This is a genomic window from Streptomyces odontomachicola (assembly GCF_039605595.1).
GTDB lineage: Bacteria > Actinomycetota > Actinomycetes > Streptomycetales > Streptomycetaceae > Streptomyces.
Genome location: NZ_JBCFOK010000017.1, coordinates 114,550 through 170,891 on the forward strand (window position 1 = coordinate 114,550; position 56,342 = coordinate 170,891).

Sequence of the window (56,342 nt, forward strand, 5' to 3'; positions counted from 1 at the left end):
CTCGCGCAGCAGCTCCAGCGGCATCTCGTCGGGGTCGAACACCGGGTAGTGCTCCTGCTGCCAGCCGTCGGCCGACAGGCTCTGGCGGAAGTAGCCGTGCCGGTAGAGCAGCCCGACACCGATGATGGGGACGCCCAGGTCGCTGGCCGCCTTGAGATGGTCGCCCGCGAGGATGCCGAGCCCGCCGCTGTACTGCGGCAGCGCGGCGGTGATGCCGAATTCGGGGGAGAAGTACGCGATGGCTTGCGGGAGTTGGCCGTCCTCCTCCTGATACCAGCGGGGCTCGCCGAGGTAGTCCCGCAGATCGCCGCTGACGAGCTGGAGCCTGCGCAGGAAGCCGCGGTCGGCCGCCAGCTCGGCGAGCCGCGCCGGCGGCACCGAGCCGAGCAGCCGCACCGGATCGCCGTCGGCCGCCTGCCAGGCGGCCGGGTCGATGTCACGGAACAGCGCCCGGCTCTCGGGATGCCAGGACCAGCGCAGATTGCGGGCCAACTCGGCCAGCGGGCGCAGGGGTTCGGGAAGGACGGGGCGCACGGAGAAACGACGGATGGCCTTCACGGATACGACGGTAACGCCCGCGCCGAGGGGATTGCTCCTCTTCACCCGGTTTCCGCGCGATGTCCACCCTCCCGAGCGCCCCCTCTCCGCTGCCCCTCCCCCGCACGCCTCCCGCGAGCTCCCGTACGCCGGGTCTTGTGCGCTCCCGGCACGCGGGAGAAGCTGCTTCTCCGCGCCGCCGAGCGCACGACAAGCGATGACAAGGGGGACATCGTCATGTCACCGAGATCCCAGTCCCGTACGACCCGTTCGGCCCGGACGCCCCGCACGGCCCGTACGGGAAGAGCAGGAGCGCGCGGCGGAAGTGCCTCGCGCGCCGCGTTAGCCGCAGCGGCATCCGCGGCGATGCTGGCCACGGGTGTGCTGCCCGCGCAGGCCGCGCCCCGGACACCGGATGAGGGGCGCGTCGCGGGGTACGGCGCGCCGGACGCCGTGCGCGGCAGCTACCTCGTCACCATGCGCCCCGGCGCCCGCCTCGCCGACCGGCACGGCGCCTCCGTACGCCACACGTACCGCACCGCACTCGACGGCTACGCCGTGCGGGCCACACCGGAGCAGGCGCGCCGGCTGGCCGCCGAGCCCGGGGTGGCCTCCGTCGCGCAGGACATCACGGTCCGCATACGGGACGTCCAGCGGCGCCCGCCCTCCTGGGGCCTGGACCGCATCGACGAGACGAGGCTGCCGCTGGACAAGCGCTATGTGCCCACCAAGGGCGACGGCCGCGGTGTGAAGGTGTACGTGATCGACACCGGCGTGCGCGCCGCGCACCGCGACTTCGGCGGCCGGGTCAGGGGCGGCTACGACTTCGTCGGCCGCGACCGCACGGCGAACGACGCGAACGGGCACGGCACGCACGTCGCCGCGACCGTCGCGGGCACGCGGTACGGGGTGGCCAAACGCGCGACGATCGTCCCGGTGCGGGTGCTGAACGCGCGCGGCGAGGGCACGTTGACGCAGGTCATCGCGGGCATCGACTGGGTCACCAGGAACGCGCCCAGGGGCTCGGTCGCCAACCTCAGCCTCGGCGGCGGCGCGCTGCCCCAACTCGACGCCGCCGTGCGGGCCTCCCTACGCAAGGGCATCACCTACACGGTGGCGGCGGGCAACGAGGACGCGCCGGCGAGCGGCGGTTCACCGGCCCGTGTGCGGGAGGCGCTGACCGTGGGGGCCACGGACGCGCGGGACCGGCGCGCCGCGTTCTCCAACTATGGCGCGGCGGTCGACCTGTTCGCGCCCGGTGTGCGGATTACCTCGGCCTGGCACAAGAGCGACACCGCGCGGGCCACCCTCTCCGGCACGTCCATGGCGGCACCGCACGCCGCGGGCGCCGCGGCGCTCTATCTGGGGCGGCACCGGGGCGCGTCCCCCGCCCAGGTGGCGCGGGCACTGGTCGCGCGCGCGGACAAGGGCCAGGTCAAGGCGCCGGGCAAGGGCTCGCCCAACCGGCTGCTGCGGGTGCCGTGAAGCGAGATGCCGTGAACGTGGGGTGCCGTGAGCGGGGCGGCGTACGTCACGCGCCGTCCGGCTCCTCCCAGCACTCGATGCTGCGCACCGTGTCGGAGAACATCCGCGAGTAGAAGTCCCAGTCCTCCATGTCGGGGGTGGTCATCTCCAGGGTGAGCAGCTCGCGTTCGTTGGGCAGCGGCACGAAGACCTGGATGCTGCCCAGCCGCACGTGCCGCCGCTCCCCCGCGTACGCCTCCGCCACCTCCACCGTCTCCGGCGGGAACGGCGCCGTGCGCCCCTCGACCTTGGCGACGGCCGGGCCGCACGGGAGCGCCATGCGGTGCACCGAGGCGTCCGGGTGCGCGGAGCGGAGCGCGGCGGCGAACGTGGCGGCCGTGGCCTCGGGCGCATCCGGCTCGCGCAGGCCGGTGTGCGTGATGACCACGTTCGCGGTGCTGTTGCGGCCCTCCATGTCGAGCAGGCAGAAGCCCGCGTACACGGCGCGCGCCTCGTGCAGCGCGTCGAGCTGGGACACCGTCAGCAGGATCCACGCGAACCAGTCGTCGGTGTCCCCTCCCGGCATCAGCTCCCGCGCGGCGGCGAGCAGCGCCTCACCGGTCTCCTCGGCGTCGCCGCCGACCGGGATCTCGTGGAAGAACGGCGGCAGCACGTACCGCACTTGGAGCCGCGTCGCCGCGTCCTGAACGGTCACTGCCCAGCCTTCTCCGGTACGGGGGTGGCCGCGCGGTACGTGGCGTTGATGCGCATCTCCACGACGTGCGGGTAGAAGCGCGGGATGTCGGCGCCGTTCTCCCGCGCGGCCTGGACGACACGGCGGTAGCCGTTGCACCGGGCGCGCATGTTCTTCCGCTCCCGCGACATGTAGACGCGGAGGACCCACCAGAAGTAGGGGGTGAGGAAGAGGAGGATCAGCAGGATGTTGGCGCCCAGCAGGGCCATGGCGATGGGCGGGTCGTTGCTCTCCTTCAGCGAGCTCGCCTGCGCGAGGGCGGGGAAGCAGAGCAGGGTGGCGGGCAGCACGGTCCACCGCCCACGCCTGTACCGCGTGTCCCACTCGTCCCTGCGCAGCCGCAGGAGTCCGGTGACCGCCGCGTCGTCCCGGAAGTCGAAGTCCAGGCGGCGGCCCTGTTCCTCGGCCACGGCGGCCGTGCCGGGGTCTTGGATCAACTGCTGAGCGGGGATCAGCCGTCGCACCGCGCCGATCGGCGTCCCGTGGTACAGCAGGTCGTCTTCTTCTGACATGTGTCGTTCCTCGTCGTACGGGGTCAGCTCGTGGCCTGCACGAAGGGCTGGGGTGAGGGCTGCGCGGGTGCGAGCGTCTGCTTGCCGTCGTCGAGGTGCGACTCGGCCCAGCGGTGTCCGTTCGACGCCGAGCCCGCGCCCTTGATGGGGATCTGCATCAACTGGGAGTCCGGCAGCGTCTTGCCGAACTTCCCCGCGGCCCAGTGCGCGGCCTTCATGCTCAGCGGGTTGGTGAACGACTCGGACAGGCCCGCAGTGGCTGCTTCCCCGCGCGCCGCCATGCCCGCGCCCCTCGCCAAGGTGAGCCCGCGCCCCGCCGTGGCGAAGCCCTTGATCGCGCCGACGCCGGGGAGCAGCCCGAGACCGTCCATGCCGATCTTCGCCATGGAGGTCCCGTTGCCGCGCTCGCGGCCCATCCAGTGCCCGGCCATCGCGCCGCCCGCCGCGCCCATGGAGGCGAGTACCAGTCCCACGGGCGCGCCGACACCGGTGAGCGAGAGCACGAGGCCGACCGCCGCGAGGCCGCTGCTCACCGCCGACAGCAGGTCCGCGTTGTCGACCAGCCAGTCCTTGGAAGCGCGCCACGCCTCCTTCACCCCGTCCTTGAGGCGGTCCCACACCCCCGGATCCGGCGGATGGTTCTCGGACGCCTTCAGGATCGCGCGTTCGGCCTCGCCCGCCAGGGTCTCCCAGCGGTCCTCCAGCTTCTTCGCCCTGTCGATGATGTCCTGGAGGTGGTCCTCGGCCCGGTCCGCGTCCGTCGCCGCGTCGTCCGCGTGACGCGACGCCTTCTGCTCCTGCTCGGGCGGCACCATGTCGCTGATCGCCTGCTGGTGGGCCTGCCGCGCGCTCGTACGGGCCGCTTCCGCGTGCTCGGCGCGCTGCCGCGCCCGCCGCGCGTCCCGCTCCAGGCCGCCCGCCTCCTTCTGCATGCCGGTCAGCCGGTCGTGCCAGGTCTCCAGCGCCCTGGCGCAGTCGTGCATGGAGTCCTTGCCCTGGCGCAGCAGCTTGGGCAGTTCGCCGACCTTCTTGCCGAACGCGTCGGCGGCGCGCCCCTCCCAGACGCCCTCGGACCTGCCGATGGAGTCCAGCAGCCGGAGCGCCTCGCCGAGTTCGTCGCCGACCGTCCTCACGTCGTGGGCCAGCGACCTGACGGTGAAGGCGTCGCCCTTCGCCGGGTTGAACTGGAGCCCCGGCCAGCCCTGTTCCTCAGCCATGCACGCTCCCGTGCCCGCCTCCGTGGCCGCCCCGCTTGCCGTCGGCGAAGATGCGGGCCACCCGCGCGTCGTTGCCCATGTGCAGCTCCAGGGCCGAGCGCAGTCCGTCGGTGACCTTCCGCGTGGCCTTGCCGATCTTGTCGATGCCGTTCTCCCACTGGCCCTGGAACTCGGCGCAGGCCTCGTCCAGCGCCTCGGTGCCGAGCCCCTTGGGCCCCGCCTTCTCCAGCCGCCGCACCGCGCCCTGCATCCGGTCGTCGCTCTCCCTCAGCCGGTGGACGAGCAGCCGCATCTTGTCGTCGTCCACCTTCAGGTCGGGGTCGCCGCCGCCGTGACCGCCCGCGCCGTGACCGCCGCCCGGGGCGCCGTTGCCCGAGGGACCGTGACCGCCGCCGGCCGAGCCGCCTCCCCCGGCGTCGGCAGCGAGCGAGGCGAGCGACATCCGGGGCTCGCCGCCGCCGTCACCGCCGGCCGGTGAATTCCCGCCGCCTGCGGGCCGGTTCGCGGAATCCAGGAGCTTCTGCCAGCTCTCCGAATGCTGTCCCGACATCGTGCTGAACTTTCCGGTCGCTCCGAATTACTAAATGCATGTCGTAGCACCGTGCACCCCCGCCATCAGGGCGCTCACCTGCCACAACCGACAACTCATCATGCCAGCACCGCGGAGCGGCGAACCCGCCCGGCAATTCTCGCCGAGTGCACATCGCGTGAAGAATCGGCGCTGCTTCGGAGAATCCCGCACGCGAAGGAACCGGAATTACGGAATATCCCGAGCTGTCCCCTGGCATTCCCGCACGGGGCGGCAACCCGCCCTTCCCGAAAGGGAGTTCACCACCCCTGCCCCGGAGCGCGCGCCCCACACCTCCCCGCACCGCCCCGCGCGCCCGCCGTCCGGTGCCCCTCAACTCACCCCGTGTCAAGAACCCGTTGACCGCCCACCGGCTACGTACGGGTAGTTCACCCGGCGGCGGATTGCCCGCATGAACGGCCGGGGCAGGATTTCCCGTACTCCTCCCGTACCGGCACAGAGCCGACGTACGGCCCCCACCCGAGTGAACGCGCACAGGAGCGCAGATGCCCGCAGCCCGTAAGACACCGGTGGAGCAGGTACAAAGAGCGGAAAACAAGCAAAACCCCCCGAGATTTCCGCTGCCCGCGGCAGCCGCCGCGCCCGCTTCGCATCCAGGTGAGCCCATGATCGGTCGCATCCCCGTCCTCGACGTCCGTCCCTCCGTGGACTGCGGGCGCCGCCCCGCGAAGGCGGTGACCGGGGAGACCTTCCAGGTCACCGCCACCGTCTTCCGCGAGGGGCACGACGCCGTCGGCGCCAACGTGGTGCTCCGCGACCCCGCGGGCCGCCAGGGCCCCTGGACCCCCATGCGCGAACTCGCCCCCGGCACCGACCGCTGGGGCGCCGAGGTGACCCCGCTCGCCGAGGGCCGGTGGACGTACGCGGTCGAGGCGTGGAGCGACCCCGTCGCCACCTGGCGGCACGCGGCGCGGATCAAGATCCCCGCCGGCATCGACCCCGAACTGACCCTGGAGGAGGGCGCGCTGCTGCACGAGCGCGCCGCCGCCGGAGTGCCCAAGAGCGAGGGCAGGTCGGCGGTGCTGGACGCGGTCGACGCGCTCCGCGACGCCTCCCGCACCCACGCGGCGCGCCTCGCCGCCGCGCTCGCCCCCGAGGTCACCGAGGTGCTCGACCGCTGCCCGCTGCGCGAGCTGGTCACCTCCTCGCAGGCGATGACCCTCCAAGTCGAGCGCAGGCGCGCGCTGTTCGGCTCCTGGTACGAGATGTTCCCGCGCTCCGAGGGGGCCAAGGTCCAGGAGGGGCGCCCGCCGGTTTCCGGCACCTTCCGTACGGCGGCCGAGCGGCTGGACGCGGTCGCGGCCATGGGCTTCGACGTGGTCTACCTGCCGCCCATCCACCCCATCGGCGACTCCTACCGCAAGGGCCCGGACAACGCGCTGTCCGCGGGCCCGCACGACGTGGGCTGCCCCTGGGCGATCGGCTCGGCCGCGGGCGGCCACGACGCGATCCACCCCGACCTCGGCACCTTCGCCGACTTCGACCGCTTCGTGGCCAGGGCGAAGGAGCTGCGCATGGAGGTCGCGCTCGACTTCGCCCTGCAGTGCTCGCCGGACCACCCGTGGGTGAAGGAGCATCCGGAGTGGTTCAGGCACCGGCCCGACGGCAGCATCGCGTACGCGGAGAACCCGCCGAAGAAGTACCAGGACATCTATCCGCTCAACTTCGACGGCAACGGCGGCGGCGACCCGGCCGCCTTCCGCGGCATCGTGCGCGAGACGCTGCGGATCCTGCGCTTCTGGATGGACCGCGGGGTGCGGATCTTCCGGGTGGACAACCCGCACACCAAGCCGGTGGTCTTCTGGGAGAAGGTCATCACCGACATCAACCGCACCGACCCCGACGTGGTCTTCCTCGCCGAGGCGTTCACCAGGCCCGCGATGATGCACACGCTCGCGCGCATCGGCTTCCAGCAGTCGTACACCTACTTCACCTGGCGCAATTCCAAGCACGAGCTGACCGAGTACCTCACCGAGCTGTCCGGCGAGACCGCCGCCTACATGCGGCCGAACTTCTTCGCCAACACGCCGGACATCCTCCATGCGTACCTGCAGAACGGCGGGCGCCCGGCCTTCGAGGTCCGCGCCGTGCTGGCGGCGACCCTCTCCCCCTCCTGGGGCGTCTACGCGGGGTACGAACTCTGCGAGAACGCCCCCTTGCGCGAGGGCAGCGAGGAGTATCTGCACTCCGAGAAGTACGAGCTGCGGCCCCGCGACCGCGCGGCCGCCGAGCGGGACGGCACGTCCATCGCACCACTGATCACCACACTGAACCGCCTGCGGCGCCGGCACCCCGCGCTGCAGGACCTGCGCTCGCTGCGCTTCCACCACGTCGACAACGACCAGGTGATCGCGTACTCGAAGAGCGTGACCTGCCCCGAGGGACCCGACGGCGGCGAGGGCTCCGCCGACACGGTGCTCGTGGTGGTCAACCTGGACCCACACCACACCCACGAAGCGACGGTGTCGTTGGACATGCCGGCACTCGAAACATTCGGCCTGGCAGACGCTCAGATGAGCGTTTCCGGGTCCGTGCCGACCTTCCCGGTGCGCGACGAGCTCACCGGCGAGACCTACCACTGGGGCAGGGACAACTATGTGCGGCTGACACCGGGAGGTGACGGAGGCGCCTCTCCCGCCGCGGCGCACATCTTCACCCTGCGACCGTCCTCACAGACCGGAGGGTCACCCGCATCATGACCGTCAACGAGCCCGTCCCCGACACCTTCGAGGACACGCCCGCCAGAGACCGCGATCCCGAGTGGTTCAAGCGGGCCGTCTTCTACGAGGTCCTGGTCCGCTCCTTCCAGGACAGCAACGGCGACGGCATCGGCGATCTCAAGGGCCTCACCGCGAAGCTCGACTACCTGCAATGGCTGGGCGTCGACTGCCTGTGGCTGCCGCCGTTCTTCAAGTCCCCGCTCAAGGACGGCGGCTACGACGTCTCCAACTACACGGCGGTGCTGCCCGAGTTCGGGGACCTGGCCGACTTCGTGGAGTTCGTGGACGCCGCGCACCAGCGCGGCATGCGCGTCATCATCGACTTCGTCATGAACCACACCAGCGACCAGCATCCGTGGTTCCAGGAGTCCAGGAACGACCCCGAGGGGCCGTACGGCGACTACTACGTCTGGGCCGACGACGACAAGGCGTACCAGGACGCGCGCATCATCTTCGTGGACACCGAGGCGTCCAACTGGACCTTCGATCCCGTACGCAAGCAGTACTACTGGCACCGCTTCTTCTCGCACCAGCCGGATCTCAACTACGAGAACCCGGTCGTCCAGGAGGAGATGGTCTCCGGGCTGCGCTTCTGGCTGGACCTGGGGATCGACGGCTTCCGGCTGGACGCGGTCCCGTATCTGTACGCCGAAGAGGGCACCAACTGCGAGAACCTGCCGCGCACGCACTCCTTCCTCAAGCGCGTGCGGGAGGAGATCGACGCGCACTACCCGGACACGGTGCTGCTCGCCGAGGCGAACCAGTGGCCGGAGGACGTGGTCGACTACTTCGGCTCGTACGAGGCCGGCGGCGACGAGTGCCACATGGCGTTCCACTTCCCGGTGATGCCGCGGATCTTCATGGCGGTGCGGCGGGAATCCCGCTATCCGGTCTCGGAGATCCTCGCGAAGACCCCGCAGATCCCCTCGGGCTGCCAGTGGGGCATCTTCCTGCGGAACCACGACGAGCTCACGCTCGAAATGGTCACCGACGAGGAACGCGACTACATGTACGCGGAGTACGCCAAGGACCCGCGTATGCGGGCCAACATCGGCATCCGCCGCCGGCTCGCGCCGCTGCTGGACAACGACCGCAACCAGATCGAGCTGTTCACGGCCCTGCTGCTGTCCCTGCCGGGATCGCCGATCCTCTATTACGGGGACGAGATCGGCATGGGCGACAACATCTGGCTCGGCGACCGCGACGCGGTGCGCACGCCCATGCAGTGGACGCCGGACCGCAACGCGGGCTTCTCCTCGTGCGATCCGGGGCGGCTGTATCTGCCCACGATCATGGACCCGGTCTACGGCTACCAGGTGACGAACGTCGAGGCGTCCATGTCCTCGCCGTCCTCGCTGCTGCACTGGACCCGGCGCATGATCGAGATCCGCAAGCAGAACCCGGCGTTCGGGCTCGGCACCTACACCGAGCTGGAGTCCTCCAACCCGTCGGTGCTGGCGTTCCTGCGGGAGCACGAGGACGACCTCGTGATGTGCGTGCACAACTTCTCGCGCTTCGCGCAGCCGACGGAGCTGGATCTGCGGGTGTTCAACGGGCGGGTGCCGGTGGAGCTGATCGGCGGTGTGCGTTTTCCGGCCATCGGTGAGCTGCCGTATCTGCTGACCCTGGGCGGCCACGGCTTCTACTGGTTCCGCCTGCGCGAGAACTCCGCGGGCTGAGCCCGCGCTCCCGCTCTCGCGCCCCCCGCTCCGAGCTGTGGGCAATCGTTCCGCAGGGGCGAGGGGGGTACCTCCCTGCTCGGAGCGAAGCCGGAGAGCTTGGGGGAGGGTGGGCACAGCGGACCGCAGCCCCCGCACCCGCGCAACCCCAGCAGGCCGGGGCCAACCCCCGTGCGCAGCACGGATAGGGGCTGGCCCCTTGGCCAACCGCCCCCGGCGAGCGCCTCGTTGGGCGCGGGGGGCCTGGGGCCTCGCGGGTGCGGTTCCGCTCCGGTGTGCCCGCCCGTTCCGCCCCTCGGCGGACCGATCGCCCACACCGGAAGCGGGGCGGCGGCGCCGCGCGTGGCGAGGGCTCAACCGCCAAACGGGGCGGCCGGATTAGGGCCTCACGGCCGGGGCACTCTGTCTGCACCCCGTGCCCTCCTAGCCCGCACGGTCGATACTCATTCGACACGTCCCGCACAGCCGGACAGACTCCCCGCAATCCGGGACACTCTGCCGTACCTTTCGTGTGCCCGGGGAAAGGACGCCATGTCGGAAAGCTCCTTGCCCCTTACCGCGGTGCCACACTCCTCCGCGCTGTTGAGTTCTCTCTCACCGCTGCTCGCGCAGTGGCTGCCGCGGCAACGCTGGTTCGCGGGGAAGGGGCGGCCGGTCAGGGACTTCACCCTGGTCTCGGCAACCGAGATCCTGCCCATGTCCGGGCGCCCGGCCGGCCTGCTCCACCTGCTGGTGCGGGCCCGCCAGACGCCCGTACCGCATCCGGCGGAAGCGGAGGCCCCCGACGGGGGCGCCGCGCACGCCGACTGCTATCAACTCCTGCTCGGGGTGCGGGAGACCGCGCCGCCCGAGCTCGCGCCTGCCGTGCTCGGCCGCGCCGAGGGCGGCCCCCTCGACGGCCGCACCGTGTACGACGCGCTGCACGACCCGCGCCTCACCGCCGTACTCCTGGAGCGGCTGCGCACGCCCGGAGCGCTGGGGCCGCTGCGCTTCGGCCGCGCGCCGGACGCGCCGCTGCCCTCCGGCCTGACCGCCAGGCCGCTCGCCGCCGAGCAGTCCAACTCCTCGGTGGTGTACGGGGATGCGTACATCCTCAAGCTGTTCCGCCGGGTCAGCCCGGGGGTCAATCCCGATCTGGAGCTGCCCAGGGCGCTGGCCCGCCGGGACGCCGTGGGCTCGGAGCGGGTGCCGGCGCCGGTCGCCTGGTACGAGACCGCGGCCGGCGAAGACGGCGAGCCGATGACCCTCGGCGTGCTCCAGCCCTTCCTGCCCGGCACGCGCGACGGCTGGCAGCTCGCGCTGGAGGCGCTCGGCGGGGAGCGGGACTTCACCGCTGACTCCTATGCGCTGGGCCGCGCGACCGCCGAGGTCCACACGGGGCTCGCCGAGGCCCTGCCGGTCGCCGAGCTGGACAGGGAGCACCTGGAGGGCGTGGCGGCCCAGATGACCGAGCGCCTGGAGGCGGCGGCCGTCGTGGTGCCCGCGCTGCGCCCGTACGTCTCCGGGCTGCGCGGCGCCTTCGCCGACCTGGTGCGGGCCACGGGTCCGTGCCGGGCCCAGCGGGTGCACGGGGACCTGCACCTCGGGCAGACCCTGCGGAACGGCGACGGGCACTGGTCGCTGATCGACTTCGAGGGCGAGCCCGCGCGCCCGCTGGCCGAGCGGCGCAGGCCGCAGCCCCCGGTGCGGGACGTCGCGGGGATGCTGCGCTCCTTCGACTACGCGGCCTGCCAGTCCACCGGCGGCTCGGCCGTCGCCGAGGAGTGGGCGGTGGCCAACCGGCACGCGTACTGCGCCGGTTACGCCGAGGCCGCGGGCGCCGACCCGCGCGAGGACGCGGCGCTGCTGCGCGCGTACGAGACCGACAAGGCCGTCTACGAGGTGCTGTACGAGGCGCGGCACCGCCCTGACTGGCTTCCCGTCCCGCTGGCCGCCGTCGGGCGGCTGGCCGACTCCCCCACTCTCAGGAGGTTCTGACCGTGATCGCCCCTCAGCCGCCGACCCGCCCGGAAGACGGCGGCCCGCGTGTGCCCCCGGCCTTTCTGCCAGGACCCGCCGACGGAGACGGCACCGCAGCCGACGGCGCCGGCGGAGACACGGGCGCGGGCGCTGAGGAGACCGCGGAGGCCGCGGAGCAGGAGGCCGCAGCTCAGGAGGCCGCAGCTCAGGAAGTCAGGGGGACGGCTGCACCCGATACGGAGCTCCCCACGACCCCCGCCCCCCGCAGCGCGGACACCCGCGACCCGCAGGGCGTGCTGCCCGCTCCGCCGGTGCCCGAGGGCGAGCGGCGGCGGCTGCTCGCGGGCGCGCACCACGACCCGCACGCCGTGCTCGGCGCGCACGCGGTGCGCGGCGGCGTGGCGTTCAGGGCGCTGCGCCCGTACGCGCGCGAGGTGACGGTGCTGGCCAAGGGCCTGCGCGCTGAGCTGCACCACGAGGGCGACGGGCTGTTCTCCGGGGTGCTGCCGCTGCCCGAACTCCCCGCCTACGAGCTGCTGGTGCGCTACGGCGAGGAGCCGGGCGAGGACGAGCTGCTGGTGGAGGACCCGTACAGGTTCCTGCCCGCGCTCGGCGAGATGGACCTGCACCTGATCGCGGAAGGCCGGCACGAGCAGCTCTGGCACGCGCTGGGCGCGCGGCCGATGACGCACGACGGCATCGCGGGCACCCGCTTCACCGTGTGGGCGCCGAACGCGCAGGGCGTGCGGATCGCCGGGGACTTCGACTACTGGGACGGCACCGCGTTCCCGATGCGCTCGCTGGGCTCCAGCGGGGTGTGGGAGCTGTTCCTGCCGGGGGTCGGCGAGGGCGCGCTGTACAAGTTCGACGTGTGCCGCCCCGACGGTACGCACACGCTGCGCGCCGACCCGATGGCCCGCCGCACCGAGTGCCCGCCCGCGACCGCCTCGGTGGTGCACGCCTCGGAGCACGTGTGGTCCGCGGGCGACGCCGCGTGGCTCTCCCGGCGCGCGGAACGGCCGGCGCACGAGGCGCCGATGTCGGTGTACGAGGTGCACCTCCCCTCCTGGCGCCCAGGGCTGAGCTACCGCGAACTGGCCGAGCAGCTCCCCGCGTACGTGAAGGACCTCGGCTTCACGCACGTCGAGCTGATGCCGGTCGCCGAGCACCCCTTCGGCGGCTCGTGGGGCTACCAGGTCACCGGCTTCTACGCGCCGACCGCGCGGCTGGGCACGCCCGACGACTTCAAGTACCTGGTGGACGCGCTGCACCGGGCCGGCATCGGCGTGCTGATGGACTGGGTGCCCGCGCACTTCCCGAAGGACGAGTGGGCGCTGGCGGAGTTCGACGGCACGCCGCTGTACGAGCACGCCGATCCGGGCCGCGCCGAGCACCCCGACTGGGGGACCCTGGAGTTCGACTTCGGGCGGCGCGAGGTCCGCAACTTCCTGGTCGCCAACGCGGTGTACTGGTGCGAGGAGTTCCACATCGACGGCCTGCGCGTGGACGCCGTGGCCTCGATGCTCTACCTCGACTACTCGCGCGAGGACGGCGGCTGGACCCCGAACGTCTACGGCGGCCGGGAGAACCTGGACGCGGTGGCCTTCCTCCAGGAGATGAACGCCACCGTCTACCGCCGCTGCCCCGGCGTGATCACCGCCGCCGAGGAGTCCACCGCGTGGAGCGGCGTCACCCGGGCCACCCACCACGTGGGCGAGGGCGGATTCGGCGGGCTGGGCTTCGGCTTCAAGTGGAACATGGGCTGGATGCACGACTCGCTGGTCTACATGTCCAAGGAGCCGGTGCACCGGAAGTACCACCACGACGACATCACGTTCTCGATGGTCTACGCGTACTCCGAGAACTACATCCTGCCGATCTCCCACGACGAGGTCGTGCACGGCAAGCGCTCGCTGGTCTCCAAGATGCCCGGCGACTGGTGGCAGCAGCGGGCCAACCACCGCGCGTATCTGGGCTTCATGTGGTCGCACCCGGGCAAGCAACTGCTCTTCATGGGGCAGGAGTTCGCGCAGGGCGCCGAGTGGTCCGAGGGCCACGGCCCCGACTGGTGGCTGCTCGACCCCGCGTACGGGGCCGAGCCGGACCACCGCGGGGTGCGGGACCTGGTGCGGGACCTCAACGCCTGCTATCTGGCCACCCCGGCGCTGTGGCAGCGGGACACAGACCCCGGCGGCTTCTCCTGGATCGAGGGCGGCGCCGCCGAGGACAACGTGCTGGCCTTCCTGCGCTACGACGCGGAGGGCGCGCCGCTGCTCGCGGTGGCCAACTTCTCGCCGGTGCCGCGGAGTCCGTACCGGCTCGGGGTGCCGGACGGGCACGAGGCGTGGCAGGAGGTGCTGAACACGGACGCGCTCCGCTACGGCGGCGGCGACGTGCTCAACCCCTCGCCGGTCAAGACGGAGGCCGTGCCCTCGCACGGCCGTCCGGCCTCCGTCGCGCCCGTGCTGCCTCCGCTGGCGACGGTCTGGTTCACTCCCCTCGCGTGACGCCCCCGGCGCCGGCGGCGGTCTCGTCGTCGGCGCCCGCGACGCCCGCCTCCCGCAGCGCGGCGGGCAGGTCGCCGGTGTGCACCACATCCAGGGTGCGGGTGGCACGGGTCAGCGCCACGTACAGGTCGCTGGTGCCCAGGCGCTGCGGCTCGGCCACCACCACCGCGTCGAACTCCAGGCCCTTGGCCTGCCGGGGGCCGAGCACCACGGCCGAGCGGGTCAGGTCCGGGTTCGGGCCCGCCTCGGCGTCCGGCACGGCGGCGGCGATCCGCTCGCACAGGTCGTCCGGCGCGATCACCGCGAGCCGCCCCTCCTCCGGGGTGGCGGCCGCGACCGCGCGGGCCACCGCCTCGTACAGGTCCTCGCCGCTCTCCCACAGCCTCGGCGGGACCCCGGTGGACCGCACCGAGCTGGGCGGCTCGAAGCCGGGGTGGCTCTCCCGCAGCACCCCGGCAGCCGCCTCCATGATCTCCGCGGGCGTGCGGTAGTTGACCCCGAGCCTGGTGTGCTCCCAGCGGTCGCCCACGTACGGGTCGAGGATCTCCTTCCAGGAGCCGACGCCCGCCTCCTCGGCGGTCTGCGCGGGGTCGCCGACCAGCGTCATCGAGCGGGCCGGGCAGCGGCGCATCAGCAGGCGCCAGGCCATCGGCGAGAGCTCCTGCGCCTCGTCCACGATGATGTGCCCGAACGCCCAGGTGCGGTCGGCCGCCGCACGCTCCGCCGGGGTGCGGTGGTCCACCTCCTCCTGCCGCTCGGCCATCCGCTCCGCGTCCATCAGGTCCTGGACGCCGAGCACCTCCGAGTCCTCGTCCTCCTTGTCCTCGAACTCGTAGGTGCGGGAGGCGTACGCCACGTCCAGCACGCCCTGCGCGTACGCGATCTGCTCCCGCCGCTCGGCCTCGGCGGCGGCGCGGCGCGCGCGGTCGTCCTCGCCGAGCAGCTCGGCGGCCTCGTCCAGCAGCGGCACGTCGGCGGGCGTCCAGTCCGGCACGGAGCGGCGGATGGCCGCGGCGTCCTCCTCGGACACATGCGTCGGCTCCGCGAGGAAGTCGGCGACGAGCTGCCGCGGCGTGAGCACCGGCCAGAGCTGGTCGATCGCGGACCAGACCTCGGGGTTGGAGCCCAGTTCGTCGCGGATCTGGGTCAGATCGGCTTCGTCCAGCAGGCTGCCGCCGTCGTACGGGTCGGTGCCGATCTGCTCGGCGTGCATCTCGGTCAGCGTGTTGAGGATGTAGCCCTCGAAGTGCTCCCGCGCCTCGTTGTGCGGCAGGTCCAGCGCACGCGCGCGCTCCCGCGCCACGTTGGCCAGGTCGGCGTCGAGCATCAGCACGCTCTTGTCGTGCTCGATGGCGATCACCGGCTCGGGCAGCGCCTGCCGGTCCCGCACCACGGCGGCCAGCACCCCGGCCATGTCCGCTCGGCCCTTCACGGCGGCGGCGTGCGGGGTGTCGGTGCCGGTGGCGTGCAGCCCGGGGAAGAGCTCGCCGAGGGTGGAGAGCAGCACCCCGGTCTCGCCCAGCGAGGGCAGCACCTCGCCGATGTAGCCGAGGAACGCCGGGTTCGGGCCGACGACCAGCACGGCGCGCTTGGCCAGCAGCTCGCGGTGCTCGTAGAGCAGGTACGCGGCGCGGTGCAGCGCCACCGCGGTCTTCCCCGTGCCGGGCCCGCCCTCGACGACCAGGACACCGCGGTGCGGGGCGCGGATGATGCGGTCCTGCTCGGCCTGGATGGTCTGCACGATGTCGCCCATGCGGCCGGTGCGGGCCGCGTTCAGCGCGGAGAGCAGCACGGCGTCGCCGCTGGGGTCCTCGTACCCGGTGCGCTCGCTGTCGCCGAGGTCCATGATCTCGTCGTGCAGCGCGGTGACCTCGCGGCCCTGCATCGTGATGTGCCGCCTGCGCCGCAGCCCCATCGGGGTGTGCCCGGTGGCCAGGTAGAAGGGGCGGGCGACCGGGGCGCGCCAGTCGATGAGCACCGGCGTGTGCTCCTCGTCGTCCTCCCTGAGCCCGATCCTGCCGATGTGGTGGTGGCCGCCCTCGGCCAGGTCGATGCGGCCGAAGCACAGCGCGTTGTCCACGGCGTTCAGCGCCGCGAGCAGGCCCGAGCGCTCGGCCACCAGCACGTCGCGCTCCAGCTTGGCCTGCATGGTGCTGCCCACGGGTTCCTGCGCGCTCTCCACGGCGTTCTCGGTGTGCCCGCGCAGCGCGTCCACGCGGCGGTAGAGCCGGTCGATGAATTCCTGCTCTTCCCGCAATTCCTTGTTTGACAATCCAGCTCCCGGCCGCATATACTGTGAACTCAGTGATTTTCTTTGTGACTTGGGGAAAGCAGTCACGAAGGATCGAATATACGCGAGGAAAACCCCCGTCCGCAATTTGCGGGACGGGGGTTTTCCTTGTCCCCGCTCCCCCGTGTCCGGAACGGGCAACGGCTGTGTCCTGTACGGGAAAGCCGCGGGCCCTCCCGGCGCGCTCTACTCGGTGACGACGTACGCAGCCGAGGGCCGTGAGGCCGGGAGGAGGGCCGTGCCATGCCGGAGGAGCCGGGCACGGAGTTCTGGCGGGACCTGAAACCGATCACGAACTCCTTTAAGCCGGACGCGCTTCCCGAGGTGTATCTGCCGGACGCGGCGACCGAGGACGACCGCTACTACGCGCCGTTCTCCCCCACCGTGGGGTCGCGGCCGCTGTGGATCAATGTGAAGGACAACTCCTGGTGCGACATCCTGCGCGCCAAGGAGGCCGGACTGGTCAACCGGCATTACCACCCGCACGAGGTGTTCGCCTACACGCTCTCCGGGAAATGGGGCTATCTCGAACGCCCGTGGACCGCCTCGGCCGGCGACTTCGTGTACGAGTCACCGGGCGAGGGCCACACGCTCGTGGCGTACGACAGCGGGGAGCCGATGCGGACCCTGTTCCTCGTCAAGGGCCCGCTGATCTGGCTCGACGAGGACGGCGCCAGCGTCGGGCACTTCGACGTGCACGACTACATCGCGCTGTGCCGCGAGCACTACGCGGCGGTGGGGCTGGGCGCGGACAAGATCGACGCGCTGTTCCGGTGAGCGGGTTGCCGTGGGCGGTTGGCGCGCTGTTCGCTGTTCGCGCTGTGACCGCCGGTCGGTTGCGTGTGTGGTCGCTTCCCGCCGCGGCGGGATGCGGGTGGTTGCGCCCGCCTCGTGAGTCACGGGCCGCCCTACGACGCTCCGCGCCTCCGGCCGGCCCTTGCTCCGGGCTGTGGGCGGACGCCGGTTGAGTACGAGGGATCGCGGTCCGTGGGAGACGGGCCGCGCGGTGCGGCGCGGGCGAGTACAACCTGTGCGCGCGGTCCGGCTTCGCGGGGCTGATGGGCGACGGCGGGCTCGCGGAGTACGCGACGGTGCCCGCGTACATGGCGCACCCGCTTCCCGACGGCGTACCGCTGGAGCAGGCCGCGCTCTTCGAGCCGGCCTCGGTGGCGCTGCACGCGCTGCGGCGGTCGGGCGCCGGCCGGCCCCGGCGACTCGCTCGCCGTCCTCGGGCTGGGGCCCGTGGGCCGACACCTATCCGGAACTCGTGCGCCTCGTCGCCGAGGAGGGCGTGGACCTCGCCCGGATCGTCAGCGCGGTGCTCCCGCTGGAGGAGGTGGTGGAACGCGGGTTCGCGGCGGAGCCGGAGGGCGGGCACCTCAGGCTGCTGGTGGCGCCGGGAGGTTGAGGAGCGGGAGGGGCGGGTGCGCCGCCCATTGAGGGGCGCGGCCGCGCGGATTACCCTCGCCGCGTAGCCGTCCGGGCCGCCGCCGAGGAGGCCGCGATGACCGCGCACGCCGTGCAGGTGCTCTCCCGGGTGTCCACCGACGCCGTGCCGCCGGGCGAGCGCGTGGACTTCTGGGAGGAGCACAACCGCCGCGCCCTGGTGGGCCTCGCCTGCTCCCCGTACGCGGACGGCGGGCTGAGCGCGCGGCAGACCAACCTCCGCTTCGGCGCGCTGCGGCTGGCGGACATCCGGGGCAACGAGCACGTCATCGAGCGCACGCCGGGCATCTGCCGGCGGCTGCCCAAGGACTCCGTCTTCGCCTCGCTGGTGCTGAGCGGCGAGGCGGTCTTCTACCACGGGAGCGGCTGCCTGACGCTGGGCGCCGGCGACCTGGCGCTGTACGACACCCGGGGCCCGTACCTCTTCGGATTCGCCTCCGCCATGCGGCAGTTGCTGGTCGACGTGCCGGCCGCGCTCTTCCGCGAGCGGTGCGCGGCGGAGGTCCCGGAGCCGCTGCGCTTCCGCGGCGGCGGTACGGGGCCGGGTACGAGGCCGGGTACGGGGTCCGGCGCGGGCGAAGGGGCCGTGCTGGACGCGCTGCGCGGCGCGCTGGAGCGGGTCGCCGGGGGCGGGGCGGAACCCGGCACCGACGGCGTCGTGCTCGACCTGCTGCGCACGCTGGTCACCTCGCGCTCGGGCGGCCCGGCCGCGCCTCCCCCGCTGGCGGCCGCGTACGCCTATGTCGAGCGGCACTTGGGCGACCCCGGGCTCTCGGTGCCGCGGGTCGCGGCGGCCGCCGGGGTCTCCGAGCGGCACCTCGGGCGGCTGTTCGCGGCCTCGGGCAGTACGCCGGGGCGGCACATCCTGCACCGGCGGCTGGACGAGGCGTACCGCGAACTGTCCGCAGCGCGCGGCGGGTTCGGCACCGTCGCGGCGCTCGCGCACCGCTGGGGCTTCGCGACGCACGCGCATTTCACGCGCAGCTTCCGCGAGAGGTTCGGCCGCACGCCCGGCGAGGTACGCACGCCGTAGCGCGTCAGGGGCACGGTGGGGGACGCGCCGGCACGGCGCCCGGCGGAGCGCACTTCGCAACGGGTCGTACGGGCTTGCCCGCGCTCCCCCACGACGGCCCTCCGGCACGTAGCGTGGACCTGCGAACATCGAGCGAGGAGGAGAAGCCTCATGCGGCTGGGGATCACCGGGCACCGCGGACTGCCGGAGAAGACAGAGCAGTTGGTGCGGGAGGCGCTGGCCGAGCTGGTGCGGGAGTACGAGCCCGGGAAGCTGACCGGAGTGAGCTGTCTGGCGGAGGGGCCGGACACCTGGTTCGCCGAGGCGGTGCTGGAGCACGGCGGGAAGATCGAGGCGGTCGTCCCCTCGCGGACCTATCGCGAAGCGCTTCCCGACCACCATGTGCCCACGTACGACCGGCTGTTGGGCCAGGCGGTGAAGGTGTACGACACCGGGCTCTCGGAGTCCAACCCGACGGCGGACATGCTCGCCAACGAGAACCTCGTGGGGCTCGTGGACGAGCTCCTCGCGGTGTGGGACGGGCGGCCCGCGCGGGCCTACGGGGGCGCGGCGGACGTGGTCGCGCACGCGGAGCGGCAGGAGGTGCGGGTGCGGCGAGTGTGGCCTGAGGGCTCTACGCGGACGTGAGCCCGCACGCTTGATCTGAACGGGGCTGCGCCCCGGGCCCCGTTCACCGTGTGGTGACGCGGGTGCCCGGGGCGCCGGTCCGCTGTGCCCACCCGTTCCGCCCCTGCGGAACGACTGCCCACAGCTTTATATGCGGGTCAGACCTTCGCAGGTTCCGGCTCTGCGGCCTCCTGCTCGGACGGCTCCTCCTCCGACTCCGACATCGTCGCCTCGTCGAAGGGGAGTTGGCCCCGGAGTACCTGGTCGACCCTCTCCGTGTCGACCTCCTTCGTCCAGGTGCCGATCAGGACCGTGGCGACCGCGTTGCCGGCGAAGTTGGTCAGCGCGCGTGCCTCGCTCATGAAGCGGTCGATGCCGACGATCAGGCCCACGCCGTCGACCAGCTCGGGGCGGTGCGACTGGAGCCCGCCCGCGAGGGTGGCCAGGCCCGCGCCGGTGACGCCCGCCGCGCCCTTGGAGGCGATGACCATGAAGACCAGCAGCGAGATCTGCTGGCCCAGCGCGAGCGGCTCGCCCATCGCCTCGGCGACGAACAGCGAGGCCATCGTGAGGTAGATGGCCGTGCCGTCCAGGTTGAAGGAGTAGCCGGTCGGCACCGTGATGCCCACGACCGGACGGCTCACGCCCAGGTGCTCCATCTTCGCGATGAGCCGCGGCAGCGCGGACTCCGAGGAAGAGGTGGAGAGGATCAGCAGGAACTCCCGGCCCAGATACTTGAGCAGCAGGAAGATGTTGACGCCCGCGAAGATCCGCAGCAGCGCGCCCAGCACCACCACCACGAACAGCAGGCAGGTCACATAGAAGCCGATCATGATGACGGCCAGCGACTTCAGCGCCGCGATGCCGGTCTCGCCGACCACGGCGGCCATCGCGCCGAACGCGCCGACGGGCGCGACCCACATGATCATGCCCAGCACGCGGAAGACCAGCTTCTGTATGTGCCCGATCCCGCGCAGCACCGGCTCGCCCGCCTTGCCCATGGCCTGCAGCGCGAAGCCGATGAGCAGCGCCACCAGCAGTGTCTGCAGCACCTCCTGCGAGGTGAAGGCGGACACCAGGGTCTTCGGGATGATCCCCATCACGAAGTCGAGGGTGCTTCCGCCGCCCTTGGCCTCGGCTGCGCCCGCCTCCCGCGCGGAGTCGCTGAGGTGCATGCCGTGGCCCGGCTCCAGGATGTTGCCGACGACCAGGCCGATGCCCAGCGCGACGGTGGACATCACCATGAAGTAGCCCAGCGCCAGGCCGCCGACCGCGCCGACCTTGGCGGCCTTCCGCACCGAGCCGATGCCCAGCACGATGGTGCAGAAGATGATCGGCGAGATCATCATCTTGATCAGGTTGACGAAGCCCTCGCCGACCGGTTTCAGCTGTTTCGCGAAGTCCGGCGCGGCGAGGCCCAGCACAATGCCGAGGATCGCCGCGGCGATGACCGCGATGTAGAGGTAGTGGGTGCGGTCCCTTTTCTTCCTCGCGGGCGCGGCGGCCTGTCCGGCCGCCGGCTGTGTCTGCTCCGACACATCGGCTCCTCGTCAGTGGGTGTTGCGGCTCCGACCCGCCGGAGTGCCGCCCCTGCCGCGCGTCCGTACGGCCGCGCGGCCACCCCGCCGCGAGTCCCGGCGACTATGCAACGCCAGGTGACCCAGGTCACGCTTTCGTGCATTACGTGCACGGAAACTTCACGTGCAAACTGTCCGAATGCGCGCCGACTCCCGTTCACCTCGCCGCATACGGCGCCCCCGCAGGCCCCGCAGCCTCGCGGGCCAGCTGTTCGCCATGCAGGTGGTGCTCGTCGCGCTGGTGGTCTCCTGCTGTGCGGCGTTCGCTTACGTAACGGACCGCATCCAGGCACGCGAGTCGGCCACCCACCGGGCCTCGGCCTGCGCCCGCGCGATCGCCGACTCGCCCTCGGTGCGCGAGGCGATACGCGAGGAACGCCGTCCGACCGTACGTCTCCAGCCGTACGCGGAACAGGTGCGCAAGGACACCGGCGTCACCTTCGTCACGATCATGGACACCCACGGCGTGCGCTGGACCCACCCGGACAGGAAGCAGATCGGCGGCCGCTTCGCCGGGCACACGGGGCCTGCCCTGAAGGGGCGGACGTTCGCCGAGACCTACACCGGCACGCTCGGCCCCTCGGTGCGCGTGGTCACCCCGATCCGCGACGGCGGCCGCATCGTCGGACTCGTCAGCGCGGGCATCACGGTGGACACCATCAGCGAGAAGCTGCGCGGACAGCTTCTGCCGCTGCTCGGCGTCGCGGGCGGCGCGCTGGCACTGGGCGGCCTCGGCACGTACGTGGTCAACGCGCGGCTGCGGCGCAGCACCCACGGCATGAACGCGGCCGAGCTGAGCCGCATGCACGACTACCACCAGGCCGCGCTGCACGCGGTCCGCGAGGGCCTGCTGATGCTGGACGGCGAGCGCAGGGTGGCGCTGCTCAACGACGCCGCGCGCGACCTCCTCGGCCTCACCGGCGACGTGGTCGGCGCCCCCGTGGACTCCCTGGGCCTGCCCGCCTCGCTGTGCCGGGCGCTCACGGCGCAGGAGCAGCGGGTGGACGAGGTGCACCTCGCGGCGACGCGGGTGCTGGTGGTGAACACCTCGCCGGTCTCGGGCGGCGAGCGCCGTGGCACGGTGGTGACGCTGCGGGACCACACCGAACTCCAGTCGCTGACCGGCGAGCTGGACTCGGTGCGCGGGTTCGCCGAGGCCCTGCGCTCGCAGGCGCACGAGGCGGCGAACCGGCTGCACACGGTCGTCTCGCTGATCGAACTCGGGCGCACGGAGGAGGCGGTGGACTTCGCCACCGAGGAACTGGAGCTCGCGCAGGAGCTGACCGACCGCGTGGTGACCGCGGTCGGCGAACCGGTGCTGGCCGCGCTGCTGCTGGGCAAGGCCGCGCAGGCCGCCGAGCGCGGGGTCGAGCTGACGGTGACCCCGGACAGCGAATGGCACGACGAGGACGCGGGCCAGACCGCGCAGGCCCTGCCCCCGCGCGAACTGGTGACGGTGCTGGGCAACCTGATCGACAACGCGGTGGACGCCGCCTCGGCCGCGCGCGGTCCCGCGCATCCGGCGGTGGACGTCACGGTGCGGGCCGAGGACGGCCGGCTGCTGCTGCGGGTCGCGGACAACGGTCCTGGGGTGCCCGCGCACGCCACCGAGGAGATCTTCGAGCGCGGCTGGTCGACCAAGCCGTCGCCCGACGGGCCGGCCCAGCCGTCGAGGGACGGGCAGCGCACGGGCGGCCCGCGGGGGCTCGGCCTGGCCCTCGTACGGCAGACCGCGTACCGGCACGGGGGCTCGGCCGAGGTGACCGGAGCGCCGGGCGGCGGCGCCGAGTTCACCGTGCGGCTGCCGCTGCCGGAGCCGGCGGCGGGAGTGCCGGACGGACGACGTACGGAGGACCCCGCGTGAGCACCGAACCCATCCAGGTCCTGGTCGTGGAGGACGACCGGGTGGCGGCCGACGCGCACGCGCAGTACGTGGCCCGGGTGCCCGGATTCGCCGTGGCGGGCGTCGCGCGCTCCCGCGCCGAGGCCGTACGCGCCCTCGACCGCACCCCCGTCGACCTGATCCTGCTCGACCTGTATCTCCCCGACGGGCACGGGCTCTCGCTGCTCCGCTCACTGCGCGGCGCGGGCCGCACCACGGACGTGTTCGCGGTGACCTCGGCCCGCGACATCGCCGTGGTGCGCGAGGGCGTGGCGCTGGGCGTGGTGCAGCACGTGCTGAAGCCGTTCACCTTCGCGACGCTCCGCGACCGGCTGCTCCAGTACGCGGAGTTCCGCAACAGCACGGCGGACGGCACCGCGACGGTCACCAGCCAGGCCGAGGTGGACCGCGCGCTCTCCGCGCTGCGCACCCCGCAACGCCCGTCGCTGCCGAAGGGGTTGAGCGCGCCCACCCTGGAGCGGGTGGTCACCGCGCTGCGCGAGGCCGGCCAGGAGGGGCTGACCGCGAGCGCCGCGGCGGCCGAACTCGGGGTCAACCGCATCACCGCGCGCCGCTATCTGGAGCACCTGGTGACGGCGGCCCGCGCCGAACGGCGGCCGCAGTACGGGCAGGTGGGGCGGCCGGAGTTCTGCTACCGCTGGCAGTTCTGAGCGGTCTGCGCCCCCGTACGCATCCCGGCGTGCCGCTCCTATTGTCTGGACCAATCCGTCCCGCTAGCGTGCCGCACCATCCGACGCACCAACCACCCCAGTTGGATGGGAGAAGCCGTGCGCTCTCGTACCCCCCACACCCACCGTGCCCGGAACAGCGAGGCCGGCCGCAGACGGAGACGCGCCGCCGGCGCCGCGGCCGTGGCCGCCGCGCTCACCGCGGCAGGGGCCTTCGCCGTCACCGCACAGGCCACACCCGAGGACAGCGCCTCGGCTCCGAGCGGGCAGCAGGGCCCGTACCTCTACCTCGGCTGGGGCAACCCGCCGGACGCGGCCGACTTCATGAAGAAGACCGGCACCAAGCAGCTCACCATGGCGTTCATCCTGGCCAAGGGCGGCTGCGACCCTGCGTGGGACGCCCAGCGCCCCCTCAAGGGCGGCGAGGACGAGAAGACCATCAAGGCCGTGCAGCAGGCGGGCGGTGACATCACGCCCTCGGTCGGCGGCTGGTCCGGCGACAAGCTCGGCGAGGCGTGCTCCAGCGCGCAGGACCTGGCCGGCGCCTACCAGAAGGTGATCGACGCGTACGGGCTCAAGTCCCTCGACGTGGACATCGAGTCGACCGAGGTGGAGAACGCGCAGGTGCGCCAGCGGGTCGTGGACGCGCTCAAGATCGTCAAGGAGAAGGACAAGGACCTCAAGGTCTATCTGACCTTCGGCACCACGCCCAAGGGCCCCAACGAGAACGGCAAGGACCTCATCGCGAAGGGCGCCAAGGCCGGGCTCGACGTGGACGGCTGGACCGTCATGCCCTTCGACTACGGCGACGGCACGACCGACATGGTGGCCGCGACCAAGGGCGCCGTGGACGGGCTGGCGAAGCAGGTCGCCGCCGCGTACGGGATCGGCACGGACGCCGCGTACGCCAAGTCCGGCTTCTCGTCCATGAACGGGATGACGGACCAGCAGGGCGAGAAGATCACTCCGGACGATTTCCAGGAGATGCTCGCCTACGCGAAGGAGAAGAAGCTGGCCAGGGTCAGCTTCTGGGCGGTCAACCGGGACCGCTCCTGCGCGGGCGGCGGCAGCCCGGGCGACTCGTGCAGCGGGATCGAGCAGCAGGAGTGGGAGTTCTCCAAGCTGCTTGCCGGATACGGGAGTTAGCCGCCGACAGGGAGGCCGTCAGGGGTTTGCGGCGCCGCGGGCGTATGCATAACAACGTTGTCACGTTGCCTGCCTGCGGCGCTGCACGGCCATTGACCACGGGCTCACGGTCGGGCCACCGTACGGTCACGCCGCAGCTCCACGTGCCGGCGGCCCGTGCGCGGCAGGCACGCGGGCCGGGCGGCCGTGGCCGAGGAGGTCATGCCAGTGCGCTCCCGCTCCCGCACCATGCACCGCCGTTCCGCTCGCCGCAGCACCCGCCGCACCGTCCCCACGCGTCGCACCGCAACGCCCCTGGCCCTCGCGCTCGCCGGGGCGCTCGCCGCCGCCGCGCTAAGCGGCTGCGGCGGGGGCAGCGGCGGCGACAAGGACACCGTCAAGATCGCCTTCAACAAGGACACCAACGCCGATGTGACGGTGCGGGACGACTTCGTCAAGAAGGTGGCGGAGGAGTTCGAGAAGACGCACAAGGGCAAGAAGGTCGAACTGGTCCCGATCCAGGCGTCCCCGCAGGACTACTACACCAAGCTTCAGCAGATGATGCGCTCCCCGCGCACCACTCCGGACGTGGTCTACGAGGACACCTTCCTCATCAACTCCGACATCAAGAGCGGCTATCTGCGCCCCCTCGACGGCTATCTGTCGAAGTGGAGGGAGTGGGGCCAGTTCGAGCCCACGGCGAAGGCCGCGGCACGGGCCGCCGACGGGAAGACGTACGGGGTGCCGGACGGCACGGACACCCGCGGGCTCTGGTTCAACAAGAAGATCTTCAAGAAGGCCGGGCTCCCCCAGGACTGGCAGCCGAAGGACTGGAACGAGGTCCTGGACGCGGCCCGCACCATCAAGAAGAAGGTCCCGGGCGTGACCCCGCTCAACGTCTTCACCGGCAAGTCGGCCGGTGAGGCCGCCGCGATGCAGGGCTTCGAGATGCTGCTCTACGGCACCGGCGAGGACCCGCTCTACGACCCGGGGGCCAAGAAGTGGGTCACCGGCAGCAAGGGCTTCCGCGACAGCCTGGACTTCGTACGGAAGGTGTACGGGGAGAAGCTCGGCCCCGACGTGAGCCAGGCGCTCAGCCCCACCATCCAGACCCGGGTCGTCACCGAGATGCTCCCCAAGGAGAAGCTCGCCATCGACCTGGACGGCTCCTGGCTGGGCCAGCAGTGGATCAAGTCGGGCGGCAGCCCGTGGCCCGGCTGGGAGAAGACCATGGGCCTGGCCAAAATGCCCACCCAGCACGGCCAGGCACCCGGCGAGGTCAGCATGTCCGGCGGCTGGACCTGGGCGATCTCCGCCAAGTCGCAGAAGCCCGACCTGGCCTGGCAGTTGATCAAGTCGCTGCAGACCAGGAAGAACGCGGTGGAGTTCTGCGTCAGCAACGCCCAGATCGCGGTGCGCAAGGACGTGGCGGCCGACCCGCGCTACAAGAGCTCGATGCCCGGCGTGAACTTCTTCACCGCCCGCGTGAAGCACAGCAACTACCGGCCCGCGCTGCCCGTCTACCCGCAGGTCTCCACCGCGATCACCGAGGCCATGGAGGGCGTGACCACAGGCGACGCCTCGGTGTCGGGGGCGGCCAAGACGTACGACGAGCAGCTCGGTTCGATCACCAGCGGGGCGGTCGTCGAGAAGTGAGCGCCGCACAGATCACCGAGCCCGCCGCTCCGGAGGCGCAGGCGACGCCGCGTCCCGAGCGACGGCGCCGGAACCCCGCGCGGTGGCTGCCGGTCGCGCCGGCCACGGCCCTGCTGCTGCTCTTCCTGCTCGGGCCCATCGGCTACTGCGCCTACATCGCCTTCACCGACCTGCGGCTGACGGGCCAGGCCTCGCCGTCCTTCGTCGGCTTCGCCAACTTCACCCGGGCCTTCGGCGATCCGGCCTTCCGCAACGCGGTGGTGCTGACCCTGGTGTTCACCGTGGTCTCCTCGCTGCTGGGGCAGAACACCCTGGGCCTCGCGCTCGCGGCGATGATGCAGCGCGCCTCGCGGGCGGTGCGCACGGTCACCGGGGCCGTGGTGATCTGCGCGTGGGTGCTGCCCGAGATCGTGGCGGGCTTCCTGCTCTACATCTTCTTCAACAAGCAGGGCACCCTGAACGCCGTGCTGGAGTGGCTCCATCTGCCCACCCAGAACTGGCTGTTCACGCTCCCCATCCTGGCCGTCTCCTTCGCCAACGTCTGGCGCGGCACCGCGTTCTCGATGCTGGTGTACTCCGCGGCGCTGTCCGGGGTGCCGCGCGAGGTGACCGAGTCGGCGGAGATGGACGGGGCGAGCCGGTGGCAGCGCATGTGGCACGTCACGCTGCCCATGATCCGCCGCTCCATCGGCACCAACCTGATGCTCAACACCCTGCAGACGCTCTCGGTGTTCGGCCTCATCTGGGCCATGACCCGCGGCGGTCCGGGCAACCGCAGCCAGACCCTGCCGGTGTTCATGTACGACCAGGCCTTCAACAAGTCCCTGATCGGCTACGGGACGGCGGTGGCGCTGCTCCTGCTGCTGGTCGGCGCGCTGTTCTCGGTGCTGTATCTGCGGCTGCTGCGCGAGGAGGTCTGAGCCGTGGCCACTCTGCTCCCGCGCCGTACCCGCGAGCGGCTGGCCGTGGACGCCGGACTGCTCGTCGTGGCGGCCGCGTTCGCGGTGCCGCTGATCTGGCTGGTGCTGGCGTCCGTCGACCCGAAGGCCTCGCTGCGCGTCGCGCTGCCCGGCTCCCCCAGCCTGGACAACTTCGACAAGGTGCTCACCGACGAGATCACCTTCACGCCGATGGCCAACAGCCTGATGCTGTGCGGCGGCGCCACCCTGCTGACGGTCGGCTGCGCCGCGCTGGCCGCCTACCCGCTCTCCCGCTACCGCTCCCGCTTCACCCGCCCCTACCTGCTGACCGTGCTGTTCACGACGTGCCTGCCGGTGACGGCCGTGATGGTGCCGGTGTACGGGCTGTTCGTGCAGGTCAACCTGATCGACACGATGTACGGGACCGGCCTTTTCCTCGCCGCCTCCCAACTCCCCTTCGCCGTCTGGCTGATGAAGAACTTCATGGACGGGGTGCCGGAGATCCTGGAGGAGGCCGCGTGGACGGACGGCGCGTCCCGCTTCCAGTCGCTGACCCGGGTGGTACTGCCGCTGATGGGACCCGGCATCGCGGTGGTGGCCATCTACAGCTTCGTGATCATGTGGGGCAACTTCTTCGTCCCCTTCATGCTCCTGCTCTCCCCCGACCAACTGCCCGCGTCCGTCAGCATCTTCACCTTCTTCGGCAGTTACGGGTCGGTGGTGTACGGGCAGCTCGCCGCGTTCTCGGTGCTCTACTCGACCCCGGTGCTGGTCCTCTACGTCCTGATCGCCCGGCGCCTGGGCGGCGGTTTCACCCTCGGCGGCGCGGTGAAGGGATGAGGCGGTGACCGAGGGCTGACCGGTGAAGGGACGGGCCCGGGCGACACCCGGTGCCGCGCGCCGGAGGCCCACGCCGATGGAGCTTCCTACGATCCTCGGGTTCGGCGGATCACACCGTAGGGCTCACCGCAAGGCCCACTTAACCTGTGCCGATGCAACACCGCCCGCCGTCACGCCGCGACGCCGCCGCACCGAGCCCGTTCGACGCGGCGGCCGCACGGCGGCTGCGCCTGGAGCTGGGCATGACCCCGGGACACGTCGCCTACGGGATGTGGGCCGCGTACGGGCTGCGGGTCGCGCCGAAGACCGTCGCCGCCTGGGAGCAGGGCGTCGGCGCCCCCGACGAGAGCCAGCTCACGGCGCTGGCCGGCGCCCTGTGGTGCGCCCCGGGCGACCTGCTGGGCAGCCCCTCGACACTGCGCGAACACCGGCTGGCGCGCGGGCTCGCGGTGCAGGACGCCGCGCTCGCAGCGGGCATCGACCGTGCCGCGTACGAACGGGCGGAGGCGACCGGCGAGTGGACCGGCACGCCCCGCCAGGCCGAAGCGCTGGCCGAGGCCCTGCGCCTGCCGCCCGACGTGCGGCTCGCGCTCACCGGCGAGGCCGGGCGGCTGGCCGACCTGCTGCGCAGCGCGGTCACCGGCCGCTGGCAGCCGTACGTGCGCCCGGTGGCGAAGCTGGTGCCGCTGCCCCGCGCCGAACTGTCGGCGGTGCTGCACGAGATGCACGGCACCTACCAGTCGGCGACGGCGGGCTCGCACGTGTGGGGCTCCCCCGACGAGGCCCCCGAGGAGGCCGCGGCACGGGGCCGCGCCTTCCTCGCGGACATCCTCGACCACTTCTGGCGGCGCGCCGGGACCGGTGAGGGGGACTCCTGACCCCGTCAGGCCTGCCGGAGCCGCTCACGGCGCTTCGCCGCGGCGTACATCGCCTGCCCTGCGGTGAGGACGGCGGTGAGGGCCAGGAACAGGACGATCAGCGGGGTGATTCTCTGGACGTCCGTGGTGACGTCGAGGCCGCCGCCGGGCTTCTCCATCACCGCGTACGTGAGGATGCCGAAGAAGCGGTCGCCCATGATGCGGACGTCCCCGGTCTCGAAACCGCCGCCCGCTGTGAACTTCAGCCACAGCAGTCCGCCGACCGTCGCCGCCACCGTGACCAGCGCTGCCGCGACGGCGCCCCGTACTGCCCAGCGTGCCTTGAACATTGCGTCTCCTCGTCTCGCATGCGACATCTCGCACCGGCTGTCCCGCATGTGCGGATTCCCTGGAGAGCAGATCAAGGCGCGGCGGCCCGCACCAAGCCAAGAACCGATCTTGTGGTGCGCTTCACTCGGAGCGTCACGGAGCCGTCACAACCGGGTGATAACCGACCCACTGAGGACAACCTGAGCAGCCCGGAACGACGCGTGCCCGCCGCGCCCCAACGGGCGCGGCGGGCACGGAAGAAGGACGTTCCCGTACGCCGCTCAGAAGACCGCTTCGGCCTCGTCCATCCGCGCCTGCGGCACGGTCTTGAGCACGGTCACCGCGTCGGCCAGCGGCGCCATCACGATGTCGGTGCCGCGCAGCGCGGTCATCTGCCCGAACTCGCCGCGGTGCGCGGCCTCCACGGCGTGCCAGCCGAAGCGGGTGGCCAGCACGCGGTCGTACGCGGTGGGGGTGCCGCCGCGCTGCACGTGGCCGAGGATGACCGGCTTCGCCTCCTTGCCGAGCCGGTGCTCCAGCTCGGTGGCCAGCATGTTGCCGATGCCGACGAACCGCTCGTGCCCGTACTGGTCGATGGTGCCCTTCTGGTACGCCATCGAGCCCACGGCCGGGCGTGCTCCCTCCGCGACGCACACGATCGCGAACTTCTTCCCGCGCGCGAAGCGTTCCTCGACCATCTTCACGAGATCGCTGATCTCGAAGGGGCGCTCCGGGATGCAGATGCCGTGCGCGCCGGCGGCCATGCCGGCCTCCAGGGCGATCCACCCCGCGTGCCGGCCCATGACCTCCACGACCATGACCCGCTGGTGCGATTCGGCGGTGGTCTTGAGGCGGTCCATGGCCTCGGTGGCGACGCCGACCGCGGTGTCGAAGCCGAAGGTGCGGTCGGTCGCGGAGATGTCGTTGTCGATCGTCTTGGGAACGCCCACGACCGGCAGGCCCGCGTCCGCCAGCATGCGCGCGGCGGTCAGCGTGCCCTCGCCGCCGATCGGGATCAGCGCGTCCAGGCCGAGGCGCTCGATCAGTTCCTCGGAGTTGTCGCAGGCGGCCTGGAGGCGGTCGCGCTCCAGCCGGGCCGAGCCGAGGATGGTGCCACCGCGGGCGAGGATGCCGGAGACCGAGTTGATGTCGAGGGGCATGTAGCGGCCGTCGAGCAGCCCCTTGAAACCGTCCTCGAAGCCGATCACCTCGTCGCCGCGGTCGTGCACGGCGCGGTGGACGACGGAGCGGATCACAGCATTCAGCCCGGGGCAGTCGCCGCCGGCGGTGAGGACTCCGATGCGCATGGGGTTCGCTTCTCCTGCTCGGTGAGGTACCTGCTGATCCAAGTGTGGGTGAGCCGATCTGACCGGGGGGATTGTTTCACGTCTTGAACGCACCCGGCACTGCCCGTCCGCTCCCCGGGCTCACCAGCGACGTTCCGGGAGGTCATGCGGGGGGCGAGCGACATATCCAGACGCGCAGGTATTGTCAAGGGTATAGGTGTGGCCATTACGGGCGCTTTTCGGCAGATTCCAGGGGGGAACCGGCCACAGGCATCGATCCGCCACGACGAGAGGGAGAGCACGCGTGACGCGCAGCGTGTACGTGACCGGCATCGGCCGGGGAGACGGCCGACAGGTCGTGGAGCTCGGAGTCATGGAGCTGTTGACGCGTCAGGTGGACCGGGTCGGGGTGTTCCGGCCGCTGGTGCACGACGGCCCGGACCGCCTGTACGACCTTCTTCGCAGCCGCTACCGGCTGACCCAGCCCGCCGGGACCGTCTTCGGCATGAGCTATGACGAGGCCATGGCGCTCCAGGCCGAGCAGGGCGTGGACGAGCTGCTGGCCCGGCTCCTGGACCGCTTTCACGCCGTGGCGAAGGACTACGAGGCGGTGCTCGTGCTCGGCACCGACTACGCCGACACCCAGCTCCCCAACGAGCTCTCCTTCAACGCCCGGCTGGCCAACGAGTTCGGCGCCGCCGTGCTGCCCGTGGTCTCGGGCCAGGACCAGGGCGCCGAGTCCGTGGTCGCCGAGGTACGCAACGCGCACCACGCCTTCACCTCGCTGGGCTGCGAGGTCGTCGCCATGATCGCGAACCGGGTGACCGGGCACGAGGCGCTGGACGCCGTGCGCGGCCTCGGCGAGGTGCTGCCCGAGCCGGTCTACGTACTCCCCGAGGAGCCCGCGCTCTCGGCCCCCACGGTCTCCCAGGTCAAGGACACGCTGGGCGCCGAGGTGCTGCTCGGCGACCACGCGGGGCTGGCGCGCGACGTGCGGGACTTCGTGTTCGGCGGTGCCCACCTGCCCACCTTCCTCCCGGCGCTGACCGAGGGCTGCCTGGTGATCACCCCGGGGGACCGGGCCGACCTCATCGTGGGCTCGCTGGCCGCGCACTCGGCGGGCTCCCCCGCGATAGCCGGCGTGCTGCTCACCCTGGACGAGTCGCCCGGCGAGCGGACCATGGAGCTGGCCGGACGCCTCGCGCCCGGCACCCCGGTGCTCTCGGTGCCCGCCGGCTCCTTCCCCACCGCCGCCGAACTCCTCACGCTGGAGGGCAAGCTGACCGCGGCCACCCCGCGCAAGGCGGAGGTCGCGCTCGGCCTGTTCGAGACGCACGTGGACACCGCGCGCCTCACCGGGCTGCTGTCGGTGAACAGGAGCGAGCGCGTCACGCCCATGATGTTCGAGCACCAGCTCGTGGAGCGGTCCCGCACGGCCCGGCGGCACATCGTGCTGCCCGAGGGCACCGAGGAGCGGGTGCTGCGCGCGGCCGAGGTGCTGCTGCGCCGGAACATCTGCGACCTGACCCTGCTCGGCGACCCGGACACGGTCCGCAAGCGCGCCGCCGAGTTCGGCATCGGCCTCGATCTGCTGGGCGAGGACGAGGTGCCGGAGAGCGGCAACGCCACGGCGCGCGCCGTGGACCCGCACACCTCGCCGCTGCGCGACCGCTTCGCGGAGCTCTACACCAAGCTGCGCTCCCACAAGGGCGTCACCTTCGAGCTGGCCTACGACGTGGTCGCGGACGTCTCGTACTTCGGCACGCTCATGGTCCAGGAGGGCCTGGCCGACGGGATGGTGTCAGGCGCCGTGCACTCCACGGCCGCGACCATCCGCCCGGCCTTCGAGGTGATCAAGACCAAGCCGGACGCCTCGATCGTCTCCTCGGTCTTCTTCATGTGCCTGGCCGACAGGGTGCTGGTGTACGGGGACTGCGCGGTCAACCCCGACCCGGACGCCGAGCAGCTCGCGGACATCGCGATCCAGTCGGCCACCACGGCCGCGCAGTTCGGCGTCGAGCCGCGCATCGCGATGCTGTCGTACTCCACCGGCACCTCAGGCTCTGGCTCCGGCGTCGACAAGGTGCGGGACGCCACCGAGCGGGTACGCGAGCGGCGCCCCGATCTGCTGGTCGAGGGCCCGATCCAGTACGACGCCGCGGTGGAGCCCTCGGTGGCCAGGACCAAGCTGCCGGACTCCAAGGTCGCCGGGCAGGCCACGGTGCTGGTCTTCCCCGACCTGAACACCGGCAACAACACCTACAAGGCGGTGCAGCGCTCGGCGGGCGCGGTGGCCGTGGGCCCGGTGCTCCAGGGCCTGCGCAAGCCGGTCAACGACCTGTCGCGCGGCGCCCTGGTCCAGGACATCGTCAACACCGTGGCGATCACCGCCATCCAGGCGCAGGGCGGGAAGGCCCCGGCGGAGACGGCCGCGCCCGGCGCCCGTACCGGCGAGGGCGACGGCACCGGCAGCGACGACGCCTGACCCCGCGACCCCGCCCCCACATACCCCCACCCCCACGTCAGAAGGCAGAACGACCCGTGAGCGACACCCGTCCATCCCGCATCCTCGTCCTCAACTCCGGCTCCTCCTCGGTCAAGTACCAGCTCATGGACATGACCGACGGCTCACGGCTGGCCGTCGGCCTGGTGGAGCGGATCGGCGAGGAGACCTCCAGGCTCCAGCACACCCCGGTGGCCACCGGGGGCGCCGAGCGCGAGCACACCGGCCGGATCGCCGACCACGAGGAGGCGCTCAAGGCGGTCGCCGAGGAGCTGAGCTCGGACGGGTACGGCCTGGACTCCCCCGAACTGGCCGCGATCGGCCACCGCGTGGTGCACGGCGGCAAGATGTTCACCCAGCCGACGCTGATCGACGACGCGGTGCTCGCCGAGATCGAGCGGCTGGTCCCGGTGGCCCCGCTGCACAACCCCGCGAACCTCACCGGCATCCGTACGGCCCAGGCGCTCAACCCGGACGTCCCGCAGGTCGCGGTCTTCGACACCGCGTTCCACTCCTCGATGCCGGAGCACGCGGCCCGCTACGCGATCGACGTGAAGACCGCCGACGAGCACCGGGTGCGCCGGTACGGCTTCCACGGCACCTCGCACGCGTACGTCTCGCGCAAGACGGCGCTGCTGCTGGGCAGGGACCCGGCCGAGACGAACGTGATCGTGCTGCACCTGGGCAACGGCGCCTCGGCCTCCGCGGTGCGCGGCGGCGAGTGCGTGGACACCTCGATGGGCCTCACCCCGCTGGAGGGCCTGGTCATGGGCACCCGCTCCGGCGACGTGGACCCCGCTGTCGTCTTCCACCTGGGCCGGGTGGCGAACATGTCGCTGGACGAGGTCGACGAGCTGCTCAACAAGAAGAGCGGGCTGTACGGCCTGTGCGGCGAGAACGACATGCGGGAGATCCGCCGCAGGATCGACGAGGGCGACGAGCAGGCGAAGCTCGCCTTCGACATCTACATCCACCGGCTGAAGAAGTACATCGGCGCCTACTACGCCGTGCTCGGCCGGGTGGACGCGATCGCCTTCACCGCGGGCGTCGGGGAGAACGCAGCCCCGGTGCGCGAGGCCGCGGTGGCGGGACTTGAGGAGCTGGGCCTCGCGGTCGACAGTGATCTCAACGCCGTACGCGGGGACGAGCCGCGGCTGATCTCCCCGGAGTACGCGCGGGTCGCGGTGGCCGTGGTACCGACGGACGAGGAGCTGGAGATCGCACAGCAGACCTTTGCCCTGGTGGGCGGCGGGCAGCAGACTGCCGCCGAGGACGGCCCGTCCGCCGGGTCCGGCGGCTGAGGCCCGCGGGCCGGGTCCGGCCTCCTCCCCGCTTCGTTCCGCCCGTAAACAAACCGATAGGATCGCCCCTATGCGCCGTTCCAAAATCGTCTGCACCCTGGGCCCGGCCGTCGACTCCTACGATCAGTTGAAGACGCTGATCGAGGCCGGCATGAACGTGGCCCGCTTCAACATGAGCCACGGGTCCCAGTCCGAACACCAGGAGCGTTACGACCGGCTCCGCAAGGCCACCGAGGAGACAGGCCGCGCGGTCGGCGTCCTCGCGGACCTGCAGGGGCCCAAGATCCGCCTGGAGACCTTCGCCGAGGGCCCCGTCGAGCTGGTCCGCGGTGAGGAGTTCACCATCACCGCCGAGGACGTCCCCGGCGACAAGACCATCTGCGGCACCACGTACAAGGGCCTGCCCGGTGACGTCACCAAGGGCGACCCGATCCTGATCAACGACGGCAACGTCGCGCTCCAGGTCATCGAGGTCGACGGTCCGCGGGTGCGGACCATCGTCATCGAGGGCGGAGTGATCTCCGACCACAAGGGCATCAACCTGCCCGGCGCGGCCGTGAACGTCCCCGCGCTGTCCGAGAAGGACGTCGAGGACCTCAAGTTCGCGCTGCGGATGGGCTGCGACATGGTCGCGCTGTCCTTCGTGCGGGACGCCGCCGACGTGCGCGACGTGCACCGCGTCATGGACGAGGTCGGCCGCCGCGTGCCGGTGATCGCCAAGGTGGAGAAGCCGCAGGCGGTCGCCAACATGGAGGAGGTCGTCGACGCCTTCGACGCGATCATGGTGGCCCGCGGCGACCTGGCGGTGGAGTACCCGCTGGAGAAGGTCCCGATGGTCCAGAAGCGTCTGGTGGAGATGTGCCGCCGGAACGCGAAGCCGGTGATCGTGGCCACCCAGATGATGGAGTCCATGATCGAGAACTCCCGCCCCACCCGCGCCGAGGCCAGCGATGTCGCCAACGCCATCCTGGACGGCGCGGACGCGGTGATGCTCTCCGCCGAGTCCTCGGTCGGCAAGTACCCGATCGAGACCGTGAAGACCATGTCGAAGATCGTCGAGGCCGCCGAGGGCGAGCTGCTCTCCAAGGGCCTCCAGCCGCTGGTGCCCGGCAAGAAGCCGCGCACCCAGGGCGGCTCGGTGGCCCGCGCCGCCTGCGAGATGGCGGACTTCCTGGACGGCAAGGCGCTGGTCGCCTTCACCAAGTCCGGCGACACGGCCCGCCGCCTCTCCCGCTACCGCGCGGCCCAGCCGATCCTCGCCTTCACCACCGACCCCTCCACCCGCAGCCAGCTCACCCTGAGCTGGGGCGTGGAGACCTTCGTGGTGCCGCACGTCGACCACACCGACGAGATGGTGGACCTGGTGGACGCCGAGCTGCTGAAGCTCCAGCGGTACGACAGCGGGGACACCATGATCATCACTGCCGGTTCGCCCCCCGGCGTGCCCGGCACCACCAACATGGTGCGGGTCCACCACCTGGGCAACGAGCAGCAGTAGGCAGCACAGGAGCGGGTCCGGCCGGCCGCGGTAGGGCGCGCCGCGGCCGGAGCCCGGAGGACCCGCGCCGGAGTCCCACGGACGGACAGACGAACGGAAGGGCCCGTCCCGCAGAAGCGGGGCGGGCCCTTCCGTGTACCGGCTCCCGGAGCGGCCTCTTATGGGCGGGGGAAGTCCGGGGGCCGGTGCGGCGGCGCGGCCGGTGTGACGGTACGCGCGCCGCCGGGAGCGGTCGGCCGTACGGGGGTCAGTGGCCGATCGTGGTGCGCAGGCCCGGCACCGTGAGGTTGCCGCCGAACTGTCCTGCCTGGGTCACCTTCACCTTGGTGAACAGCGCCTCGGGCACGTTGATCGGCGGCGGGTGCTCGGGGTCGAAGACGACCGGGATCAGGCCGAAGAGGTTCCCCTGGAGCCGCTCGGTGTACATGGTCACCTTGCCGCCGCGGATGCTGGAGTTGGAGCCCTCGGAGGCGCGCACGTGGTACTTGATGCCGCCGGGGCCCGGCACGATCTGGTGCAGGTCGCCGATGTCGAGGGAGTCCGCGGTGAACTTCAGCACCTGCTTCTTGGTGCCGTCGGCCGTGGTGACGTTGCGTACGCCCTCGTAGTTCAGGCCGTGCAGGGCGAGCTTGGAGGACTGGAGCTCGAAGGGGTCGTTGGGGAGCGTGACCGGGGTCTGCTCGTCCTTGCCGCCGGTCTTCTTCTCCTCGACGCAGGGGAACGCCTTCTTGCCGTCCTCCGAGCCGTTGGCACCGCCTGCCGTGGGCAGCTTGTCGGTGGCCTTGCCGACCTCGTCGCCGGCCTTGCCGACCTCCTTGGTCGCGTCGCCCGCCGCGTCGCCCAGCTTGTCGGTGGTGTCCTTGAGCCCGTCGCCCGCCTTGTTGACGGCGTCGCCGACCGGCTTCGTCGGGTCCTCGGCGCTCTTGGAGCCCGCGCCGGCCTGGGAATCGGAGCCGGAGTCCGAGCCGCTGCCCGCGTCCGAAGTGCCGGAGTCCGCCGAGGACTTGGCGTCGGAGTCCGACGCGTCCTGCGCCGCCTTCTCCTTCTCCTCCTTCGGCGTGAGCAGGTCGTCGAGCTTGTCCCCGACGCCCAGCGGGTCGAGCGGGTTGTCGCCCTTCTCCGAGTCCGAACCCGAGCCCGAGTCCGTACCGGAGTCGGAGCCGGTGGAGCCCTTCGGGTCCTGCGCGTCCGAGCCCGAACCCGAGTCGGAGGAACCGGAGCCGGAGTCGGACGCGCCGTCCTTCTCCTGCTTCTCCTTGGCCTCCTTGGCGGCGTCGAGGCGCTTCTTCGCCGTCTCGGCCTTCTTCTCGAGCTTCTCGCGCTCCCGCTCCTGCTTCGCCTTCTGTTCCTTCTGCTCCTTCTCGTCCTGCGCCTTCTCCTTCGCCTCGTCCCGGTCCTTCTGGGAGACGCAGGGGCCGGACTTGAAGGGGTTCTTGGGCATCGGCTTGGCGCTGGCGAGCTGCGGGGTGAGCCCCATGCCCATCAGGACAGCCGACGGCATGGCCGCGATGGCTATCGCCTTGCCCGCGGGCACATGAAACCGGTTCAACAGCGGTTTCCTGGGGGCCGCGTGGCGCGGCCCGGTTCTTCCGTTGCCGGCGTCCGGCACGGAACTCACCGGACCACCTGCCTCCTCGTGCAGCTCGTCACCCGGCACGGTGCCTCCCGTTCCCGTGATTCGCGTCAGCTCCTGTCGTCGAAGCCGAACCGAAGACTGAAAGGTCGTCCAGGGCACCGCCGGTGCCCGTGTTGCGGCCCGCGCCGCCACCGCCGCCGGTCGTCGTCTCGCCGGGCGTGCGCTTGGGAAGGCCGGGCGCGGGATCCGAGGAGTACGTGGGGCTCGACGGAGCACGCTCGGGCTCGTCCTCGCCACCCGCGTCGCCGGCGGCGCCCGCCTCCGAGGGCTTCGCCGGGGCCCAGGCGACGCCCAGCGCACCGCCGAGCAGCCCGAGCAGGAAGCCGATCAGGAAGGCGCCGACGTTGGAGACGACCAGCGACACCAGGGACAGCAGGATCGCCGCGATGCCGGCGAACACCCGGGACGAGGGCTGGAACCACATCGTCAGGCCGAGGACGACGAGCAGCACGCCGATGATCAGCGAGCCGGCGCCCGCGGTCGTCGACATGCGGATCGTCAGCGAGCCCAGGGTGATGTTCTGGTACGGGATCCACATGATGGGGATGCCGGCGAGCAGCGTCAGCAGACCGCCCCAGAACGGGCGCTGCCCGCGCCATTCCCGGAACTGACTGCGCTTCTGGCCGAATGTGTGCTTCAGGCCGTGTCGCGTCTCGGCGCTCATGTCGTACGGCTCCTCGGGACTGGCGCGAACTTGCTTGCTTGGAGCGGTGATCCGTACGGACACGGAGGGGGCCGGCGGGATCCCGGCCCCCGCCGCTCCGCGCCCGGACGGTTGCGGGTCAGCGGTGCCCTGGGCTCAAGCGCCTCAGTAGCACTCCTGCTTCCCCTTCTTGACGGCCATCTTGAGACCGCTCAGCTTGAACGTGCCGGCCGTGGTGGCCCACGCACGCTGCTTGACATCGGTGAAGGTCGCGCTCTGCGCCTGCTGCGCGAACGAGCCCTTCGCGTAGTTGTCACCCTTCGAGGGGCCGGGGCCCTTCGTGGTGTCATCGGCCGAGACGCCGATGTCGATGTTGTTGAACTTCGCGTCGGCGCCGAGGTCGTCGGCGTCGATGTAGAGCTTCTTCGCGTCGACCTTCGGGCCCGAGGTACCCGCGGTCAGCTTCATGGTCATGTCGCCGAAGGCCGGGACCGGCACGACGACCGACTGGCACAGGTTCCGGATCTGCGCGGAGTCGAACCCGACCACCGCTACCGGCTTCTTGCCCTTCTTGGTGCTGTCCACCGCGCCGTACTGGACGAACCCCTGTCCGTCCAGCTTGTCCGCGGTGACCTTGAACTGCTGGCCGGAGACGCTGAACGACGCCGCCAGCGCACCCTGCGACAGCGCGACGCCGATTGCGGCCGTCGCGGCGACGCTCGGCACCATGACGACGGCGAAACGCTTCCATCTGGTCCCGCCACGAGCCAGAGACTCCATGACTTTCCTCCTTCTCGGACGTACATCTCCGGCCTGGTCCGGCCCGCTCCTCACGCGGATCGGCTCCCTGCCTGGGATGGGAGAAGTGCTACGTCCTCGGGAAGGAGAGCGCCGTCGTCGGAGGCGTGCTCCTCCACGCCTCGTCCGAGCTCATCGGCGATCACCCCCGAGCGACAACCACTGGCCACGCTCTCGCGCAACCTGCTTTTTTCGGACAGGCCCTGCCGTGCGGCGGGGACCCCCCTGCCCTAGAGGACCGGCGGTGGTACGGGTGTTGGTCGTGCGGTGCCGGTCCGCCCGGTGGGGACCCATCGCCCGCGGCGCCGATTGGTTGCCGGACTGCGGGTGATGGACCGAGCGTGGCCGATCGTGGTCCATCTCCGGCCCTCGCACAAGGGGTTCCGTTACTTACGAGTAACGGCGGGATAACCAGACGGCGGTGAAAGAGCATACGGCGGCCACACAGGGTCATCGCCGTCCGGGTCGAAGCCGCTGGATCATCCGGACATGCCGGGAGGAAGGCCCGACCTCCACTTACTGCGAGTAACAGCGGCCGTGATTGCCAAGTTTTGGCAAAACACGGCCGCTGTTGTCGCTAAATCAATGAGTGGGTGAGCGAGGCCAACCGTCCTGTCAAGAGGGTTCGTTGCGCCCCGCTTACCGGGGGTCACCCCGGGTGTCCGGAGCGGGGCTCCGGACCGGTGGCGAAGCTTCGCCGGTGAACGCTCAGAACAGGACGCGGGCCAGTGCGCCGCGGGCCTTGACTACCCGCGGGTCCTCGGCGCCAATCACCTCGAACAGCTCCAGGAGCCGCACACGCGCCTTCTCCCGGTCATCTCCGGCAGTCCGTTTCACGGTCTCCACGAGACGGCCGAAAGCGTCCTCCACGTGGCCGCCCGCCATGTCGAGGTCGGCGGCCTTCAACTGCGCGTCGGCGTTGCCCTGGTCGTCGGCGGCGTCCTTGCGGGCCTGCTGCGCGGTGTTCTCGTCCAACTCCGAGACACGCGAGAGGAGTTCGGTCATCGCCAGGCCGACCTTGGCCTCGGTGTTGCCGGGCTCCTCGTCGAGCTTGTTCTTGTACGCCTGCGCCGCGCCGCCCAGGTCGCCCGCGTCCAGCGCCTGCTGGGCCGCCGCCAGCACCGGGTCCTCCGGCTCCTCGGGCTCCTGCGGCTCGGCCTCGGCGCCCTCGTCGGCGACGCCCTGCAGCCCGGTGATGCCGAAGCGCTGCTCGGCGACCTGGATCAGCTGATCGAAGGTCTCGCGGACCTGGCGCTCCGGCGCCGCGCCCTGGAACAGCGGCAGCGCCTGGCCGGCCACCACGGCGAACACCGCGGGGATGCCCTGCACGCCGAACTGCTGCATCAGCATCTGGTTCTTGTCCACGTCGATCTTCGCGAGCATGATCTTGCCCGCGTACTCGCGTGTGACGCGCTCCAGGAGCGGCGAGAGCTGCTTGCACGGCTCGCACCACTCCGCCCAGAAGTCGACGACGACCGGGACCTCGGCGGAACGCTGGAGCACGTCCGCCTCGAAGCCCGCCTCGTCGACGTCGATCACCAGGCTCACGGGAGCGGGCGCGCCGCCCCCTTCGGCGGAGCGGGCGCGGGCCTGCTCCGCCTTCTCCTTGGCCTCTCCGGCCGCCTTCACCGCGGAGAGGTCGACGACTCCGCTCATGGACCTGTTGCTTGGCTGCATGGGAACCAGTCTCCCCCTTTCCCGCGGCGTTGTGCGCCGGGTCCCCACCCGGCGGCTCATGGTTGTCGCTGAGCGAAATCGACCGGCATGAGGAGGCACGGTCATTCCGCTACGACCCGTAGCGTAACTTCAACCCGGCCCGGCTGGCCAAGGAACCCCGAGGCCGCGCGGAGTGATCCGCCTCACGGCACAACGCCTACCGGCCGGTATGGTCGCCCCCATGTCCCCCACAGACCCCGCACACCGGCCACGCCCCGGCAGGCCGCGCAGCGCCAGCGCGGACCGCGCGATCCTCGACGCGACGCGGGCCGCGCTGGTCGAACTGGGCTGGGGCAAGCTGACGATGGGGCACGTCGCGGAGCGCGCGGGGGTGGCCAAGACGACGCTGTACCGGCGCTGGGCGGGGAAGAGCGAGCTGGTCGTGGACGCGGTCGCGGTGCTCTTCGACGAGCTGGAGCTGCCGGACAGGGGGAGCCTGCGGGAGGACATCGAGGGCGTGGTGCTCTCCTTCGCCGCGCTCCTGGACCGCCCGGAGACCAAGACCTCGCTGATGCACGTGGTCGCCGAGTCCACCCACGACCCCGCGCTGCGGGAGCGGATGCGGGACGCGATCGTGGGCCGCCAGAAGCGGCTCGTGCTGGAGGGGCGGCGGCGGGCCCAGAAGCGCGGCGAGCTGCCCTCCGACCCGCTGGACCCCCGCGAGACCCGCCGGGTCATCGACCTGATCTTCGACGTGATCGCCGGCGCGGTCGTCCACCGCGCTCTGGTGAGCGCGGAGTCCGTGGACAAGGAGTGGGCCCACCGCTTCACCACCCTCCTGTTGAGCGGCCTCCCGGCAGCGAGCAGTCCGGCTTCGCCGTAAGCCCTGCGTCATCCCCGGCCCGCTGTCACCGCAGGCCGAGCGGCCGGCGGTGGCAGCGGGACGTCCCCGCACCGTGCGGTCGGCTACACCTCGTACCTCCTCGGGTTGAAGAGGTGGAGGTTTTCCGCGACCCAGTTCGAGGTGTGGCGGAGGCCCTCGCGGAGGGTCACCTGGGGGCTCCAGCCGGAGAGTTCGCGGGCCCGGGAGTTGTCCGAGAGCAGTCGCTGGACCTCGCTCGCCGCGGGCCGCACCCGCGCGGGGTCGGCCACCACCTCCGCGTCCCGCCCCGACGCGGCGATCAGCTCGCGCGCCAGGTCGCCGATCGCGATCTCGCGGCCGGTGCCGAGGTTGACCGCCTCGCCCAGCGCCGCCTCGCTCTCCGCGAGCGCGAGGAACCCGGCAGCGGTGTCGGTCACGTACGTGAAGTCCCTGGTGGGAGTCAGGGAGCCGAGCCGGATCTCGCGTGCCCCGGCGTGCAGTTGGGCGAGGATCGCGGGGATCACCGCGCGCGCCGACTGCCGCGGCCCGTAGGTGTTGAAGGGCCGCACCACCGTCACCGGCAGCCCGAAGGCGTGCCAGTGGGAGAGCGCCAGCATGTCGGCGCCGATCTTCGAGGCGGAGTACGGGGACTGCGGCTGGAGCGGGTGGGACTCGTCGATGGGCGCGGTGCGGGCCGTCCCGTACACCTCGCTGGTGGAGGTGTGCACCAGCCGCCGCACGCCGTGCCTGCGGCAGGCCTCGGCGACGTTCTCCGTGCCGGTGACGTTGGTCTGCACGTAGGCGCCGGGCGAGGAGTAGCTGTACGGGATGCCGATGAGCGCGGCGAGGTGGAAGACCGCGTCGCAGCCCGCGACGGCGTCGTCCACCCGTCCCGGATCGCGGACGTCGCCCGCGACCAACTCGACCTGGCCGTCCAGGAGATGGGCCAGATTGCCCTTCTCCCCGTACGGCTTGTAGTGGACGAGGGCCCGTACGCGCGCGCCGTACTCCACCAGGAGGTCCACGAGCGTGCTGCCGATGAAGCCCTCGGCGCCGGTGACCAGGACGGTGCGCCCGTACCAGGGGGATGTGGGGGCCGATGCGGAAATCGACTCGGAGTTCGTGCTCATGCCGCGTTCCTCAAGTCCTTCTCTTCGGTGGTGGGTCGGGGCCGCCCGGCGAGGTCGAGCACCCGGCGTGCGAGCAGCTCGGCGGCCCGCGCGTGGCTGCCCGGGTCGGCGGCGCCGGTCATCGCCGCGAGCCGCGCGGGCTCGGCGAGCAGCGGCCCGAGCAGTCCGGCCAGCCGCTCGCCCGTGGCCTCGGCGTCGGGCAGCAGCAGCCCGGCGCCCGCGTCGCGCAGCACGTGCGCGTTGTGCGTCTGGTGGTCGCCGGGCGCGTGCGGGTACGGCACGAGCAGCGCGGGCACCCCTGTCACCGCGAGCTCGGCGACCGTCGCCGAACCGGCGCGGCACACCATCAGGTCGGCCGCCGCGTAGGCGAGGTCCATCCGGTCCAGGTAGGGCACCGCCTGCGCGATGTGCCCGCAGCCGCTCGCCGCGAGCCGCGCCCGGGTCTCCTCCAGCGCGGCGGGCCCGGTCTTGATCAGCAGCCGGACGTCCGTACGGGGCCTCCAGCGCTCGGCGAGTGCGAGCGCCGCCTCGGTGAGCCGGGCGGCGCCGAGGCTGCCGCCGTTGACGACGATCAGCCGGGCGCCGGGCGGTACGCCGTACGCCCGCCGCGCCGCGGGGCGCAGCGCCTCCCGGTCGAAGGCGGAGAGCGCCCCGGACACGGGCATGCCGACCGTCTCGGCGCGCTCGCCGCGCGGCAGGTGCGCCCGGGCCCTGTCGAAGGCGAGCGCGACGTGCGGGGTGAGGCGCGCGGCGAAGCGGTTGGCGCGGCCCGGCACGGCGTTGGACTCGTGCACCAGCGAGGGCAGCCCGGCCATCCGGGCGCCGAGCACCACGGGGGCGCTGGGGTAGCCGCCCATGCCGACCGCGATCTGCGCGTGCTGGGCCCGCAGCACGGCGGCGGCCTGGGCGCCGGCCCGCAGCAGCGCGGCGGGCAGCAGATAGCGGCGGGCGCCGATGCCGGGGTCGAAGGGGATCATGCCGGTGGTGTGCAGCCGGTAGCCGGCCTCGGGTATCAGCCGGGTCTCCAGGCCGCGTTCGGTGCCTGCGAAGGAGATGACCGCCTCGGGGTCGAGCCGCCGCAGGGCCTCGGCGAGCGCGAGCCCGGGGTAGATGTGCCCGCCGGTGCCGCCCGCGCCGATCACGACGGAGAGCGGGGGCGGCGGCGGCGCTGGACCTGGGCCGTGGGTGCGCGGGGTGGTTTGCCCGCTTACGTGGGGTTTCCGCATGCCGCCACGCTCACGGTCCGTTCTAAGAGGGTTCTAAGAGGCGGCTTTGGCAGCCTGAGTCCATGACGTTGCCGAAGGTGCTGGTGGTGGACGACGACGCGGAGGTGCGCGCCGCCGTCCAGGACGCGCTGACCGTCGAGGGCTACGACGTACGCGGCGTGGCCGACGGGCTGTCCGCGCTCACGGCCGTGGCGCGCTGGGAGCCGGACGCGCTGGTGCTGGACGTGATGATGCCGGTGCTCGACGGGCTCGCGGTGTGCCGCAGGCTGCGCGGGCTCGGCGACCGTACGCCGGTGCTGGTGCTGACCGCGCTGGACGCGGTGAGCGAGCGGGTGGACGGCCTCGACGCGGGCGCCGACGACTATCTGGTCAAGCCGTTCGCGCTGGACGAGCTGACGGCGCGGGTGCGGGCACTGCTGCGCCGCGCGGCGCCCGTACGGGACGAGGGCAACGGGCTCCTCTCGTACGGGGACCTGGAGCTGGACCCGGAGACCCGCACCGGGCGGCGGGGCGGCAGGAAGCTGGAGTTCAGCCGCACCGAGTGCGCGCTGCTGGAGCTGCTGATGCGGCACCCGGGCCAGACGGTCCCGCGCGAGGTGCTGCTGGAGCAGGTGTGGGGGCGGGACTTCGGGCCCGACTCCAACTCCCTCGCGGTGTACGTCGGTTACCTGCGCCGCAAGCTGGAGGCCGACGGCGAACCGCGTCTCGTGCACACCGTGCACGGGCTCGGCTACCGGCTGGGCGCCTCGTGAGCGGGAGCTTCGCGGCAGGCCCGTGGGCACGCTGGCGGCGGCGCCGGCCCCTGCGCACCCGGCTCGCCGTCGTGGCGTCCGGGGCCGTGGCGCTGGTGGTGCTCACGGTGTGCGCCGCGGCGTTCTTCCTCATCCGCTACCAGCTCAACCACCAACTGGAGCTCAACCTCAAGCAGTCGGCGACCCTGGCCACCCAGCAGCACCGGGGCGAGCCGCCGCAGGTGCTCTCCGGGGAGTGCCGCTACCTGGCCGCGCCCGCCTGCTCCCAGATCGTGCCGGCCGACCCCGCGCGCGACCCGGGCGGCGGCTACCTGCTGCCCGTCTCGGACGGCACCCGCCGGGTCGCGGCGGACCGCGGCGGCGACTCCGCGTACTACCGCGACATCGAGCTGCACGGCCACCCCGCACGGATGCTCACCACCCACATCGGCCGCACCGACCACGCGCTCCAGGTCGCGCTGCGGTCCGACCCCGTGGAGCGCGGCGTGCGCCGGGCCGCGTGGCTGCTCGGCGCGACGGGCGCGGCGGGCGTGCTGCTCGCGGGCGCGCTGGGCTACTGGGTCTCGCGTACGGGGCTCTCCCCCGTCGCGCGGCTCACCGCGACCGCCGAGCGGATCGCCGCGACCCGGGACGCGGGGCTGCGCATCGAGCTGCCGCCCGGACCCCCGGAGCGCGGGGACGAGATCACCCGGCTCGCGGCGAGCTTCAACACCATGCTGGAGGCGCTGGAGCAGTCCGTCACCGCGCAGCGCCGCCTCGTCGCGGACGCCTCGCACGAGCTGCGCACTCCGCTCACGGCACTGCGCACCAACACCGAACTCCTGGCCCGCGCCGACCGGTTGACCGACGAGCAGCGCGACCGCGCGGCCGGCGCGCTCCAACGGCAGCTCCGCGAGGTCACCACGCTGGTCAACGACCTGATCGAGCTGGCGCGCGACGAGGAGCCCGCGCAGCTCGTGGAGCGGGTGCGACTCGACGCACTGGCCGGACACGCCGTGCACGCGGCCCGTGAGCACTGGCCCTCGGTGTCCTTCTCGTACGAGGCCGAGCCCGGGCTCGCGGAGCGCACCGTGGCCGGTGTGCCCGCGCGGCTGTCCCGGATGCTGTCCAACCTGCTGGACAACGCGGCCAAGTTCAGCGGCGCGGGCGGGGCGGTCGAGGTGTACTTCGCGGAGCGGACCGGCGCCCTGGAGCTGACCGTCCGCGACCACGGCCCGGGCCTCGCCGAGGAGGACCTCCCGCACGTCTTCGACCGCTTCTACCGCTCCTCCGCGGCCCGCACCCTCCCCGGTTCGGGCCTGGGCCTGGCCATGTGCCGCCAGATCGCCCAGGCCCACGGAGCGACCCTGACGGCCGAGCGCGCCGAAGGGGGCGGCGCGCTCTTCCGCGTACGGTTCGCCCCCTCCCAGAAGAGCGAGGGCCCTCAGAAGACCGGCGGCTCCGTGTAGTCGCCCCACTCGTCCCGCAGCGTGCCGCAGATCTCGCCGAGGGTGGCCTCGGCGCGGACGGCCTCCAGCATGGGCTCGATCATGTTCGCGGAGCCGCGGGCGGCCTCGGCCAAGTCGACAAGAGCCGCACGCACCGCGGCGTCGTCCCGCTTTTCCCGGCGCCGGCCCAGCGCAGCGACCTGCTCGCGCTCCACCTCGTGGCTGACCCGCAGGATCTCCAGGTCGCCGGTCACGGAACCCGTGTGGCAGTTGACCCCGACGACCTTCTTCTCGTCCTTCTCCAGCGCCCGCTGGTACGTGAAGGCCGATTCCGCGATCTCGCCGGTGAACCACCCGTCCTCGATCCCGCGCAGGATCCCCGAGGTGATCGGCCCGATGGGGTGCTGGCCGTCGGGCACGGCCCGCGCGCCGCGCTCCTTGATCTGCTCGAAGATCTTCTCCGCGTCGGCCTCGATGCGGTCGGTCAGCGCCTCCACGTACCACGAACCGCCCAGCGGGTCCGCGACGTTGGTGACCCCGGTCTCCTCCATCAGCACCTGCTGGGTGCGCAGCGCGATCTCCGCCGCGCGCTCGCTGGGCAGCGCGAGGGTCTCGTCCAGCGCGTTGGTGTGCAGCGAGTTGGTGCCGCCGAGCACGGCGGACAGCGCCTCGACCGCCGTACGCACGACGTTGTTGTACGGCTGCTGCGCGGTCAGCGAGACGCCCGCCGTCTGGGTGTGGAAGCGCAGCCACTGCGCCTTCTCGCTCTGCGCGCCGTACACGTCCCGCATCCAGCGGGCCCAGATCCTGCGCGCCGCGCGGAACTTGGCGATCTCCTCGAAGAAGTCCACGTGCGCGTCGAAGAAGAAGGAGAGCCCGGGCCCGAAGTCGTCCACGTCCAGACCGCGGGAGAGCCCCAGCTCCACGTACCCGAAGCCGTCGGCGAGCGTGTACGCCAGCTCCTGCGCGGCCGTCGCACCGGCCTCCCTGATGTGGTAGCCGGAGACCGAGAGCGGCTTGTACGCGCGGATGCCCCGCGTGCAGTGCTCCATCAGGTCGCCGATCAGCCGCAGATGGGGCTCGGGCTGGAAGAGCCACTCCTTCTGCGCGATGTACTCCTTGAAGATGTCCGTCTGGAGCGTGCCGTTGAGCACCGAGGGGTCCACGCCCTGGCGCTCCGCCGCGACCAGGTACATGCAGAAGACCGGCACCGCCGGGCCGCTGATGGTCATCGAGGTCGTGACGTCGCCGAGCGGGATGCCGGAGAAGAGCACCTCCATGTCGGCCGCCGAGTCGATGGCCACGCCGCAGTGCCCGACCTCGCCGAGCGACTTCGGGTCGTCGGAGTCGCGGCCCATGAGGGTCGGCATGTCGAAGGCGACGGACAGGCCGCCGCCCCCGTTCTCCAGGATCATCTTGTAGCGCTCGTTGGTCTGCTCGGCGTTGCCGAAGCCCGCGAACTGCCGGATGGTCCAGGTGCGCCCGCGGTATCCGGTGGCGTACAGACCGCGGGTGTACGGGAATTCGCCGGGCCAGCCGATGCGCTCGAAGCCCTCGACGGTGTCGCCCGGGCGCGGGCCGTAGACCGGCTCGACCTCGTCCCCGCTGAGCGTGCTGAAGTCCGCTTCCCGCTTGCGGGAGGCGTCATAACGGGCCTGCCAGCGGCGGCGGCCCTCTGCGATGGCGTCGGCGTCCATACGGCCAAAATACTTGGACGTCCAAGTACCTGTCGAGAGCAGAGCGCCCGGGGTTCGCACCGCCGGGCGCCTCGCCTCGGCCCGCCGCGCCGTGACGCGCGCGGGCTACTTCTTAATGAAGTGGCACTGCGTGGCCTTGTGCACGCCGTTCACGTAGAACTTGGCGCACGCCTTGCCGTACTTCGGCAGCGTCTGCGCCTTGCCGTGCCGGAGCGGGTTGCCCTTGCACTCGGTGTGCGTCTTGCCCTTCGAGGTCTTGTAGACCTTGTTGCTGGTGTTGGCGTAGGTGAAGTCCATGCGCCAGTTGCAGAACTTGGAGAAGATCGCCGCCGGGCCCGCGCAGTCCACGCCCGCCATCTCGTCCTTGATCTTCTTGCCCGAGCCGCCGATGCGGTGGGTCAGGAAACAGCCGGTCGGGACCTTGATCGTGGCCCCCTGGAAGCTGTAGCTGAAGGACCCGATGGGCGTCGTGCCCACCGCCGTGGCCGAGGCCGGGCCCGCGGTCGCCAGCGAGGCCGCGCCCGCCATCGCCAGCGCTCCGCCGACGGCCGCCGCCCGCTGTCTCCAGCGCCGCACTGCAGTCATCACACACTCCCCGTACGAAAGCCGGGCGGCACGTTCCCTGGCCGCCCGGCGAACCGAATCAACTCGGAGATCATCACAGGAACAGGGGGCGCTATCGCCACCAATTCCGGACATCACGAGCCATTCCGGAGTATGTCGTTATCAGCCTGTAACGGCGGAGTACGGGGTATCGCGGGAGGTCAGTGCCTCAGGAGCGAGCCGGTACGGCCTTCGCGTCCTCGACCACGGGCTCCAGCTCGCGGGTCACCTTGCGCTCCACGAAGAAGGCAGCCGTCGGAATGGTGCCGGCCAGCAGCACCCAGAGCTGCTTGCCCAGCGGCCACCTGGCCTTCTGGCCCAGGTCGAAGGCGAAGACCAGATAGATCACGTACAGCCAGCCGTGCGCGATGCCCACCACGGTCACGAAGCCGGTGGCGCTCTCCATGCCCACCAGGCGCTTGCAGATGAAGCCGATGGTCAGCAGGACGAGCAGAACGGCGGTGATGTAGGCCATCACCCGGTAGCGGGTCAGCACGGACTTCTTCATCGGGACTCTCACCTCGCGAGGGGGATGCGCAGCACTCAGCCGAGCGTATCGGGTCGTTCCGGGCGATCTTCAGTCGCCCTCGCCGGGGTCAGCGGCGCCGCCCTCGGCCCCGTCGAAGTCGCCGGCGGCGATCCGCAGGGGGCGCAGCATCGCGAAGATCTCGCCGCACTCCTCGGCGTCGTACGCGCTCAGCCCGAAGTCCATCGCCATCAGCTCGCGGGTGGCCGCGTCGCACACCTCGCGGCCCTTGTCGGTGATCGAGGCGAGCGTGCCGCGGCCGTCGTTGGGGTTCGGGCGGCGGGTGACCAGACCGGACTTCTCCAGCCTGTCGATGGTGTTGGTGACCGAGGTCGGGTGCACCATCAGCCGCTCCCCGATCTTGGACATGGGCAGCTCCCCGGCCCGCGAGAAGGTGAGCAGCACCAGCGCCTCGTACCGCGCGAAGGTCAGCCCGTACGGCTTGACCACGGCGTCCACCTCGGACAGCAGGATCTGGTGTGCCCGCATGACCGAGGTGATCGCGGCCATGGAGGGCACCGCCCCCCATCGCTGCTTCCAGAGCTCATCGGCCCGGGCGATCGGATCGAACGAGAGACTCAGCGACTTCGGCACGGACCCGACCCTACCGGCCGCCCAAATCGTGGTCATCCCCGTCTCGAACATCGGGACCCACGGGGAGGCACGCCGGGCCCGCGAGGCCGCCCGGCCCCACGGGCCCCGCCGTCATTCGGCCGCCTCCGCCTCGGTGAGGTGGCGCTCCACGGTGGCGACCTTGGAGTTCAGCCCGTCGGTGACGCCGGGCCTGATGTCGGCCTTGAGGACCAGCGAGACCCGCGGCGCGCGGGCCTCCACGGCGGCGACGGCGCGGTGCACCACGTCCATGCACTCCTCCCACTCGCCTTCGAGGGAGGTGAACATCGCGTCCGTGCGGTGCGGGAGCCCGGACTCGCGGACCACGCGCACGGCGTCCGCTACGTACTCGCCCACGTCCTCGCCGACGCCGAGCGGGGTGACCGAGAAGGCGACGATCATGCTGTGGTCACTCCCCCGGTCTGCTCCTTGCGCGCACGGGCGGCGATCACGCCGGCCTCCTCCTCGCGGCGCAGCATCCGCTCGGCGAAGAAGCCGCCGGTGGGCAGGACGGAGAGCACGAAGTACAGCGCGGCCTTCTTGATCCCCCACTTGTTGCGGTTCCAGGCGTCCGCCCAGAAGACCACGTACAGGACGAAGAGCACGCCGTGGATCATGCCCATCACGGGCACGGCGTTGAAGTCCGTGGTCCGCTTCAGGACGGAGCAGACCAGCAGCAGGAGGAAGGACACGGCCTCGGGCATCGAGGTCAGGCGGAGCCGGCGGAGGGCGGAGGCGGCCTTGGGGGCGAGCCCGCTGGCGGTTTCCAGTATGGCCACGGGAGATCCTCGGGTCGGTGGTGCGGGGCGGACGAAGATCGCTTGTGAAGAGGCGCACAAGCGCCTGCCATTGTGGCAGCCCTGCCGGGACGCGCGGCGCGGAGGGTAGGTTCGGCGCCGTGGCTCAGTTCCGACTCCAAGGCAGCAAGGTGCTCGCCGTGACGCTGTCCGGCGACACCGTGAAGGCGAAGAACGGGTCGATGGTCGCGTACGACGGCCAGATGGCCTTCAAGAAGATGTCCGGCGGCGGCGAGGGCATAAGAGGCATGGTCTCCCGCAGGCTGACCGGCGAGCAGATGACCGTGATGGAGGTGAAGGGCCAGGGCACCTGCTTCTTCGCGGACCGCGCGAGCGACATCAACCTCGTACAGCTCCAGGGCGACAAGCTCCACGTCGAGGCGAGCAACCTGCTGTGCACGGACGGCGGCCTGCGGACCGGCACCAGCTTCACGGGGCTGCGCGGCGCCTCGCAGGGCAACGGCCTGTTCACCACGACCGTCGAGGGCACGGGCCAGGCGGCCCTGATGTCGGACGGTCCCGCGGTGCTGCTGCGGGTCTCCCCCGGCATGCCGCTCCAGGTGGACCCCGGCGCCTACATCGCCCACCAGGGCAACCTCCAGCAGCACTTCCAGACCGGCGTGAGCTTCCGCACCGTGATGGGCGAGGGCTCCGGCGAGTCCTTCCAGATCCGCTTCGAGGGCGACGGACTGGTGTACGTGCAGCCCAGCGAGCGGAACACCCTGGGAGGTGACCTCTGATGCCGTTCAGGGAGATCAACTCGAAGCTGGTGGAGGGCCGGATCGTGCCCGGGCAGCGCATGTTCAGCCAGCGCGGCGCAATGATCGCCTACACCGGTGAGGTCAGCTTCACGCCCAACGTCCAGGGCGGCCAGGGCGGCGTGATGTCCATGATCGGCCGCCGGGTCGCCAACGAGGCCACGCCGCTGATGACCGTCGAGGGCCAGGGCACCGTGCTGTTCGGGCACGGCGGGCACCACGTGGAGGTCATCGAGCTCGCCGGGGACACCCTGTGCGTGGAGGCCGACCGGCTGCTGGCCTTCGACGGGTCGCTGGAGCAGGGCACCCTCTTCCTCGGCTCGGACGGCGGCGTGATGGGCATGGTGCGCGGCCAGGTCACCGGGCAGGGCCTGTTCACCACGACGCTCAAGGGCACCGGCGCTGTGGCGGTGATGGCGCACGGCGGGGTGCTGCAACTGCCGATCACGCCCGACCGCCCCGTACACGTCGATCCGCAGGCGTACGTGGCGCACCACGGCGACGTGCGGAACAAGCTGTCCACGGCGCTGGGCTGGCGGGACATGGTGGGGCGCGGCTCGGGCGAGGCGTTCCAGCTCGAACTGTCCGGGAACGGCGCGGTGTTCGTGCAGGCCAGTGAGGAGAAGCTGTGATGAGCGGGATGAGCGGTCCCACCGGCGGACCTCAGGCCTGGGAGGCCCAGACCCTCCCGGCGAACGACAACGTGAACCCCTACACCTTCTGCGTGGACCTGAACGGCCAGTGGTTCCTGCAGAAGGGCAAGATGATCGCCTACTACGGGCGCATCGACTTCACCGGCGTGGGCCACGGCCGGCTGGACCGGCTGATCGCCTCCAGCTTCCACTCGCCGCTGCACGCCTCGGACTGGGTGGTCGCCGAGGGACAGGGCCGGATGCTGCTGGCCGACCGCGCCTTCGACGTGAACTCCTACGACCTGGAGGACGGCAACCTCACCGTCCGCTCGGGCAACCTGCTGGCCTTCGAGCCCTCGCTGTCCCTGAAGCAGTCGATCATCCCGGGCTTCCTGACCCTGATCGGCACGGGCAAGTTCGTGGCCGCCTCCAACGGTCCGGTGCACTTCGTGGAGCCGCCGGTGCGTGTCGACCCGCAGGCCCTGGTGGGCTGGGCCGACTGCCCCTCGCCGTGCCACCACTACGACCACGGCTATCTGTCGGGGGTGCTGGGCGGCCTGCGCCAGCTCACCGGCGTCGGGGGCGCCTCCGGGGAGGAGCACCAGTTCGAGTTCGTGGGCGCGGGGACCGTCCTGATCCAGTCGACCGAGCAGCTCATGGCCGAGCAGGCGACGGGCGGCGTCCCCGCGGAGGCGGGCGTTCCGGGAGGCGGACAGGGCGCCCAGAGCGGCTCTGGCCAGGGAGGACAGCAGACACCGCAGCTTCCGGGACAGCTCGGGAGCCTCCAGCGGAGGTTCGGCCTGTGAGCCGGGCTGTGAACACCGCGTGGGCACTCCGTTACGGCGCTCTGTAACCTCTCACGGTATGGACACCGACAACGGACCCCGCTGGCTCACTGAGGACGAGCAGCGTGCGTGGCGGACGCACCTGGATGTGAACCGCCTGCTCATGTACCAGCTCGAGCGCGACCTCCAGCCGTTCGGCCTCACCATGAACGACTACGAGATCCTCGTGAATCTCTCCGAGTCGGAGGAGCACCGGATGCGGATGAGCGAGCTGGCGGCGTCCACGCTCCAGTCCAAGAGCCGGCTCTCGCACCAGATCACGCGGATGGAGAAGGCGGGCCTGGTGCGGAGGGAGAGCTGCGAATCGGACAAGCGGGGGCTGTTCGCGGTGCTGACGGAGCGCGGCTGGGAGACCATGCGCGAGGTCGCCCCGCACCATGTGGAGTCGGTGCGGCGGCACTTCATCGACCAGATGGCCGCCGAGGACCTCGAACACCTCCGCACGACCCTGACCCCCATAGCCGACAAACTGAGAGCCCACCGAGGCAAGTTCTAGCGCTCCCGCCAGCCCGGTGTGGGCGATCGGTCCGCCCGAGGGGCGAGGGGGGTACCTCCCTGCTCCGAGCGAAGCCGAGGAGCTTGGGGGAGGGCGGGCACACCGGGCGGACCGCACCCGCGAGGCCCCCGCAACCCCGCACCCGACGCACGCGAAGGGGCGCCCCCACGAGGGAGCGCCCCTTACGCGACCGCTCAGCCGCAAGCCGCAGCAGACGACGACTCAGTCGTCATCCCCATCGTGATCGTCGTGGTCACCGTGCTCGTGGTCACCGTGGTCGTCGTGATCGCCGTGGTCATCGTCGTCATCCACGGCCTTGCTCACCTTCCCACTGTGCGCGTCCACCACGTACTCGCTCTTGTCCCCCTGCTTGTTCACCACGTCGGCCTCCCACACGGAGCCCTTGTCCGGGCCGCCGTGGTCGTGGCCGTCCTCCAGGTCGACGGAGGTCACGACGCCCTTGCCCGCGGCCTTCTGCGCGGCGCCCGCCGCGTCGAGGGAGGCCGCGTCCAGCTTCCGGTTCACCACGGACTTGCCGTAGTCCTCGCCGCGGTCGCCGTCGTAGCCGTTGTGGTCGTCCTCGCCGCGCTCGGTGTGCGCGCCGAGCACCTTGCCGTTGCCCGGGTCCACCGTGACGTTGTGCCACTTGGCGTCCTTGCCGAGCACGTCGACCTCCCACACCAGGGCGCCGCCGTCCTCGTCCTCCAGGTCGATGCCGGTGACCGATCCTGGCTGCTCCTTCAGCGCCGCCTTCGCCGCGTCGGCGGCGGAGAACTTCACCGCGTGCGCCTTCCCGCTGTTCTCCGCGCGGTCGCTCCTGTCGTCGGCGCCCGCGCCGAGCTGCACGCTGGAGCGGTGTCCCGCCTGCTCGGCCGCCGACGGCGCTGAACCGCCCGAGCCGCCGTCCTCCCCGGCGAAGGCCACGCCGGTGAGGGTGCCCCCGCCGACGACGGCGGCCGCTGCGACGGTGGCGATGACGAACTTGCGCTTCATGGGTTGCTCCCCCTGCTCTCGGGTGCGGGTCCGGTACCGCGTACCGGTCGGGTCTCGCGTCTCGATGACGTCTCCGATCGAGGACGTCCCGGTCGATGACGTCTCCGACACTGGCCGACCGACCCTGAACGCAAGCTGAAGCCGCCTGAAGCCCTCTTCAGGAAGCCTTCAGGAAGGCACTGGCAGAGTTGTCGCCATGCGCTTGCTGATCGTGGAGGACGAGCGGCGACTGGCCCAGTCGCTGGCCAAGGGCCTGACGGCCGAGGGATTCGCCGTGGACGTGGCGTACGACGGGACCGACGGGCTGCACCTCGCGACCGAGAGCGACTACGACCTGATCGTGCTGGACATCATGCTGCCCGGCATGAACGGCTACCGGGTCTGCTCCGCGCTGCGCGCCGCGGGCGACGAGACCCCGGTGCTGATGCTCACCGCGAAGGACGGCGAGTACGACGAGGCCGAGGGCCTGGACACCGGCGCCGACGACTACCTGACCAAGCCCTTCTCGTACGTGGTCCTGCTCGCCCGCGTACGGGCCCTGCTCCGCCGCAGCACCCGCGGCGCGAAGAAGGACCTGACCCTGGGCGCGCTGTCGGTGGCCCCTGACCGGCAGCGGGTGACGGTCGGCGAGCGCGAAGTGGAGCTGACCGCGAAGGAGTTCGCGGTGCTGGAGTACCTGGCGGTGCGGGCGGGCGAGGTGGTCTCCAAGGGCGAGATCCTGGAGCACGTCTGGGACTTCGCGTACGAGGGCGACGTGAACATCGTCGAGGTGTACGTGAGCGCCCTGCGCCGGAAGCTGGGCTCGGGCTGGATCGCGACGGTGCGCGGCGCCGGATACCGGCTGGTGGACGCGGACGCGGGTACGGGCTCGGGATCTGGCTCCGGTGGCGGTGGCGGCCGTGCTTGAGCGGCGCTCGGTCCGTACGAGGGCGGCGCTGGGCGCCACGGCCGTGGTCGCCGTCGCCCTGATCGCCGCGGGGTTCGCCGTGCTGCGGGTGCTCAGCAGCGGGCTGGCCGACAACGCGCGGCTCCAGTCCGAGACCGCGGCCCGCGAGGTCGCCGCGCAGGTCACCGACGTACAGGCGGGCAGGGCCCGGGACGTGGACGGGCTGGACGGCGACGACCCCGTGCAGATCGTGGACGGCGACGGGAAGGTGCTCGGCGCCAGCGACCCGCTGCGCGGGCACAAGGCGATCGCCTCCTTCCACAAGGCAGACGAGCCGCCGCAGCGGCAGGACCGCCGGGATCAGCAGGACCAGGGCGATCACGACGACGATGACGACGAGGACGACGACCAGCAGCAGAACCGGAATCAGGACCAGCAGCGCGTAGAGGTCGACAGCGACAGCAAGGACGACACCGTCTCGCTGCCCGTGGACGACGACGGCGAGGTCACCTACGACAAGGGCGACGTCGTCGGCCACCAGACCTTCCGGGTGGTCGCGGTGCAGAGCGCGACCCGCGACGGCGTCCCGGTGACGGTGTACGCGGGCACCAGCCTGCGCGCCCAGGAGGAGGCCACCTCCTCCGTCTCCCAGGCCATGCTGATCGGCCTCCCGCTGCTGCTGGTGGTCGTGGCCGGCGTGACCTGGCTGGTCACACGGCGCGCGCTGCGTCCCGTCGAGGGCATCCGCGGCGAGATGGCGGCGATCACCGCGAGCACCGACCTGTCCCGCCGCGTGCCGGAGCCCGCGGCGCGCGACGAGGTGGCCGCGCTGGCGCACACCACCAACGAGACCCTGGCCGCGCTGGAGTCCTCCGTGGAACGCCAGCGCCGCTTCGTCGCCGACGCCTCGCACGAGCTGCGCAGCCCCATCGCCTCGCTGCGCACCCAGCTGGAGGTCGGCGCAGCGCACCCCGAACTCCTCGATCTGGAGGGCGCCGTGACCGACACCGTCCGCCTCCAGGGCCTCGCCGCCGACCTGCTCCTGCTGGCCAGGCTGGACGCGGGCGAGCGCCCCTCGGACTCCCGGGTGGCGCCGGCGGCCCTCGTACGCGAGGAGCTGGCCCAGCGCGTGGGCGACCGGCTGCCGGTCCGTACGCAGGAGCTGGCCGACGGCGAAGTGCTCGGCTCGCAGAGCCAGTTGGCGCGGGTGCTGGGCAACCTCGTGGACAACGCGCAGCGGCACGCGTCCTCGCAGGTACGGGTGGCCGTGCGGCGGGACGGCGGCGCGCTGGAGCTCGCGGTCGAGGACGACGGCGAGGGCGTGCCGGAGGCCGAACGCGAGCGGATCTTCGAGCGCTTCGTGCGCCTCGACGACGCGCGCAGCCGCGACGAGGGCGGCGCGGGCCTGGGCCTGGCCATCGCCCGCGACGTGGCGAGGCGGCACGGCGGCACCCTGACGGTCGCGGACTCGGACCTGGGCGGCGCGCGCTTCCTGCTGCGCCTGCCGGAGGCCCGCGACTCCCGCGACTGAGCCCGGAGCTCTACGCCCCTGCCTCGCGCTCCCCGCGGAGCACCGCCGCGACCCCGCCG

General features: G+C 71.7%; 51 protein-coding genes and 1 pseudogene (2 of these 52 only partly in view). 29 read left to right on the forward strand and 23 right to left on the reverse strand.

Annotated features, from left to right (window positions below):
• Positions 1-558: the 5' end (the start) of an alpha-glucan family phosphorylase gene (gene glgP / locus ABEE00_RS27970; protein ID WP_345748475.1), read on the reverse strand. Its footprint begins 2,124 nt before the window's first position; only the first 558 of its 2,682 coding nucleotides appear in the window; it begins with the start codon at positions 556-558; the stop codon falls past the left edge of the window.
• 216 nt (positions 559-774) lie between these two features.
• Here glgP and ABEE00_RS27975 point away from each other — a divergent pair, with 216 nt between their 5' ends.
• Positions 775-2,022, forward strand: coding sequence for a S8 family peptidase (locus ABEE00_RS27975; protein WP_451918681.1), 1,248 nt, complete (start codon positions 775-777; stop codon positions 2,020-2,022).
• Positions 2,023-2,068: 46 nt separating this feature from the next.
• On the opposite strand, the gene ABEE00_RS27980 is transcribed toward ABEE00_RS27975, so the two are convergent.
• Genes ABEE00_RS27980 through ABEE00_RS27995 form a run of 4 tightly spaced genes read right to left on the reverse strand, consistent with a single transcriptional unit; the run spans position 2,069 to position 5,034 of the window.
• A complete protein-coding gene (locus ABEE00_RS27980) occupies positions 2,069-2,716 on the reverse strand; it encodes a hypothetical protein (protein WP_345748476.1) in 648 nt (215 codons plus the stop codon).
• The gene (locus tag ABEE00_RS27985) at positions 2,713-3,267 is read right to left on the reverse strand and encodes a hypothetical protein (RefSeq protein ID WP_345748477.1); all 555 of its coding nucleotides are present in this window, start codon (positions 3,265-3,267) and stop codon (positions 2,713-2,715) included. The genes ABEE00_RS27980 and ABEE00_RS27985 overlap by 4 nt, the downstream gene beginning before the upstream one ends.
• Before the next feature lie 23 nt (positions 3,268-3,290).
• Positions 3,291-4,484, reverse strand: a complete 1,194-nt coding sequence (locus ABEE00_RS27990; RefSeq protein ID WP_345748478.1) for a putative T7SS-secreted protein — start codon at positions 4,482-4,484, stop codon at positions 3,291-3,293.
• Positions 4,477-5,034 carry a hypothetical protein gene (locus ABEE00_RS27995; RefSeq protein WP_345748479.1) on the reverse strand — a complete coding sequence of 186 codons (558 nt, stop codon included), beginning with the start codon at positions 5,032-5,034 and terminating at the stop codon, positions 4,477-4,479. The genes ABEE00_RS27990 and ABEE00_RS27995 overlap by 8 nt, the downstream gene beginning before the upstream one ends.
• 644 nt (positions 5,035-5,678) lie before the next feature.
• Here ABEE00_RS27995 and ABEE00_RS28000 point away from each other — a divergent pair.
• The 4 genes from ABEE00_RS28000 (at position 5,679) to glgB (ending at position 13,938) form a co-directional block, all read left to right on the forward strand.
• The gene (locus tag ABEE00_RS28000; RefSeq protein WP_345748480.1) at positions 5,679-7,772 is read left to right on the forward strand and encodes an alpha-1,4-glucan--maltose-1-phosphate maltosyltransferase; all 2,094 of its coding nucleotides are present in this window, start codon (positions 5,679-5,681) and stop codon (positions 7,770-7,772) included.
• Positions 7,769-9,472: a maltose alpha-D-glucosyltransferase gene (gene treS, locus ABEE00_RS28005; protein WP_345748481.1), complete on the forward strand. Its 1,704-nt coding sequence runs from the start codon at positions 7,769-7,771 to the stop codon at positions 9,470-9,472. Before ABEE00_RS28000 ends, treS begins: the two co-directional genes overlap by 4 nt.
• Positions 9,473-10,003: 531 nt before the next feature.
• Positions 10,004-11,449 carry a maltokinase N-terminal cap-like domain-containing protein gene (locus ABEE00_RS28010; protein ID WP_345748482.1) on the forward strand — a complete coding sequence of 482 codons (1,446 nt, stop codon included), beginning with the start codon at positions 10,004-10,006 and terminating at the stop codon, positions 11,447-11,449.
• 275 nt (positions 11,450-11,724) lie between these two features.
• Positions 11,725-13,938 carry a 1,4-alpha-glucan branching enzyme gene (gene glgB / locus ABEE00_RS28015; protein ID WP_345748567.1) on the forward strand — a complete coding sequence of 738 codons (2,214 nt, stop codon included), beginning with the start codon at positions 11,725-11,727 and terminating at the stop codon, positions 13,936-13,938.
• Here glgB and ABEE00_RS28020 read toward each other — a convergent pair.
• Positions 13,922-16,228: a HelD family protein gene (locus ABEE00_RS28020; RefSeq protein ID WP_345748483.1), complete on the reverse strand. Its 2,307-nt coding sequence runs from the start codon at positions 16,226-16,228 to the stop codon at positions 13,922-13,924. The two genes, glgB and ABEE00_RS28020, sit on opposite strands and share 17 nt — an antisense overlap.
• A 243-nt stretch (positions 16,229-16,471) precedes the next feature.
• On the opposite strand from ABEE00_RS28020, the gene ABEE00_RS28025 reads away from it, so the two are divergent.
• From ABEE00_RS28025 to ABEE00_RS28040, 5 genes and pseudogenes are all read left to right on the forward strand, one after another.
• A complete protein-coding gene (locus ABEE00_RS28025) occupies positions 16,472-17,005 on the forward strand; it encodes a 2,4'-dihydroxyacetophenone dioxygenase family protein (RefSeq protein WP_345748484.1) in 534 nt (177 codons plus the stop codon).
• 200 nt (positions 17,006-17,205) lie between these two features.
• Positions 17,206-17,340: pseudogene (locus tag ABEE00_RS35895) on the forward strand (hypothetical protein); the annotation flags it as partial.
• Positions 17,341-17,495: 155 nt separating this feature from the next.
• On the forward strand, positions 17,496-17,636 hold the full coding sequence (locus ABEE00_RS28030) for a hypothetical protein (RefSeq protein ID WP_345748485.1): 141 nt from the start codon (positions 17,496-17,498) through the stop codon (positions 17,634-17,636).
• A 96-nt stretch (positions 17,637-17,732) separates the two neighbouring features.
• A complete protein-coding gene (locus ABEE00_RS28035) occupies positions 17,733-18,707 on the forward strand; it encodes a helix-turn-helix domain-containing protein (protein ID WP_345748486.1) in 975 nt (324 codons plus the stop codon).
• A gap of 150 nt (positions 18,708-18,857) precedes the next feature.
• The gene (locus tag ABEE00_RS28040; protein WP_345748487.1) at positions 18,858-19,334 is read left to right on the forward strand and encodes a hypothetical protein; all 477 of its coding nucleotides are present in this window, start codon (positions 18,858-18,860) and stop codon (positions 19,332-19,334) included.
• A 137-nt stretch (positions 19,335-19,471) separates the two neighbouring features.
• Here the strand turns inward: ABEE00_RS28040 and ABEE00_RS28045 are convergent, their stop codons facing one another.
• Positions 19,472-20,851 (reverse strand): cation:dicarboxylate symporter family transporter, encoded by a 1,380-nt coding sequence (locus ABEE00_RS28045; RefSeq protein WP_345748488.1) that lies wholly within the window; start codon positions 20,849-20,851, stop codon positions 19,472-19,474.
• 178 nt (positions 20,852-21,029) lie between these two features.
• On the opposite strand from ABEE00_RS28045, the gene ABEE00_RS28050 reads away from it, so the two are divergent.
• From ABEE00_RS28050 to ABEE00_RS28080, 7 genes are all read left to right on the forward strand, one after another.
• The gene (locus ABEE00_RS28050; protein ID WP_345748489.1) at positions 21,030-22,754 is read left to right on the forward strand and encodes a sensor histidine kinase; all 1,725 of its coding nucleotides are present in this window, start codon (positions 21,030-21,032) and stop codon (positions 22,752-22,754) included.
• Positions 22,751-23,443 (forward strand): response regulator, encoded by a 693-nt coding sequence (locus tag ABEE00_RS28055; RefSeq protein WP_345748490.1) that lies wholly within the window; start codon positions 22,751-22,753, stop codon positions 23,441-23,443. Before ABEE00_RS28050 ends, ABEE00_RS28055 begins: the two co-directional genes overlap by 4 nt.
• A 117-nt stretch (positions 23,444-23,560) precedes the next feature.
• On the forward strand, positions 23,561-24,607 hold the full coding sequence (locus ABEE00_RS28060) for a chitinase (protein WP_345748491.1): 1,047 nt from the start codon (positions 23,561-23,563) through the stop codon (positions 24,605-24,607).
• 228 nt (positions 24,608-24,835) lie between these two features.
• Positions 24,836-26,242 (forward strand): extracellular solute-binding protein, encoded by a 1,407-nt coding sequence (locus ABEE00_RS28065; protein ID WP_345748568.1) that lies wholly within the window; start codon positions 24,836-24,838, stop codon positions 26,240-26,242.
• Positions 26,239-27,162 carry a carbohydrate ABC transporter permease gene (locus tag ABEE00_RS28070; protein ID WP_345748492.1) on the forward strand — a complete coding sequence of 308 codons (924 nt, stop codon included), beginning with the start codon at positions 26,239-26,241 and terminating at the stop codon, positions 27,160-27,162. Before ABEE00_RS28065 ends, ABEE00_RS28070 begins: the two co-directional genes overlap by 4 nt.
• Positions 27,163-27,165: 3 nt before the next feature.
• Positions 27,166-28,002 (forward strand): carbohydrate ABC transporter permease, encoded by an 837-nt coding sequence (locus ABEE00_RS28075; protein WP_451918682.1) that lies wholly within the window; start codon positions 27,166-27,168, stop codon positions 28,000-28,002.
• A 152-nt stretch (positions 28,003-28,154) separates the two neighbouring features.
• On the forward strand, positions 28,155-28,880 hold the full coding sequence (locus ABEE00_RS28080) for a helix-turn-helix domain-containing protein (protein ID WP_345748493.1): 726 nt from the start codon (positions 28,155-28,157) through the stop codon (positions 28,878-28,880).
• Positions 28,881-28,885: 5 nt separating this feature from the next.
• Here ABEE00_RS28080 and ABEE00_RS28085 read toward each other — a convergent pair whose 3' ends face one another.
• Together ABEE00_RS28085 and ABEE00_RS28090 are read right to left on the reverse strand one after the other, a co-directional pair.
• On the reverse strand, positions 28,886-29,209 hold the full coding sequence (locus ABEE00_RS28085) for a hypothetical protein (protein ID WP_345748494.1): 324 nt from the start codon (positions 29,207-29,209) through the stop codon (positions 28,886-28,888).
• Positions 29,210-29,470: 261 nt separating this feature from the next.
• Entirely contained in the window at positions 29,471-30,496 is a 1,026-nt protein-coding gene (locus ABEE00_RS28090) for a 6-phosphofructokinase (RefSeq protein WP_345748495.1), read from the reverse strand.
• Positions 30,497-30,779: 283 nt separating this feature from the next.
• On the opposite strand from ABEE00_RS28090, the gene pta reads away from it, so the two are divergent.
• The 3 genes from pta (at position 30,780) to pyk (ending at position 35,777) form a co-directional block, all read left to right on the forward strand.
• Complete coding sequence (gene pta / locus ABEE00_RS28095; RefSeq protein WP_345748496.1) at positions 30,780-32,960, forward strand: phosphate acetyltransferase; 2,181 nt, start codon at positions 30,780-30,782, stop codon at positions 32,958-32,960.
• Positions 32,961-33,016: 56 nt separating this feature from the next.
• Positions 33,017-34,279 carry an acetate kinase gene (locus ABEE00_RS28100; protein ID WP_345748497.1) on the forward strand — a complete coding sequence of 421 codons (1,263 nt, stop codon included), beginning with the start codon at positions 33,017-33,019 and terminating at the stop codon, positions 34,277-34,279.
• A 70-nt stretch (positions 34,280-34,349) separates the two neighbouring features.
• Positions 34,350-35,777 carry a pyruvate kinase gene (gene pyk, locus ABEE00_RS28105; protein WP_345748498.1) on the forward strand — a complete coding sequence of 476 codons (1,428 nt, stop codon included), beginning with the start codon at positions 34,350-34,352 and terminating at the stop codon, positions 35,775-35,777.
• A gap of 247 nt (positions 35,778-36,024) precedes the next feature.
• On the opposite strand, the gene ABEE00_RS28110 is transcribed toward pyk, so the two are convergent.
• The 4 genes from ABEE00_RS28110 to ABEE00_RS28125 form a co-directional block, all read right to left on the reverse strand.
• Complete coding sequence (locus ABEE00_RS28110) at positions 36,025-37,326, reverse strand: hypothetical protein (RefSeq protein WP_345748499.1); 1,302 nt, start codon at positions 37,324-37,326, stop codon at positions 36,025-36,027.
• A 97-nt stretch (positions 37,327-37,423) separates the two neighbouring features.
• Complete coding sequence (locus ABEE00_RS28115) at positions 37,424-38,077, reverse strand: DUF6114 domain-containing protein (RefSeq protein WP_345748500.1); 654 nt, start codon at positions 38,075-38,077, stop codon at positions 37,424-37,426.
• 144 nt (positions 38,078-38,221) lie between these two features.
• Positions 38,222-38,836 carry a DUF6230 family protein gene (locus tag ABEE00_RS28120; RefSeq protein ID WP_345748501.1) on the reverse strand — a complete coding sequence of 205 codons (615 nt, stop codon included), beginning with the start codon at positions 38,834-38,836 and terminating at the stop codon, positions 38,222-38,224.
• A 726-nt stretch (positions 38,837-39,562) separates the two neighbouring features.
• Positions 39,563-40,531, reverse strand: a complete 969-nt coding sequence (locus tag ABEE00_RS28125; protein ID WP_345748502.1) for a tetratricopeptide repeat protein — start codon at positions 40,529-40,531, stop codon at positions 39,563-39,565.
• A gap of 220 nt (positions 40,532-40,751) precedes the next feature.
• On the opposite strand from ABEE00_RS28125, the gene ABEE00_RS28130 reads away from it, so the two are divergent.
• Complete coding sequence (locus ABEE00_RS28130) at positions 40,752-41,393, forward strand: TetR/AcrR family transcriptional regulator (protein ID WP_345748503.1); 642 nt, start codon at positions 40,752-40,754, stop codon at positions 41,391-41,393.
• An 83-nt stretch (positions 41,394-41,476) separates the two neighbouring features.
• Here ABEE00_RS28130 and ABEE00_RS28135 read toward each other — a convergent pair whose 3' ends face one another.
• Both ABEE00_RS28135 and ABEE00_RS28140 read right to left on the reverse strand, forming a co-directional pair.
• A complete protein-coding gene (locus ABEE00_RS28135; RefSeq protein ID WP_345748504.1) occupies positions 41,477-42,502 on the reverse strand; it encodes a GDP-mannose 4,6-dehydratase in 1,026 nt (341 codons plus the stop codon).
• Complete coding sequence (locus tag ABEE00_RS28140) at positions 42,499-43,644, reverse strand: UDP-N-acetylglucosamine--N-acetylmuramyl-(pentapeptide) pyrophosphoryl-undecaprenol N-acetylglucosamine transferase (protein WP_345748570.1); 1,146 nt, start codon at positions 43,642-43,644, stop codon at positions 42,499-42,501. The genes ABEE00_RS28135 and ABEE00_RS28140 overlap by 4 nt, the downstream gene beginning before the upstream one ends.
• Positions 43,645-43,790: 146 nt before the next feature.
• Between ABEE00_RS28140 and ABEE00_RS28145 the strand changes: the two genes are divergently transcribed.
• The gene (locus ABEE00_RS28145) at positions 43,791-44,480 is read left to right on the forward strand and encodes a response regulator transcription factor (RefSeq protein WP_345748505.1); all 690 of its coding nucleotides are present in this window, start codon (positions 43,791-43,793) and stop codon (positions 44,478-44,480) included.
• Entirely contained in the window at positions 44,477-45,928 is a 1,452-nt protein-coding gene (locus ABEE00_RS28150) for a HAMP domain-containing sensor histidine kinase (protein WP_345748506.1), read from the forward strand. The genes ABEE00_RS28145 and ABEE00_RS28150 overlap by 4 nt, the downstream gene beginning before the upstream one ends.
• On the opposite strand, the gene ABEE00_RS28155 is transcribed toward ABEE00_RS28150, so the two are convergent.
• The 6 genes from ABEE00_RS28155 to ABEE00_RS28180 all read right to left on the reverse strand — a co-directional run bounded on the left by ABEE00_RS28155 (position 45,904) and on the right by ABEE00_RS28180 (position 50,124).
• Complete coding sequence (locus ABEE00_RS28155; RefSeq protein WP_345748507.1) at positions 45,904-47,604, reverse strand: coenzyme B12-dependent isobutyryl-CoA mutase large subunit; 1,701 nt, start codon at positions 47,602-47,604, stop codon at positions 45,904-45,906. The genes ABEE00_RS28150 and ABEE00_RS28155 overlap by 25 nt on opposite strands.
• Before the next feature lie 105 nt (positions 47,605-47,709).
• On the reverse strand, positions 47,710-48,189 hold the full coding sequence (locus ABEE00_RS28160) for a hypothetical protein (RefSeq protein ID WP_345748508.1): 480 nt from the start codon (positions 48,187-48,189) through the stop codon (positions 47,710-47,712).
• A gap of 187 nt (positions 48,190-48,376) precedes the next feature.
• Positions 48,377-48,715: a DUF3817 domain-containing protein gene (locus ABEE00_RS28165; protein WP_345748509.1), complete on the reverse strand. Its 339-nt coding sequence runs from the start codon at positions 48,713-48,715 to the stop codon at positions 48,377-48,379.
• A gap of 69 nt (positions 48,716-48,784) precedes the next feature.
• Entirely contained in the window at positions 48,785-49,327 is a 543-nt protein-coding gene (locus tag ABEE00_RS28170; RefSeq protein ID WP_345748510.1) for a MarR family transcriptional regulator, read from the reverse strand.
• Positions 49,328-49,438: 111 nt separating this feature from the next.
• Positions 49,439-49,747, reverse strand: coding sequence for an MTH1187 family thiamine-binding protein (locus ABEE00_RS28175; RefSeq protein WP_345748511.1), 309 nt, complete (start codon positions 49,745-49,747; stop codon positions 49,439-49,441).
• Positions 49,744-50,124 carry a DUF3817 domain-containing protein gene (locus tag ABEE00_RS28180; protein ID WP_345748512.1) on the reverse strand — a complete coding sequence of 127 codons (381 nt, stop codon included), beginning with the start codon at positions 50,122-50,124 and terminating at the stop codon, positions 49,744-49,746. The genes ABEE00_RS28175 and ABEE00_RS28180 overlap by 4 nt, the downstream gene beginning before the upstream one ends.
• 119 nt (positions 50,125-50,243) lie before the next feature.
• Here ABEE00_RS28180 and ABEE00_RS28185 point away from each other — a divergent pair, with 119 nt between their 5' ends.
• From ABEE00_RS28185 to ABEE00_RS28200, 4 genes are read left to right on the forward strand one after another with little or no spacing between them, the layout of a single operon-like run.
• A complete protein-coding gene (locus ABEE00_RS28185) occupies positions 50,244-50,882 on the forward strand; it encodes an AIM24 family protein (protein WP_345748513.1) in 639 nt (212 codons plus the stop codon).
• Positions 50,882-51,532 carry an AIM24 family protein gene (locus tag ABEE00_RS28190; RefSeq protein ID WP_345748514.1) on the forward strand — a complete coding sequence of 217 codons (651 nt, stop codon included), beginning with the start codon at positions 50,882-50,884 and terminating at the stop codon, positions 51,530-51,532. The genes ABEE00_RS28185 and ABEE00_RS28190 overlap by 1 nt, the downstream gene beginning before the upstream one ends.
• Positions 51,532-52,338 carry an AIM24 family protein gene (locus tag ABEE00_RS28195; protein ID WP_345748515.1) on the forward strand — a complete coding sequence of 269 codons (807 nt, stop codon included), beginning with the start codon at positions 51,532-51,534 and terminating at the stop codon, positions 52,336-52,338. Before ABEE00_RS28190 ends, ABEE00_RS28195 begins: the two co-directional genes overlap by 1 nt.
• Before the next feature lie 58 nt (positions 52,339-52,396).
• Complete coding sequence (locus tag ABEE00_RS28200; RefSeq protein WP_345748516.1) at positions 52,397-52,873, forward strand: MarR family winged helix-turn-helix transcriptional regulator; 477 nt, start codon at positions 52,397-52,399, stop codon at positions 52,871-52,873.
• A 222-nt stretch (positions 52,874-53,095) separates the two neighbouring features.
• Here the strand turns inward: ABEE00_RS28200 and ABEE00_RS28205 are convergent, their stop codons facing one another.
• The gene (locus ABEE00_RS28205; protein WP_345748517.1) at positions 53,096-53,866 is read right to left on the reverse strand and encodes a PepSY domain-containing protein; all 771 of its coding nucleotides are present in this window, start codon (positions 53,864-53,866) and stop codon (positions 53,096-53,098) included.
• A 196-nt stretch (positions 53,867-54,062) separates the two neighbouring features.
• Here ABEE00_RS28205 and ABEE00_RS28210 point away from each other — a divergent pair, with 196 nt between their 5' ends.
• Complete coding sequence (locus ABEE00_RS28210) at positions 54,063-54,773, forward strand: response regulator transcription factor (RefSeq protein ID WP_345748518.1); 711 nt, start codon at positions 54,063-54,065, stop codon at positions 54,771-54,773.
• The gene (locus tag ABEE00_RS28215) at positions 54,766-56,283 is read left to right on the forward strand and encodes an ATP-binding protein (RefSeq protein WP_345748519.1); all 1,518 of its coding nucleotides are present in this window, start codon (positions 54,766-54,768) and stop codon (positions 56,281-56,283) included. The genes ABEE00_RS28210 and ABEE00_RS28215 overlap by 8 nt, the downstream gene beginning before the upstream one ends.
• 10 nt (positions 56,284-56,293) lie before the next feature.
• Here the strand turns inward: ABEE00_RS28215 and ABEE00_RS28220 are convergent, their stop codons facing one another.
• Positions 56,294-56,342 carry the 3' end of an EamA family transporter gene (locus tag ABEE00_RS28220; protein ID WP_345748520.1) on the reverse strand. Its footprint extends 848 nt past the window's final position, so only the last 49 of its 897 coding nucleotides appear in the window; the start codon falls outside the window, past its right edge; its stop codon occupies positions 56,294-56,296.

What these genes read in the sequence shown, in the direction of transcription:
- ABEE00_RS27975 (WP_451918681.1), top strand. Translation starts at nt 775, where the DNA reads ATGTCACCGAGATCCCAGTCCCGTACGACCCGTTCGGCCCGGACGCCC.
- ABEE00_RS27985 (WP_345748477.1), bottom strand. Translation starts at nt 3,267, where the DNA reads ATGTCAGAAGAAGACGACCTGCTGTACCACGGGACGCCGATCGGCGCG.
- ABEE00_RS27990 (WP_345748478.1), bottom strand. Translation starts at nt 4,484, where the DNA reads ATGGCTGAGGAACAGGGCTGGCCGGGGCTCCAGTTCAACCCGGCGAAG.
- ABEE00_RS27995 (WP_345748479.1), bottom strand. Translation starts at nt 5,034, where the DNA reads ATGTCGGGACAGCATTCGGAGAGCTGGCAGAAGCTCCTGGATTCCGCG.
- ABEE00_RS28000 (WP_345748480.1), top strand. Translation starts at nt 5,679, where the DNA reads ATGATCGGTCGCATCCCCGTCCTCGACGTCCGTCCCTCCGTGGACTGC.
- treS (WP_345748481.1), top strand. Translation starts at nt 7,769, where the DNA reads ATGACCGTCAACGAGCCCGTCCCCGACACCTTCGAGGACACGCCCGCC.
- ABEE00_RS28010 (WP_345748482.1), top strand. Translation starts at nt 10,004, where the DNA reads ATGTCGGAAAGCTCCTTGCCCCTTACCGCGGTGCCACACTCCTCCGCG.
- ABEE00_RS28020 (WP_345748483.1), bottom strand. Translation starts at nt 16,228, where the DNA reads ATGCGGCCGGGAGCTGGATTGTCAAACAAGGAATTGCGGGAAGAGCAG.
- ABEE00_RS28025 (WP_345748484.1), top strand. Translation starts at nt 16,472, where the DNA reads ATGCCGGAGGAGCCGGGCACGGAGTTCTGGCGGGACCTGAAACCGATC.
- ABEE00_RS28035 (WP_345748486.1), top strand. Translation starts at nt 17,733, where the DNA reads ATGACCGCGCACGCCGTGCAGGTGCTCTCCCGGGTGTCCACCGACGCC.
- ABEE00_RS28040 (WP_345748487.1), top strand. Translation starts at nt 18,858, where the DNA reads ATGCGGCTGGGGATCACCGGGCACCGCGGACTGCCGGAGAAGACAGAG.
- ABEE00_RS28050 (WP_345748489.1), top strand. Translation starts at nt 21,030, where the DNA reads ATGCGCGCCGACTCCCGTTCACCTCGCCGCATACGGCGCCCCCGCAGG.
- ABEE00_RS28065 (WP_345748568.1), top strand. Translation starts at nt 24,836, where the DNA reads ATGCACCGCCGTTCCGCTCGCCGCAGCACCCGCCGCACCGTCCCCACG.
- ABEE00_RS28080 (WP_345748493.1), top strand. Translation starts at nt 28,155, where the DNA reads ATGCAACACCGCCCGCCGTCACGCCGCGACGCCGCCGCACCGAGCCCG.
- ABEE00_RS28085 (WP_345748494.1), bottom strand. Translation starts at nt 29,209, where the DNA reads ATGTTCAAGGCACGCTGGGCAGTACGGGGCGCCGTCGCGGCAGCGCTG.
- ABEE00_RS28090 (WP_345748495.1), bottom strand. Translation starts at nt 30,496, where the DNA reads ATGCGCATCGGAGTCCTCACCGCCGGCGGCGACTGCCCCGGGCTGAAT.
- pyk (WP_345748498.1), top strand. Translation starts at nt 34,350, where the DNA reads ATGCGCCGTTCCAAAATCGTCTGCACCCTGGGCCCGGCCGTCGACTCC.
- ABEE00_RS28115 (WP_345748500.1), bottom strand. Translation starts at nt 38,077, where the DNA reads ATGAGCGCCGAGACGCGACACGGCCTGAAGCACACATTCGGCCAGAAG.
- ABEE00_RS28120 (WP_345748501.1), bottom strand. Translation starts at nt 38,836, where the DNA reads ATGGAGTCTCTGGCTCGTGGCGGGACCAGATGGAAGCGTTTCGCCGTC.
- ABEE00_RS28125 (WP_345748502.1), bottom strand. Translation starts at nt 40,531, where the DNA reads ATGCAGCCAAGCAACAGGTCCATGAGCGGAGTCGTCGACCTCTCCGCG.
- ABEE00_RS28130 (WP_345748503.1), top strand. Translation starts at nt 40,752, where the DNA reads ATGTCCCCCACAGACCCCGCACACCGGCCACGCCCCGGCAGGCCGCGC.
- ABEE00_RS28135 (WP_345748504.1), bottom strand. Translation starts at nt 42,502, where the DNA reads ATGAGCACGAACTCCGAGTCGATTTCCGCATCGGCCCCCACATCCCCC.
- ABEE00_RS28145 (WP_345748505.1), top strand. Translation starts at nt 43,791, where the DNA reads ATGACGTTGCCGAAGGTGCTGGTGGTGGACGACGACGCGGAGGTGCGC.
- ABEE00_RS28155 (WP_345748507.1), bottom strand. Translation starts at nt 47,604, where the DNA reads ATGGACGCCGACGCCATCGCAGAGGGCCGCCGCCGCTGGCAGGCCCGT.
- ABEE00_RS28160 (WP_345748508.1), bottom strand. Translation starts at nt 48,189, where the DNA reads ATGACTGCAGTGCGGCGCTGGAGACAGCGGGCGGCGGCCGTCGGCGGA.
- ABEE00_RS28165 (WP_345748509.1), bottom strand. Translation starts at nt 48,715, where the DNA reads ATGAAGAAGTCCGTGCTGACCCGCTACCGGGTGATGGCCTACATCACC.
- ABEE00_RS28175 (WP_345748511.1), bottom strand. Translation starts at nt 49,747, where the DNA reads ATGATCGTCGCCTTCTCGGTCACCCCGCTCGGCGTCGGCGAGGACGTG.
- ABEE00_RS28190 (WP_345748514.1), top strand. Translation starts at nt 50,882, where the DNA reads ATGCCGTTCAGGGAGATCAACTCGAAGCTGGTGGAGGGCCGGATCGTG.
- ABEE00_RS28195 (WP_345748515.1), top strand. Translation starts at nt 51,532, where the DNA reads ATGAGCGGGATGAGCGGTCCCACCGGCGGACCTCAGGCCTGGGAGGCC.
- ABEE00_RS28200 (WP_345748516.1), top strand. Translation starts at nt 52,397, where the DNA reads ATGGACACCGACAACGGACCCCGCTGGCTCACTGAGGACGAGCAGCGT.
- ABEE00_RS28205 (WP_345748517.1), bottom strand. Translation starts at nt 53,866, where the DNA reads ATGAAGCGCAAGTTCGTCATCGCCACCGTCGCAGCGGCCGCCGTCGTC.
- ABEE00_RS28210 (WP_345748518.1), top strand. Translation starts at nt 54,063, where the DNA reads ATGCGCTTGCTGATCGTGGAGGACGAGCGGCGACTGGCCCAGTCGCTG.